56 protein-coding genes, 1 tRNA gene and 1 pseudogene (1 of these 58 running past the window's edge) are annotated in these 57,671 nt (G+C 44.7%); 38 read left to right on the top strand and 20 right to left on the bottom strand.

What is annotated here, in order from left to right; all coding sequences use genetic code 11:
* The 5 genes from ispD to folB all read right to left on the bottom strand — a co-directional run.
* On the bottom strand, positions 1–206 hold the 5' end (the start) of the coding sequence (gene ispD, locus L4C34_RS16985) for a 2-C-methyl-D-erythritol 4-phosphate cytidylyltransferase (RefSeq protein ID WP_428790534.1). It extends 553 nt beyond the left edge of the window; the window shows 206 of its 759 coding nt (coding positions 1–206); its start codon is at positions 204–206; its stop codon lies beyond the left edge, outside the window.
* Positions 196–486, bottom strand: coding sequence for a cell division protein FtsB (ftsB, locus tag L4C34_RS16980; RefSeq protein ID WP_428790533.1), 291 nt, complete (start codon positions 484–486; stop codon positions 196–198). Before ftsB ends, ispD begins: the two co-directional genes overlap by 11 nt.
* Before the next feature lie 98 nt (positions 487–584).
* Positions 585–1,388: an undecaprenyl-diphosphate phosphatase gene (locus L4C34_RS16975; protein ID WP_428790532.1), complete on the bottom strand. Its 804-nt coding sequence runs from the start codon at positions 1,386–1,388 to the stop codon at positions 585–587.
* A gap of 173 nt (positions 1,389–1,561) precedes the next feature.
* On the bottom strand, positions 1,562–2,050 hold the full coding sequence (gene folK, locus L4C34_RS16970) for a 2-amino-4-hydroxy-6-hydroxymethyldihydropteridine diphosphokinase (RefSeq protein ID WP_428790531.1): 489 nt from the start codon (positions 2,048–2,050) through the stop codon (positions 1,562–1,564).
* The gene (folB, locus tag L4C34_RS16965; RefSeq protein ID WP_428790530.1) at positions 2,047–2,400 is read right to left on the bottom strand and encodes a dihydroneopterin aldolase; all 354 of its coding nucleotides are present in this window, start codon (positions 2,398–2,400) and stop codon (positions 2,047–2,049) included. Before folB ends, folK begins: the two co-directional genes overlap by 4 nt.
* 123 nt (positions 2,401–2,523) lie before the next feature.
* On the opposite strand from folB, the gene plsY reads away from it, so the two are divergent.
* The gene (gene plsY / locus L4C34_RS16960) at positions 2,524–3,123 is read left to right on the top strand and encodes a glycerol-3-phosphate 1-O-acyltransferase PlsY (protein ID WP_428790529.1); all 600 of its coding nucleotides are present in this window, start codon (positions 2,524–2,526) and stop codon (positions 3,121–3,123) included.
* A gap of 104 nt (positions 3,124–3,227) precedes the next feature.
* On the opposite strand, the gene tsaD is transcribed toward plsY, so the two are convergent.
* A complete protein-coding gene (tsaD, locus tag L4C34_RS16955) occupies positions 3,228–4,247 on the bottom strand; it encodes a tRNA (adenosine(37)-N6)-threonylcarbamoyltransferase complex transferase subunit TsaD (protein ID WP_428790528.1) in 1,020 nt (339 codons plus the stop codon).
* Between the two features lie 242 nt (positions 4,248–4,489).
* Between tsaD and rpsU the strand changes: the two genes are divergently transcribed.
* From rpsU to L4C34_RS16925, 6 genes are all read left to right on the top strand, one after another.
* Entirely contained in the window at positions 4,490–4,705 is a 216-nt protein-coding gene (gene rpsU, locus L4C34_RS16950; RefSeq protein ID WP_001145625.1) for a 30S ribosomal protein S21, read from the top strand.
* Between the two features lie 28 nt (positions 4,706–4,733).
* Positions 4,734–5,177 carry a GatB/YqeY domain-containing protein gene (locus L4C34_RS16945; protein WP_428790527.1) on the top strand — a complete coding sequence of 148 codons (444 nt, stop codon included), beginning with the start codon at positions 4,734–4,736 and terminating at the stop codon, positions 5,175–5,177.
* A gap of 107 nt (positions 5,178–5,284) precedes the next feature.
* Entirely contained in the window at positions 5,285–7,045 is a 1,761-nt protein-coding gene (gene dnaG, locus L4C34_RS16940; RefSeq protein ID WP_428790526.1) for a DNA primase, read from the top strand.
* 98 nt (positions 7,046–7,143) lie between these two features.
* Positions 7,144–8,994: an RNA polymerase sigma factor RpoD gene (rpoD, locus tag L4C34_RS16935; RefSeq protein WP_428790525.1), complete on the top strand. Its 1,851-nt coding sequence runs from the start codon at positions 7,144–7,146 to the stop codon at positions 8,992–8,994.
* A gap of 206 nt (positions 8,995–9,200) precedes the next feature.
* A tRNA-Ile gene (locus tag L4C34_RS16930) sits at positions 9,201–9,277 on the top strand.
* Positions 9,278–9,734: 457 nt separating this feature from the next.
* Positions 9,735–11,702: an SEL1-like repeat protein gene (locus L4C34_RS16925; RefSeq protein ID WP_428790524.1), complete on the top strand. Its 1,968-nt coding sequence runs from the start codon at positions 9,735–9,737 to the stop codon at positions 11,700–11,702.
* Positions 11,703–11,821: 119 nt separating this feature from the next.
* Here L4C34_RS16925 and L4C34_RS16920 read toward each other — a convergent pair whose 3' ends face one another.
* Positions 11,822–12,076 carry a hypothetical protein gene (locus tag L4C34_RS16920; RefSeq protein ID WP_428790523.1) on the bottom strand — a complete coding sequence of 85 codons (255 nt, stop codon included), beginning with the start codon at positions 12,074–12,076 and terminating at the stop codon, positions 11,822–11,824.
* A 344-nt stretch (positions 12,077–12,420) separates the two neighbouring features.
* Here L4C34_RS16920 and artP point away from each other — a divergent pair, with 344 nt between their 5' ends.
* The 4 genes from artP to artM are packed head-to-tail and all read left to right on the top strand — an operon-like array spanning position 12,421 to position 15,277.
* Positions 12,421–13,149 (top strand): arginine ABC transporter ATP-binding protein ArtP, encoded by a 729-nt coding sequence (artP, locus tag L4C34_RS16915; protein WP_428790522.1) that lies wholly within the window; start codon positions 12,421–12,423, stop codon positions 13,147–13,149.
* Positions 13,150–13,187: 38 nt separating this feature from the next.
* Positions 13,188–13,916 carry a transporter substrate-binding domain-containing protein gene (locus L4C34_RS16910; RefSeq protein WP_428790521.1) on the top strand — a complete coding sequence of 243 codons (729 nt, stop codon included), beginning with the start codon at positions 13,188–13,190 and terminating at the stop codon, positions 13,914–13,916.
* Between the two features lie 3 nt (positions 13,917–13,919).
* A complete protein-coding gene (locus tag L4C34_RS16905) occupies positions 13,920–14,600 on the top strand; it encodes an ABC transporter permease subunit (RefSeq protein WP_428790520.1) in 681 nt (226 codons plus the stop codon).
* On the top strand, positions 14,597–15,277 hold the full coding sequence (artM, locus tag L4C34_RS16900; RefSeq protein WP_428790519.1) for an arginine ABC transporter permease ArtM: 681 nt from the start codon (positions 14,597–14,599) through the stop codon (positions 15,275–15,277). The genes L4C34_RS16905 and artM overlap by 4 nt, the downstream gene beginning before the upstream one ends.
* Before the next feature lie 77 nt (positions 15,278–15,354).
* Here artM and yegD read toward each other — a convergent pair whose 3' ends face one another.
* Positions 15,355–16,710, bottom strand: coding sequence for a molecular chaperone (gene yegD / locus L4C34_RS16895; protein ID WP_428790518.1), 1,356 nt, complete (start codon positions 16,708–16,710; stop codon positions 15,355–15,357).
* A 261-nt stretch (positions 16,711–16,971) separates the two neighbouring features.
* On the opposite strand from yegD, the gene L4C34_RS16890 reads away from it, so the two are divergent.
* The 3 genes from L4C34_RS16890 (at position 16,972) to L4C34_RS16880 (ending at position 21,774) form a co-directional block, all read left to right on the top strand.
* Positions 16,972–17,865, top strand: coding sequence for a LysR family transcriptional regulator (locus L4C34_RS16890; protein WP_428790517.1), 894 nt, complete (start codon positions 16,972–16,974; stop codon positions 17,863–17,865).
* 132 nt (positions 17,866–17,997) lie between these two features.
* Positions 17,998–19,767: a bifunctional lysophospholipid acyltransferase family protein/GNAT family N-acetyltransferase gene (locus L4C34_RS16885; RefSeq protein WP_428790516.1), complete on the top strand. Its 1,770-nt coding sequence runs from the start codon at positions 17,998–18,000 to the stop codon at positions 19,765–19,767.
* Between the two features lie 306 nt (positions 19,768–20,073).
* A complete protein-coding gene (locus L4C34_RS16880; protein ID WP_428790515.1) occupies positions 20,074–21,774 on the top strand; it encodes a sensor histidine kinase in 1,701 nt (566 codons plus the stop codon).
* Between the two features lie 22 nt (positions 21,775–21,796).
* On the opposite strand, the gene L4C34_RS16875 is transcribed toward L4C34_RS16880, so the two are convergent.
* Positions 21,797–22,609, bottom strand: coding sequence for a ParA family protein (locus L4C34_RS16875; protein ID WP_428790514.1), 813 nt, complete (start codon positions 22,607–22,609; stop codon positions 21,797–21,799).
* A gap of 139 nt (positions 22,610–22,748) precedes the next feature.
* A complete protein-coding gene (locus L4C34_RS16870; RefSeq protein WP_428790513.1) occupies positions 22,749–23,675 on the bottom strand; it encodes an acyl-CoA desaturase in 927 nt (308 codons plus the stop codon).
* A gap of 572 nt (positions 23,676–24,247) precedes the next feature.
* Here L4C34_RS16870 and L4C34_RS16865 point away from each other — a divergent pair.
* The 14 genes from L4C34_RS16865 (at position 24,248) to L4C34_RS16800 (ending at position 38,785) form a co-directional block, all read left to right on the top strand.
* A complete protein-coding gene (locus L4C34_RS16865) occupies positions 24,248–25,588 on the top strand; it encodes an extracellular solute-binding protein (protein WP_428790512.1) in 1,341 nt (446 codons plus the stop codon).
* Positions 25,589–25,600: 12 nt separating this feature from the next.
* The gene (locus L4C34_RS16860) at positions 25,601–26,500 is read left to right on the top strand and encodes a carbohydrate ABC transporter permease (protein WP_428790511.1); all 900 of its coding nucleotides are present in this window, start codon (positions 25,601–25,603) and stop codon (positions 26,498–26,500) included.
* A 2-nt stretch (positions 26,501–26,502) separates the two neighbouring features.
* Positions 26,503–27,339, top strand: a complete 837-nt coding sequence (locus L4C34_RS16855; protein ID WP_428790510.1) for an ABC transporter permease subunit — start codon at positions 26,503–26,505, stop codon at positions 27,337–27,339.
* Between the two features lie 12 nt (positions 27,340–27,351).
* The gene (locus L4C34_RS16850) at positions 27,352–28,428 is read left to right on the top strand and encodes an ABC transporter ATP-binding protein (RefSeq protein ID WP_428790509.1); all 1,077 of its coding nucleotides are present in this window, start codon (positions 27,352–27,354) and stop codon (positions 28,426–28,428) included.
* A gap of 164 nt (positions 28,429–28,592) precedes the next feature.
* The gene (locus tag L4C34_RS16845; protein WP_428790508.1) at positions 28,593–29,585 is read left to right on the top strand and encodes an ABC transporter substrate-binding protein; all 993 of its coding nucleotides are present in this window, start codon (positions 28,593–28,595) and stop codon (positions 29,583–29,585) included.
* A 17-nt stretch (positions 29,586–29,602) separates the two neighbouring features.
* Complete coding sequence (locus tag L4C34_RS16840) at positions 29,603–31,231, top strand: sensor histidine kinase (protein WP_428790507.1); 1,629 nt, start codon at positions 29,603–29,605, stop codon at positions 31,229–31,231.
* On the top strand, positions 31,200–31,673 hold the full coding sequence (locus L4C34_RS16835) for a response regulator (protein WP_428790506.1): 474 nt from the start codon (positions 31,200–31,202) through the stop codon (positions 31,671–31,673). The genes L4C34_RS16840 and L4C34_RS16835 overlap by 32 nt, the downstream gene beginning before the upstream one ends.
* Positions 31,663–33,390 carry a two-component system response regulator gene (locus L4C34_RS16830; RefSeq protein ID WP_428790505.1) on the top strand — a complete coding sequence of 576 codons (1,728 nt, stop codon included), beginning with the start codon at positions 31,663–31,665 and terminating at the stop codon, positions 33,388–33,390. The genes L4C34_RS16835 and L4C34_RS16830 overlap by 11 nt, the downstream gene beginning before the upstream one ends.
* A 532-nt stretch (positions 33,391–33,922) precedes the next feature.
* On the top strand, positions 33,923–34,492 hold the full coding sequence (locus L4C34_RS16825) for a TerD family protein (RefSeq protein ID WP_428790504.1): 570 nt from the start codon (positions 33,923–33,925) through the stop codon (positions 34,490–34,492).
* A 10-nt stretch (positions 34,493–34,502) separates the two neighbouring features.
* Positions 34,503–35,117, top strand: coding sequence for a TerD family protein (locus L4C34_RS16820; protein WP_428790503.1), 615 nt, complete (start codon positions 34,503–34,505; stop codon positions 35,115–35,117).
* Between the two features lie 219 nt (positions 35,118–35,336).
* Positions 35,337–36,395 carry a hypothetical protein gene (locus tag L4C34_RS16815; RefSeq protein WP_428790502.1) on the top strand — a complete coding sequence of 353 codons (1,059 nt, stop codon included), beginning with the start codon at positions 35,337–35,339 and terminating at the stop codon, positions 36,393–36,395.
* The gene (locus L4C34_RS16810) at positions 36,395–37,597 is read left to right on the top strand and encodes a toxic anion resistance protein (RefSeq protein WP_428790501.1); all 1,203 of its coding nucleotides are present in this window, start codon (positions 36,395–36,397) and stop codon (positions 37,595–37,597) included. Before L4C34_RS16815 ends, L4C34_RS16810 begins: the two co-directional genes overlap by 1 nt.
* A 30-nt stretch (positions 37,598–37,627) precedes the next feature.
* Positions 37,628–38,197 (top strand): TerD family protein, encoded by a 570-nt coding sequence (locus L4C34_RS16805; protein WP_428790500.1) that lies wholly within the window; start codon positions 37,628–37,630, stop codon positions 38,195–38,197.
* Between the two features lie 12 nt (positions 38,198–38,209).
* Positions 38,210–38,785, top strand: a complete 576-nt coding sequence (locus tag L4C34_RS16800; protein ID WP_428790499.1) for a TerD family protein — start codon at positions 38,210–38,212, stop codon at positions 38,783–38,785.
* A 121-nt stretch (positions 38,786–38,906) separates the two neighbouring features.
* Here L4C34_RS16800 and arsC read toward each other — a convergent pair whose 3' ends face one another.
* The 4 genes from arsC to L4C34_RS16780 form a co-directional block, all read right to left on the bottom strand.
* Positions 38,907–39,326, bottom strand: coding sequence for an arsenate reductase (glutaredoxin) (gene arsC, locus L4C34_RS16795; RefSeq protein ID WP_428790498.1), 420 nt, complete (start codon positions 39,324–39,326; stop codon positions 38,907–38,909).
* Positions 39,327–39,359: 33 nt separating this feature from the next.
* A complete protein-coding gene (gene arsH / locus L4C34_RS16790) occupies positions 39,360–40,079 on the bottom strand; it encodes an arsenical resistance protein ArsH (protein ID WP_428790497.1) in 720 nt (239 codons plus the stop codon).
* A 126-nt stretch (positions 40,080–40,205) separates the two neighbouring features.
* Positions 40,206–40,523 carry a metalloregulator ArsR/SmtB family transcription factor gene (locus L4C34_RS16785; protein WP_428790496.1) on the bottom strand — a complete coding sequence of 106 codons (318 nt, stop codon included), beginning with the start codon at positions 40,521–40,523 and terminating at the stop codon, positions 40,206–40,208.
* A gap of 214 nt (positions 40,524–40,737) precedes the next feature.
* On the bottom strand, positions 40,738–43,329 hold the full coding sequence (locus L4C34_RS16780; RefSeq protein ID WP_428790495.1) for a hypothetical protein: 2,592 nt from the start codon (positions 43,327–43,329) through the stop codon (positions 40,738–40,740).
* Between the two features lie 413 nt (positions 43,330–43,742).
* Here L4C34_RS16780 and L4C34_RS16775 point away from each other — a divergent pair, with 413 nt between their 5' ends.
* On the top strand, positions 43,743–44,216 hold the full coding sequence (locus tag L4C34_RS16775) for a hypothetical protein (RefSeq protein WP_428790494.1): 474 nt from the start codon (positions 43,743–43,745) through the stop codon (positions 44,214–44,216).
* Positions 44,217–44,234: 18 nt separating this feature from the next.
* On the opposite strand, the gene L4C34_RS16770 is transcribed toward L4C34_RS16775, so the two are convergent.
* Positions 44,235–45,275, bottom strand: coding sequence for an oxidoreductase (locus tag L4C34_RS16770; RefSeq protein WP_428790493.1), 1,041 nt, complete (start codon positions 45,273–45,275; stop codon positions 44,235–44,237).
* Between the two features lie 16 nt (positions 45,276–45,291).
* Positions 45,292–46,089, bottom strand: a complete 798-nt coding sequence (locus L4C34_RS16765; protein WP_428790492.1) for a DeoR/GlpR family DNA-binding transcription regulator — start codon at positions 46,087–46,089, stop codon at positions 45,292–45,294.
* A gap of 177 nt (positions 46,090–46,266) precedes the next feature.
* Between L4C34_RS16765 and L4C34_RS16760 the strand changes: the two genes are divergently transcribed.
* On the top strand, positions 46,267–46,638 hold the full coding sequence (locus L4C34_RS16760; RefSeq protein ID WP_428790491.1) for a DUF805 domain-containing protein: 372 nt from the start codon (positions 46,267–46,269) through the stop codon (positions 46,636–46,638).
* A 40-nt stretch (positions 46,639–46,678) separates the two neighbouring features.
* Here the strand turns inward: L4C34_RS16760 and L4C34_RS16755 are convergent, their stop codons facing one another.
* Complete coding sequence (locus tag L4C34_RS16755; protein ID WP_428790490.1) at positions 46,679–47,647, bottom strand: nucleoside hydrolase; 969 nt, start codon at positions 47,645–47,647, stop codon at positions 46,679–46,681.
* A 215-nt stretch (positions 47,648–47,862) separates the two neighbouring features.
* On the opposite strand from L4C34_RS16755, the gene L4C34_RS16750 reads away from it, so the two are divergent.
* Positions 47,863–48,264 (top strand): hypothetical protein, encoded by a 402-nt coding sequence (locus L4C34_RS16750; protein ID WP_428790489.1) that lies wholly within the window; start codon positions 47,863–47,865, stop codon positions 48,262–48,264.
* A gap of 17 nt (positions 48,265–48,281) precedes the next feature.
* Here L4C34_RS16750 and L4C34_RS16745 read toward each other — a convergent pair whose 3' ends face one another.
* Positions 48,282–48,755, bottom strand: a complete 474-nt coding sequence (locus tag L4C34_RS16745) for a GNAT family N-acetyltransferase (RefSeq protein ID WP_428790488.1) — start codon at positions 48,753–48,755, stop codon at positions 48,282–48,284.
* Positions 48,756–48,981: 226 nt separating this feature from the next.
* On the opposite strand from L4C34_RS16745, the gene L4C34_RS16740 reads away from it, so the two are divergent.
* The 4 genes from L4C34_RS16740 (at position 48,982) to L4C34_RS16725 (ending at position 52,868) form a co-directional block, all read left to right on the top strand.
* On the top strand, positions 48,982–50,181 hold the full coding sequence (locus tag L4C34_RS16740) for an MFS transporter (protein ID WP_428790487.1): 1,200 nt from the start codon (positions 48,982–48,984) through the stop codon (positions 50,179–50,181).
* A gap of 162 nt (positions 50,182–50,343) precedes the next feature.
* Positions 50,344–51,363: a methyl-accepting chemotaxis protein gene (locus L4C34_RS16735; RefSeq protein WP_428790486.1), complete on the top strand. Its 1,020-nt coding sequence runs from the start codon at positions 50,344–50,346 to the stop codon at positions 51,361–51,363.
* A 194-nt stretch (positions 51,364–51,557) separates the two neighbouring features.
* Positions 51,558–51,731 carry a hypothetical protein gene (locus tag L4C34_RS16730; RefSeq protein WP_428790485.1) on the top strand — a complete coding sequence of 58 codons (174 nt, stop codon included), beginning with the start codon at positions 51,558–51,560 and terminating at the stop codon, positions 51,729–51,731.
* A 519-nt stretch (positions 51,732–52,250) separates the two neighbouring features.
* Positions 52,251–52,868, top strand: a complete 618-nt coding sequence (locus L4C34_RS16725; RefSeq protein ID WP_428790484.1) for an outer membrane protein — start codon at positions 52,251–52,253, stop codon at positions 52,866–52,868.
* Positions 52,869–52,983: 115 nt separating this feature from the next.
* On the opposite strand, the gene L4C34_RS16720 is transcribed toward L4C34_RS16725, so the two are convergent.
* Positions 52,984–53,442, bottom strand: coding sequence for a nitrogen fixation protein NifQ (locus L4C34_RS16720; protein WP_428790483.1), 459 nt, complete (start codon positions 53,440–53,442; stop codon positions 52,984–52,986).
* A gap of 903 nt (positions 53,443–54,345) precedes the next feature.
* Between L4C34_RS16720 and zigA the strand changes: the two genes are divergently transcribed.
* The 3 genes and pseudogenes from zigA to L4C34_RS16705 all read left to right on the top strand — a co-directional run bounded on the left by zigA (position 54,346) and on the right by L4C34_RS16705 (position 57,380).
* Positions 54,346–55,554 carry a zinc metallochaperone GTPase ZigA gene (zigA, locus tag L4C34_RS16715; protein ID WP_428790482.1) on the top strand — a complete coding sequence of 403 codons (1,209 nt, stop codon included), beginning with the start codon at positions 54,346–54,348 and terminating at the stop codon, positions 55,552–55,554.
* Positions 55,551–56,234: a DUF1826 domain-containing protein gene (locus L4C34_RS16710; protein WP_428790481.1), complete on the top strand. Its 684-nt coding sequence runs from the start codon at positions 55,551–55,553 to the stop codon at positions 56,232–56,234. The genes zigA and L4C34_RS16710 overlap by 4 nt, the downstream gene beginning before the upstream one ends.
* A 190-nt stretch (positions 56,235–56,424) precedes the next feature.
* A pseudogene (locus L4C34_RS16705) lies at positions 56,425–57,380 on the top strand (IS481 family transposase).
* Positions 57,381–57,429: 49 nt separating this feature from the next.
* On the opposite strand, the gene L4C34_RS16700 reads toward L4C34_RS16705, so the two are convergent.
* The coding region (locus L4C34_RS16700) for an integrase core domain-containing protein (RefSeq protein WP_428788126.1) at positions 57,430–57,671 on the bottom strand (242 nt) is incomplete at its 5' end.

The raw sequence follows: 57,671 nt of genomic DNA, 5'->3' as shown, positions 1-57,671 counted from the left end.
AAAGGTAGATTGTCGTAATATGGGTCATCCTCAGAAATGGCGACAACGACACGCTTGATGGCTGGATGAGATAAAAGTTTCGCGATGGTATGTTCGAGAACCGTGCTACCTGCAATGGATAAGTACTGTTTCGGCCGATCCGCTTGCATCCGACTTCCGACTCCTGCTGCTGGAACAATCGCCACTATCGATGGCTCAGTTATCATAAGATTTGGCTCCATCTTTAAGTCTATAAAATGTTTCCCCTTCCTTGATCATGCCGAGCTCATGACGAGCTCTTTCTTCTATCGCATCCAAGCCTTGGCGCAGGTCATTTATTTCAGCAAACATTTCTTCGTTACGAGTACGCAACGTCAGATTAACCTTCTGCTGGGCAGTTATCTCACTGCTCACCAGCCGATATTCAGAAATTCCATTCTTCCCCCACCACAAGGTGTATTGCAGCCAACCAAGCAGCAAAACTAAGGTTAAGGTAAAAATTCGCATCGCACTGTGTCTACTCTGGGAAATTGGGCAACATATATATCATAATCGCATAAATCTCGCGATATCGGATATCTTCCTGTCAGTAAAGCGTGAAATAGCTAGCGGAGCGTCAAGTAGGCGAGCAAGCCAAAACCCAACAACAAACGATAAATGACAAACGGCGTCATACCAGTACGCTGAATCAACTTTAGAAAAGCATGAATACACAAGTAAGCGCTCACAAAAGACGTCGCGATTCCAATGAGTAGAAAGCCAACATGTACAGGTTCACCACTGGTTACTAGTTTAAGACCTAGATACCCACCCGCTAACAAGATGATAGGGATCGACATTAAAAACGAGAATCGCGCCGCGGCCTCTCTCGTGAATCCAAGATGCAACGCTGCCGTCATTGTTATCCCTGAGCGAGATGTCCCTGGAATCATCGCAATCGCTTGAGCCACACCGATAAACAGTGATTTTCTCCAATCTGCTTGATATTCATCATCCTCAAGCGATGAGTGCTTGTCCACGTACCATAGTAACAAGCCAAACACTATGGTCGTAACGGCAATGACCCACACACTGCGCAAATAGAGTTCAACTATGTCCTTCGCGAAATAGCCAAACAAACAAGCAGGTATAGTCGCGAGAATAATCATGGTTGCCAGCTTAGCTTCCTTGGTCCTTTCCCCGCCCGCAAGCGCTTTAAAGAACGCCACAAGAAGTGAGAGCACCTCTTGCCGAAAATAGAGGACCACCGCTACCAATGTACCAACATGAACGGCGACATCAAACGCTAGACCTTGATCTTGCCAGCCCAGAATGGCCGACGGTAAGATCAAATGAGCGGAGCTTGAAATAGGCAAAAATTCGGTAAGACCTTGGATCAAAGCTAGGTAAAATGCTTCCATATAGCCCATGTTATCCCTCTTTATTTTCTGCGGCAGTGGTTATTTTCGTAACTATTTCTGCCTCACAATGTCTACATAGCCACTTTCAGCGTAGCTATCACTCAGCAGCGCTACCTAGATAGCTTTCGGTACCTAGATGACTTTCTGTACCTCGGGGCTCTCTGCCGATATCGCTCTGGTCCTTATAATTCAAACCATGTTTCGATGGGCTTCAATACACTCAAATTATTCGCTTGCTGCCAAATCTGGCGAATGTTGCGGCCATCGGCTGGAATAACTCGCTCAGGACACAGCTCATACAAAGGCTGAATCACAAAAGGATATTTATAAATATCGTCTCGGGGAAGTTGTGGGCTGTGTTGTGAAACTTGTTCGCCAAATAAAATCAAATCGAGATCCAGCGTTCTATCTTGAAACTTAGCGCTGTTCTGGGGCCTTCCCCAATCACATTCGATGTGCTTTAACTGCTCGGCAAATGTCTGTAAGGGTAAGTCTGTCTGTATTTCCACGACAAAGTTGTAAAACGAGTCACCGAAAAATCCTATCGGATCGGATTCATAAATGGTAGACGCTCGTACGTTTGAGCCAAGTTTTGATAACTCTTTGACTGCTACTTCAGAATGCTTACAACGATCAATGTTCGATCCCACTCCAATATAGGCTGTGATCATAAGTGGCCTCGTTCAATGACGACACCCACTCCTTTCGCCTGTGCAACGGCTCTCGGCTTAGTTAATCGAATACGCACCCAAGGCACTGAGAATTGAGTCATGATTTGCTGAGCAACTTCTTCTGCCACGCGTTCTACCAACTCAAAACGACCAGTTTCAATATGAGAAAGCACCATTTGGCTCACTTTTGAATAATCAAGCGCATCAGCTACGTCATCGCTACTCCCTGCAGCGCGATTGTCATGCGCCATTTCGATATCTAAGACAAGCTTTTGCTTAATTTGTTTTTCCCAATCGTAAACGCCGATGGTAGTGAAGACTTCCAGTTGTTCGATAAATACTTTGTCCATTGCCAATACTACTCTTATAAAAGGTGACACTTAGGGTGAGAAAAAATTCGTACTAATGGTACTAATCGCGATATCATACCATTAGATGACCCTAGAGCATTAACTTCAATCGGTACGAACTCCATGACTTCCTTAACACTTGTGATGATCATTTTTGCCTACCTACTAGGCTCAATCTCGAGTGCGGTATTGGTTTGCCGATTAATGTCGTTGCCAGACCCTCGTCAGACGGGCTCACATAATCCAGGCGCGACCAATGTACTTCGAATTGGCGGTAAAAAAGCGGCCACATACGTGCTGCTCTTTGACATGCTCAAAGGAACGATTCCGGTCTGGGGCAGTTATTATCTTGGCATTGACTCGATTATGCTCGGTGTCGTCTCCATCGCCGCCTGCTTAGGGCATATGTACCCAATATTTTTCCACTTTAAAGGCGGAAAAGGCGTCGCGACTGCGCTTGGCTCTGTTGCGCCAATTGGTTTGGGCTTAACGAGCCTCATCGTGGCCACATGGGTGGCGATCGTAGTGATTTTCCGTTATTCCTCTTTAGCGGCCATTGTGACGGTACTACTCACTCCTTTATATACTTGGATGATAAAGCCACATTACACGTTACCCGTCGCTATGTTGTGCTGCCTAATAGTGTTAAGACACCACCAAAACATTCGCCGCTTACTACAAGGCACAGAGCCTAAAATTGGCGAAAAAACCCCAGACCAATAACCAATTAGCAATTAGCAATTAGCAATTAGCAATAGCGTAAACAAATAGAGTTCAAAACAAAAAACGGTCGCATAAGCGACCGTTTTAGCATTTAACATTAACGACTACTTCGCAATCGGTGGAAGCTCATCAATCGGCCAACGCGGGCGAACGTGAATGGCTAAATCAGCCGTTTCACCGCCTTTCAAACGCTGCATACCCGCATAAGCAATCATAGCGCCGTTATCAGTACAAAATTCAGTGCGCGGGTAATAGATTTCCCCTCCAACACTGTTGGCTAACTTTTCCAAGGATTGTCTTAGCTGTTTATTAGCACTAACGCCGCCAGCAATAACAATGCGCTTCATCCCCGTTTGTTGCAGGGCTCGTTTACACTTGATAACCAAGGTATCGCACACGGCTTCTTGAAACGCATAAGCAATATCAGCGCGCGTTTGCTCATCGTCGTCTTGTGCTGCAATGGTGTTGGCAGTAAAAGTCTTGAGTCCTGAAAAGCTCATATCAAGGCCTGGGCGATCTGTCATTGGTCTCGGGAATTTGAAACGGCCCGGAGTCCCCTTCTCTGCGAGTCGAGACAAAATAGGGCCGCCTGGATAATCCAAGCCCATCAATTTGGCTGTTTTATCGAAGGCTTCCCCTGCTGCATCATCAATCGATTCACCCAGAATGGCGTATTCACCAATCCCTTTGACTTCAACTAACATGGTATGCCCACCCGATACCAAAAGAGCAACAAATGGGAACGGTGGAGGGTTGTCTTCCAGCATAGGGGCGAGCAAATGCCCTTCCATATGATGGACTGGGATCGCAGGTACACCCCAAGCGTAAGCAATACTGCGGCCAATCGATGCGCCAACCATCAGTGCACCAACTAATCCCGGTCCTGCAGTATAGGCAATACCATCAATGTCTTTTGAGGTTAAGTTCGCCTCAGCAAGCGCCGCTTTGATCAGCGGAATGGTTTTCTTTACATGATCACGAGAGGCTAGCTCTGGCACCACACCACCATAATCAGCGTGCAATTTGATCTGGCTATATAGTTGATGAGAAAGAAGTCCTTGCTCATCATCATAAATTGCAATGCCTGTCTCATCGCAAGAGGTTTCAATGCCAATAATGCGCATATATTTCCTAGTCGGCTGTGCCTAATATTTGAAATTGCCGCAATCTTACCTCGCATCGTTCCAGCAAACAAATTTTGTACAGACTATAATCGACAAAGTGCTTTACAAAGTAACTAGGATCGGATTAAAATTCCGCACCATTTTTGATCTAGCTGGTGAGCGACCAATCAAAGCACACTATGGTGTTTGATTTTAGTCCACAGATGCCAGCATTAACGAATAACCCCTGAGGTGAAAGGCATATGCCAGTAGTTAAAGTACGTGAAAACGAACCGTTCGACGTTGCTCTACGTCGTTTTAAGCGCTCTTGCGAAAAAGCAGGTATTCTTTCTGAAGTGCGTCGTCGTGAGCACTATGAAAAACCAACTACAGTTCGCAAACGCGCTAAAGCAGCAGCTCAAAAGCGTCACGCTAAGAAGCTTGCTCGCGAAAACGCTCGTCGCGTTCGCCTGTACTAATAACTAGGTTTCTATAAGGATACCAGTTATGGCTCTAATTGAAAAAATCAAAGAAGAGCAAAAACTAGCGATGAAAGCCAAGGACAAATTGCGCCTTGGCACTATTCGTTTAGCCTTATCAGCCATTAAACAGCGTGAAGTCGACGAACGTATCACCCTTGGTGACGACGACATCATTGCCGTGCTGACTAAAATGGTTAAACAACGTCGCGACTCTGTCGCTCAATTTGAATCAGCAGGTCGTCAAGATCTTGCCGATGTCGAGCAGGCCGAAATCGCTGTCCTTGGGGATTTTATGCCTCAACCCCTAACTGACGAAGAAGTGTCTGCCTTGATTAGCAATGCAATCGCTTCATCTAATGCTGCGGGCATGCAAGACATGGGTAAAGTGATGGGCGTGCTTAAGCCTCAGATTCAAGGGCGCGCAGATATGGGTAAAGTAAGTGGATTAGTTCGCGCTAAACTCGCTTAATCTCCCATAAAATTGCAACAAACCGTGCTACCCTCTGGGACGCGCGGTTTGTTTGTATTTAACGTACACACATTTATCTCTCCTCGTTTTCTTATTTGTTAGGTTTTATGGCTGGACATATCCCACGACATTTCATTGATGACCTTCTTGCTCGCTTAGACATCATTGATGTGATTGACGCCCGAGTGAAACTTAAGAAACAAGGGAAAAACTACGGTGCGTGCTGCCCGTTCCACAACGAGAAAACCCCCTCTTTTAGCGTTAGCCAAGAAAAGCAGTTTTACCATTGCTTTGGTTGCGGCGTGCACGGCAACGCCATCGACTTCTTGATGGAGTACGATCGCTTAGAGTTTGTAGAAGCGATTGAGGAACTCGCAGGCCAGCTTGGCCTTGATGTACCTAGAGAGCAACGTAACCCTAACCAGCCGTCGACACAATCTCAGCCTCGAGCTAACAGCGAACAGAAAAGAAACTTATACGATCTAATGAATGGCATCAGCCAATTTTATCGTAAGCAACTCAAATTATCTGGCAACCGCCCCGCGATTGATTACCTAAAAGGTCGTGGCCTCTCTGGTGAGATCGTACAAAAGTTTGGCATTGGCTATGTGGCCGATGAATGGGACCTAGTTCGTAAAAACTTTGGACAAGCGCAAGATACCCAAGATATGTTGATGTCGGGCGGTATGCTGATCGAAAATGATAAAGGACACCGCTACGATCGTTTTCGCGGCCGAATCATGTTTCCGATCCGCGATAGACGAGGTCGAGTGATCGGATTCGGGGGGCGCACTCTTGGCGATGGCACCCCCAAATACCTCAACTCACCCGAAACACCGGTTTTCCATAAAGGCAAAGAGCTATATGGCCTTTATGAGGTGCTACAAGCCTATCGTGAACCGAAACAAATTCTCGTGGTTGAAGGCTATATGGATGTGGTCGCACTCGCACAGTACGATGTAGATTATTCGGTTGCTTCACTGGGCACTTCGACCACAGGTGATCACTTACAGTTACTGTTTCGGCAAACACCCACCGTCGTTTGCTGTTACGATGGTGACCGAGCCGGTAAAGAAGCCGCATGGCGAGCGCTAGAAAATGCACTCAGCTACTTAAAAAGTGGCAATACACTCAAGTTTCTGTTTTTACCAGACGGTGAAGACCCTGACAGTTACATTCGCCAGAATGGCCGCGAAGCCTTTGAGCTACAAATTAAGAACGCTATCCCGTTGTCGAGCTACTTATTCGATAACCTGATCGAGTTGCATCAGATAAACTTGGGCAGTCAGGAAGGTAAATCCGCACTGAGAGCGCAAGCGAGCCAACTGATCAATAAAATCCCTGATCCGTATTTTCAAGAGATGCTTGAAAAACTACTGGATGAACGTACCGGATTCGATAATCAGTTCAGACGTAAGCGAAAATCAAGCAGCGCCTCAATGAACAGCAATCAAAAGCCGCTTAAACGTACCCCGATGAGGGCGGTTATTGCTTTGCTAATTCAAAATCCGAGCTATGCTGAAATGGTGCCAGATCTCTCTAGCGTGAAAGAATTAGCACTGCCTGGGCTGAGTTTGTTGATTGAGGTGCTTGATTATTGCCATACTCACCCCCATATAAAAACTGGTCAGCTGCTAGAGCGCTGGCGCAGCACTGAAAATGAGACTCTTCTGTCTCGTCTTGCAAGTTGGGACATCCCACTCAATGAAGACAATCAAGAAGATATATTTTTAGACTCACTGGACAATATACTGGCCCAGTGCGTTGAGAAACAAATTGAGAACCTGCAGGCCAAAGCAAGAAGTATCGGTTTATCAACCGAGGAAAAAAGGGAGCTGCAAGCTTTAATGCTTGATTTAAAAGCGTAACCCTGTTTGATTAGTCAGCAATGAAAAAATTTGTTAGTATTCGTGGTTTGCATTTCGCATACTAATTCCTTCACCAGATACGAAGTTGGATACCGTCTATGGATCAAAATCCGCAGTCACAGCTCAAACTACTTGTTATTAAAGGCAAGGAACAGGGCTATCTGACCTACGCCGAAGTTAACGACCACCTACCTGCAGAGATCGTAGATTCTGAACAGGTAGAAGACATTATTCAGATGATCAATGATATGGGCATTAAAGTCGTGGAAACGGCTCCTGATGCTGATGATCTTGCACTGAATGATGACAACGCAATTACTGATGAAGACGCTGCTGAAGCCGCTGCTGCTGCACTATCAAGTGTAGAAAGCGAAATCGGCCGCACTACTGATCCCGTTCGCATGTACATGCGTGAAATGGGCACGGTAGAGCTGCTAACTCGTGAAGGCGAAATCGACATTGCTAAACGCATTGAAGATGGCATCAACCAAGTACAAAGCTCCGTTGCTGAATACCCAGGTACTATTCCTTATATTCTAGAGCAGTTTGACAAAGTTCAAGCTGAAGAGCTTCGTCTGACCGACATCATTTCTGGTTTTGTTGATCCAAACCAAGACGAAACCGCGGCTCCAACAGCGACACACATTGGTTCAGAGCTTGCTGAAAGCGATCTGGAAGATGAAGATAAAACCAATGATGATAGCAGCGACGATGACGATGACGAGGAAGAAGACACCGGTATAGATCCGGAGTTAGCGCTAGAGAAATTCACTGCGCTTCGCGACACGTTCCAAAACTACCAGCTGGTAGAGAAAGAACATGGCCGTGATAGCAAAGTCGCTTCTCAAGCTCAAGTACTCGTTCAAGAAGTGTTCCGCGAATTCCGCCTAACACCGAAAAAGTTCGATCACTTAGTCAATGAATTGCGTACTTCTATGGATCGTGTTCGTACTCAAGAGCGCCTTATCATGCGCCAAACCGTTGAGTACGGAAAGATGCCGAAGAAGTCATTCATTGCCCTATTTACAGGCAATGAATCGAACGAAGCGTGGCTCGACGAAGTATTGGCTTCAGATAAACCATACGCAACGAAGATCAAATCGTTCGAAGAAGATATTCGCCGCTCGATTCTTAAGCTTAAGATTATCGAAGGTGAGACGTCTCTTACTGTACAAAGCATTAAAGACATCAGCCGTCGTATGTCGATTGGTGAAGCAAAAGCTCGCCGCGCGAAGAAAGAGATGGTTGAAGCGAACTTACGTCTGGTTATTTCTATCGCGAAGAAATACACCAACCGTGGTCTGCAATTCTTGGATCTAATCCAAGAAGGTAACATCGGTCTGATGAAAGCCGTTGATAAGTTTGAATACCGCCGTGGTTATAAGTTCTCTACTTATGCTACATGGTGGATCCGTCAGGCTATCACTCGTTCTATCGCCGACCAAGCACGTACCATTCGTATCCCGGTTCACATGATCGAAACGATCAACAAACTGAACCGTATCTCTCGCCAAATGCTGCAAGAGATGGGGCGCGAGCCGTTACCGGAAGAATTGGCTGAACGCATGCAAATGCCAGAAGACAAAATCCGTAAAGTGCTAAAAATTGCTAAAGAGCCGATTTCGATGGAGACACCAATTGGTGACGACGAAGATTCGCATCTAGGTGATTTCATCGAAGATACTACGCTTGAGCTTCCACTAGACTCAGCTACGTCAGGAAGCCTTAAAGTGGCGACTAAAGATGTATTGGCTGGTCTAACGCCACGTGAAGCGAAAGTATTGCGTATGCGTTTTGGTATCGATATGAATACCGACCACACTCTAGAAGAAGTGGGCAAGCAATTCGATGTAACACGTGAGCGTATTCGTCAGATCGAAGCAAAAGCTCTTAGAAAACTTCGCCACCCAAGTCGCTCTGAAACTCTACGTAGTTTCCTAGATGAGTAACTGAACTGGATAAGTTTTAGTCATATTTAGAAAAGCGAGCTGATGCTCGCTTTTTTTTTGACCACTTAAACCAAGTTATTAGAAAACAAGTGAATATCCACCAGCTCACGTCTAGACACTACCGCACGCTTCCCCTATAATCATCCACCTACCAAGCGCTCCGCTAAGTTAACCCTTAACACAAGCGAAGTCGCTAAAGTAAAAATGGGCCTTTAGCTCAGTTGGTTAGAGCACCCGACTCATAATCGGTAGGTCCCCAGTTCAAGTCTGGGAAGGCCCACCATTTTTACTTACTCCCCGCGGTTATTACCACTGCCCTATTTAAGCTATCTAATTGTTGCTAAACAAGCGGCTTATTCGCTCACATCAAAACAAGCTCAAAAAACCTACCTTTTTAAGAAATATTTAAACCAATCCTCTGACACCCAAACACATCGCACTGGTTGATAATTACCTAGGTCAAAGTCCTCTTGGCTATTTCCCCATCTAAATACTAGAACTTGTATTTATTATCTACAGCACTGAAACTTCATTTAAATTTAGCTATATGCACACTCCTCCTATGACCGCTTACATTTTCTTACATCTTGTAGTGATATATAATCCGTAAGCATTATTTTTCCGTCTGCCAACCGCAGGGTTACATTCACTGTGCGACCTGATAATTCGCAATCAAACCATCAAGTCCGCTCAGTGCCCCAGAAAGATTAATATCCTCATATCTAATAATAAGGTTCAAGATGAATCCCAAAACCAAAGTCACAGTCGCGGCATTATCCCTACTAGCATTAGGAGCATGCTCAACGATCTCTGCTCCTTCTCCCAAAACATTAAGCCTCATCGCTAAAGCAAAATCTGGCGACGCGATAAGCCAAGAAAAACTAGGGGAGATGTACTACAAAGGCATCGATGTTCAGAAAGACAGTCTTGAAGCTAAAATATGGTACGAGAAATCAGCACAACAAGGAAACTCGAAGGCTGAAAGTGGCTTAGGTGATATGTATTACTACGGTGACGGCGTTAAACAAGATTATAAGATCGCCGCCAAGTGGTATAAGGAAGCAGTAAAGAAGGGCAACGCCACTGCGCAAAATGGGTTAGGTAACCTTTACTATTTTGGTCGTGGTATGGACATCGACAACCAAAAAGCAACGGCTTGGTATCTAAAGTCGGCCCAGCAAGGCAATAAATACGGCGAATACAACATAGGGTATGCCTATGAACAGGGCTATGCTGTATCAATAGATTACAAAGCCGCTGCTGTATGGTATCAAAAATCAGCCAGTCAAGGCTATTCAGCAGCGCAAGAAGCATTAGGTCATTTATATCAAAATGGACAAGGCGTATCTAAAAACTACAAACAAGCTAAATCGCTGTATCGTGAATCAGCGGAGCAAGGGTACGCGGAAGCCCAAGTATCTCTGGGGTACCTTTATGATTACGGTTTAGGCGTTCAAAAAAATAAAAAAACCGCCTTTGACTGGTACCAAAAAGCAGCGAAGCAAGGGAACGTCGATGCTGAATATAACCTAGGTAATATGTATCGGTCTGGTACAGGTATAGACAAAAACTATCACCTCGCTATTCAATGGTACTCTAAAGCAATGTTAAACCACGATGCTGATGCTGCGCTGGAGTTAGGTTACATGGCTGAGTTCGGTCACGGCACCTCTAAAAACCTTAAAAATGCGTTTGGTGAATACGAAATAGCCTCATTTTATGGCAGTGCCCAAGCTGAATATGAATTGGGCCGATTCTTTGAAGATGGGAAACTATTTAGAAAACAAAAAAAGTGGGCTTACACTTGGTACAAGTTGGCGGCGCTAAATGGCAATGCCGATGCTCAAAATAGCCTAGGTAGATTCTATCAATATGGCATCACAGTTCCTCATGACTACAATAAAGCACGCTATTGGTATAACAAAGCCATTGCGAATGGTAGCAAATCGGCAACAGATAACATTGCAACCATGTACTTATATGGACACGGTTATAAGAAAGACTACCAAAAAGCATTGACCATGTTTACAGCAGCGGCAAAAGGTGACGATAGCTACGCGCAAGATATGATTGGTTGGATGTATGAGAAAGGGTTTGGAGTCAAAAAAAATTATAAAACGGCGGCAGCTTGGTACCTCAAATCCGCAAGCTTAGGCGACGAACATGGTCAGAACGATCTCGGTCGACTCTACCAAAATGGCTGGGGAGTCCAACAGAATAACAAAGTGGCGATCACTTGGTTTAAAAAGTCAGCATCGCAAGGCAATACCAACGCCCAGTTCAATCTAGCTTACTTGTATGATGGCGGAAAAGGGGTAACAGATTACTCGAAGGCTAAAAAGCTTTACGAAAAAACATTTATGGATGATACCTATGCTATCAACAATCTTGGCGTTATGTTCGATTATGGCCACGGAGTGAAAAAAAGTCATCAAGGTGCCGGGGCTTTATATAAACTCGCCGCAATTGAAGGCAACACAACCGCTCAAGAAAACCTTTCTAGCTTGTATGAAAATGGAAGCGGCGTCGACCAAGATTACGTCAAAGCTTATGCTTGGCTAAAATTGGCAAAAAGTGGAGGCAGTAAAGATGCTTTAAGTGAAGAGCAAAGAATGAAACCCATCCTTTCTGGCACTCAGTTAAAGCAAGCCGAAATATATGCTAAGTCACTTGAAAAAGTGATCAATGGGTCAAACAACGCTTTGTAGTCTGTCAACCCTGAAAGCAGCGGCTGTATAGCCGCTGCTTTCCAAATAACTGGGAGAAACACATCCAAGAGACTAGGCTAATACAAATAGTCATAGCGAACAGTCACCGAAATAAATACTCACTCTTTCGGCGATAAATACTTGTACACGTTGCTGATAACCCCTTCCAATTGATGCCAATCTTTTGTCAGTAAATGAGATTGAGCCTTTAAGTAATCAACCACCTCATACTTTCTCGCGGCTTGGAACGCAATCATCATTGCACGCAACGCACCAATAGTGGACATTGTATCTTCTTGATTAAATTCAGCCCTTAATAAAATCTCCTGCTGCGTACTCATGAAATAATCTCGGTAAGCTATTTCTAGGCTCATTTCCCTTCCTTACAACACAAATTGGTATGCTGACACTCACTGGTATTTGGTCGCCTTAATCTTGTAATTGTAGCTCTCTCACCGGTAGCCTAGGAATCTTTGTCACGCAAGCTTTGCCGATAGTGACGCACCTCTAAACTACATACCTTCGTTGCACCAAACTAGTTACACCGCCCTAAAAAGTCGCAACGAAATGAATAACAAGTCACGAAAATAAGTTAACAAGGCACGACAAATCTAACTAAAAGTGTGCGATAAGTACAATAAATGCCATTAACAGTTATTTACAAAAAGAAAAATCGACGATAGGATGAATCAACGTTGATTGTGATGGATGTCACCAAATGAGTATTTATGCAAACAAGGTAAACAAGTTCTATGGCGACTTTAAGGTATTAAGCGACGTTAGCTTTAAATGTGAAACGGGAGAAATCCTTGTCATTTTAGGCCCTAGTGGCGCAGGGAAAAGCTCATTATTGAGAATGCTAAACTTACTTGAGCTTGGCCAATCAGGGCAGATATCAGTTTCCAACCAAGAATTTGACTTCGCAAACATCATCACAGAAAAAAAAGGGCTCGAGTTACGCCGTAAAGTCGGCATGGTGTTCCAGCAATATCACTTGTGGCCACATATGACGGTCATGGAAAACCTACTTGAAGCGCCAAAACGTGTCAGTAAAGAGACTAAAAAACAGGCATACCCTCGAGCCATCCAGCTACTCGAAAAGCTCAAACTTGCCGACAAATCCGATAGTTGGCCGCTGGCTTTATCAGGCGGACAACAGCAGCGGGTCGCCATAGCTAGAGCTTTAATGATGCAACCTGATGTACTGCTCTTTGACGAACCAACAGCGGCCCTCGACCCAACCGTAACTCATGAAGTTGCAAAGCTGATCCTCGATTTTGCTCAATCCGGTATTACACAAGTGATCGTGACTCACGACGTCGACTTTGCGAAGAAAGTCGCCACCCACGTACTGTATATGGAGCAAGGCCAAGTCGTCGAACATGGATGCTATAGGGCATTTGATAACCCCCAAACGCCAGAATTTGAACACTATCTATCTCATTAGTCGGCGATCCTGCTGATTTCTATTTCTTAGGAGTAAACATGAACAAAGTTGTTTTAGGGTGCTTGGCACTAACGGTTTCGGTCCCAACTTTTGCAAAAACCGTTTTAAACTTCGAAACTGATGCCACCTACCCCCCATTTGAATCACTCAACTCTCAAGGCGAGTTCACGGGTTTCGATATTGATATTACCAACGCTCTCTGCAAAGAAATGAATGCAGAATGCCATTTTCATAACGTCCCTTTCAACAGCATTATTCCTTCTTTAAAATATGGTAAATACGATGCTGCAGCGTCTGCAATGAACATTACCGCAGCGCGTAGTCAGCAAGTTGATTTCACTCAGCCCTACCTTCCTGATGAAGTCGGTTTCGTGAGCAAAGATCCTGGATTAACCAAAGTAGCGTCACTGAAAGGTATCCGTGTCGGCGTGCAAAATGGCACAACTCAGCAGCAATACCTACAAACCGAAATGCCTCAGATAAACACCGTGGCTTATCCAAATGCCCAAAATGCCATGAACGATTTAAAAGTTGGTCGTGTACAAGCCATCTTCGCCGACATGGCGGTGGTATCCACTTGGATGAAACAAAACAAAGATCTCCACCTAGTGGGAACACCACTTACCAATGAAAAGTTCTTTGGTAAAGGCTTTGGCATCGCGGTGAATAAAGGTAAGCCTGAGTTAGTCAAGGAACTCAATCAAGCGCTTCAAGCCATTAAAGCCAACGGCAGCTACGATAAAATTTACCAACACTACTTTGGATAAATAATGATGCTATCCGCTTACACCTCAAAGTTGCTGATCGCAGCGGTCATCACTATGAAAATCGCGGCGCTGAGTCTAGTGATGGGCATGGTGATGGCGGTACTGCTCTCGGCGATGGAAATGTCTCCGTTCGCACCTATGCGTTGGTTTGTCGCGGGCTTTACGTCGATATTTAGAGGGTTACCAGAAATGCTGGTGATCTTCTTTATCTATTTTGGCTCTACGCCCGCGTTATTTGCCCTCACAGGTCACTATGTTCAGCTCAGTCCGTTCTGGCTTGGTTCTGTTGCTCTGGCGCTGATCTTCGCCTCCTACGCCACGCAAACACTACGCGGAGCATTCAAAGCTGTGCCTTTAGGGCAATTCCACGCAGCGCGAGCGATGGGCTTATCTAAGTTCACGACCCTCACACGCATTGTGTTTCCACAAATGGTCATGCATGCAATTCCAGGATTATCCAACCAGTGGCTGGTACTCCTCAAAGACACGGCACTGGTATCCTTGATTGGTGCCTCGGAGCTGATGCGTCAGGCGTATGTCACCGCGACAGGCACCAGTGATTACTTCAACTGGTATCTAAGTGCTGGCGCTATTTACCTTGCCATTACTCTGTTGAGTAAACGCGGAATAACAATGATTGAGCGGAAATTCCATATTCATGGTCACTCTGGGGCGGCAGGATGAACGAAACCTATTTTTATCAAATGTTACATGGGCTACTCACCAGCCTAGAATTGACCGCCACTTCCGTGGTGGTGGGCATTGTTCTCGCGTTAATGATGACGATTACCCTTGTTCTGCGTATCCCTGTCTTACTGCATGTCAGTAAAGCTATCGTTGTCGTCATCACTGGCACGCCACTCTTGGTACAAATCTATTTGGTCTACTATGGGCCGGGCCAATTTACGTGGATTCGTCACTCGCCAATGTGGGGCTTATTGCAGCAACCATGGTTTTGTGCCATCGCCGCCTTTTCGCTCAATACAGCGGCATACACCACCCAGCTATTTAAAGGGGCCTATGATGTAATTCCCAAAGAAATGCACCAAGTTTGCCGAGCTTTGGGATTACCCACGCTATACCGGCTAAAAATCTTGCTGTCGTACGCCTTGCGCCGAGCGCTTCCTGCTTATTCCAACGAAGTAATTCTGGTTTTTAAGGGAACATCACTGGCCAGCACTATCACTATTATGGACCTAATGGGGTATGCCGAACGCATCAACACAATGACTTACGATACTCTAGTGGTCTTTAGCATTGCAGGCGGATTGTATTTTGCTATCAACAGCGTGCTAACGCTCGCGTTTCGAATGATGGAAAAGAGCGCCTTGCGGTTCGAGCCTTCTCTGACTCCTCAATAACGAGGCGAAAGGAAAAAGTACCAAGAGAAGCGATCCGCTCTCTTGGTACTTACGGCATTACCTTCTGCTTAACAGAGTTACGAGAAACACACGTCAGCCCAACGAGCTAACCCCGCGGTCACTGAGCCAAAATAGTTACCGCTGACAATTGGAATCGATGGCAACTGGGATTCCACCGCTTGGCGTAAAATAGGAGAACGTGCTGAGCCGCCCGTCATAAAAATCCTATCTGGCGTACGCCCGCCTTGCCGGACAGCCTCATCCACTAATTCCACGATTTTAGCCCGCGGTGACTCAATGGCATCGACCATTTGATCGCGTGTCACGCCTAGTAATACATCATTCTCAGACAGTATCTTTAATGCCACCTCGCAGCTGGAATGCTCAGACAAAGCGATTTTGGCTTCTTCCGCTTTACGAACCAAGTTATAACCCAGCGTCTCGCTATACACTTTCATTAGGCGAGCTAATTTCTCTGGCTGTTGCGCTTCTTTTAATAACTGCTTTAATACTGGCAGGTTGGCTCGACCATAGAAATCGTTCTGCGCGACCACGTTATTAATGGCGATTGGATTCCAAAATTGGGTTCTTGGGATATCTATTCCAGATAACGTTTTGCTACCACGACCTAACTCATGCATAAATTGGTTAAACGCTAGATGGATATCTAAATCGTTACCGCCGATGCGCTGGCCACTATGTGCCAGCAAGTTTTGCGTGCGATCATGTTTACCGTGCCAACTTGGCCCCATTTCAATCAATGAGCAATCGGTCGTACCCCCACCAATATCGACCACCAATACCAACTGATCTTGTTCCAAAGTAGCTTCAAACTCCAGCCCCGCCGCAACAGGCTCGAATTGGAATTCAATATGACGAAAGCCCGCTCGGCTAGCGGCTCTTCTTAGAATAGACTCAGCTTGCGCGTTCGCTCTTTCGCCACCTATGCCGTGGAAATTGACAGGCCGACCGATCACAGCATCAACTATGGACTGCTGGGTATAAGATTCAGCATTGTGTTTGATGTTGGACATCATGGCACACACCAAATCTTCAAAGAAACTGATCTGAACGTCATGTAAGCCAGAAGCTCCCAGAAATGACTTGGGGGATTTTACGTAGTAGAGCTCACTGGGATCCTCTAGGTAGCGATCGAGCGCCGTTTGACCAAAAGCAATGTCTTCTGGATATATAGAGAGATCCTCTTCACGATTGAGGTTAATTGCTCGGCGCAGCACTTGCTCACCAACCTTGTCGCTTGGCTTAATACCATGATGCTTAAACAAATGCTCAGAGACTGACTCGCGTGTAGGAGCCGATAAAGCTGAAAGCATGTAGTGGCTATCACCATCAATTGGCAAAAGCTCAGGGTTGCCATCAATCATTCTTGCAACCGAGCAATTCGCCGTCCCATAATCAAAGCCAATAAACATCCTTCACCTCTCTATCACTACTCGAAAAAGGGCCGAGATCCTACCTGAAGCAACGACCAAATACTAGACACGATCGATGAGATTTCGGACCAGTTAACGATATGTTCATCCGATTGAACAACAAGATCATCATCGGTAGAAAATCTTATATTTCTAAAGAGGGTCAATCATTCCATCTTGCCACCAACCCTCCGGATAGGACCGATCTGTTATGATTAAAAACCATAGTAATAATATTTTATTATCAGATAAGGAATGAGCATGCTGAACCCTATTTGGCTAAATACCTTTAAAACCTTGGTAAAGATCGGGCACTTTACGCAAACTGCGGAACGACTGCATATGACCCAACCGGGAGTCAGCCAACACCTAAAAAAACTGGAGCAAGCGTGCGGACATACTCTGGTGCAACGGGATAAAAAGACTGTCGAGCTAACGGAACAGGGACGGCTGATGTATCACTTCGCCTTGCAACGTAGCCAAGAAGAAGCACGCCTAATGGAAAGGCTCAACTTCGATTCCCCTTATTCAGGTGAGTGCCGACTCGCGTGCTCGGGCTCCCTCGCCATGCGCTTATACCCCAAACTGTTACCGCTACAACAACAGCATTCAGAGTTACGCATTCACCTAGAAGTAGCCCCCAACCAGACCATACTCAATGCAGTGCAAGCTGAGCAAATAGACCTTGGTATTGTGACGCATATTTCTAGTCTAGGTTTATACCGAGGACGAGAGCTCGGCCAAGAGCCGCTGCGTTTAGTGTTACCAAAATACTTGCAACACCAAACCGTCACTCCAGAATTGCTCGAACAGTGCGGCCTAATTGATCACCCCGACGCACAACATTATTTCTCGCTTTATCTCGATTTATGTGGCGACGCGAAACTTGCTCAGCTTCGCTTTGAGCAACTTCCTCGCACCGGATATATCAATCAGCTGAGTCAAATACTGCTGCCAGTCGCACAGGGGCTGGGCTTTACGGTGTTACCAGAAAGCGCGATACAAAACTTTGCGTTGCGGAGCAAACTCCACGTGGTTGAAGAGCATCAAGCGGTCATGGAAACGCTTTTTTTGATTCACAAGCGTGGCCGAGAATTACCCGCGCGCTACGCCACTCTCACCGAACAATTACTCTCCTCTTTTCCGACTTCATAACAAGAAGGCGCCTGTAATCTGAGCGTCATCAAGTCGTCATGGTTCTATCACTCCAGTGAATTCCTGCTGTCACATCGATTTCCTACGATGTAATCCGACAACAGAATAAGCAGAGACAGTTTGGAGGTTTGTATGGACATGGTTAGCCCGTTTCGTTTACCTAGAAAAACGCCGTTTGGCATCGGCGAAAAATTTGCAGAGCGCGCCACTGGCCTACATCAATTGAGCAAGTTCTATGCGCAGCGTCCCGTCGGTTGCGATACGGCCGCTTTTTTACGTTATACCCTGCAAGTGTTGGGCATTGATTACCAAATCACTAGCGGAGAGCTCAAGCAGGTACCGACCCATGGCGCCACCATTATTGTGGCCAATCACCCGTTGGGGTGTGTCGAAGGGGTCATCTTGGCTGAGCTGCTGTTAATGATTCGTCCTGACGTAAAAGTCCTAGCAAACCACCATCTAAAATCTGTGCCTGAATTAAATGAACTGTTCATTGGCGTCGATGTATTTCAAGGGCAGCAAGCTCACCACGCTAACATTAAAGCTTTTCGCGCGGCTTACCAGCACTTGCACCAGCAAGGTTTGTTGCTGATGTTTCCGGCTGGAGAAGTGTCCGATTTGGTCGATATAAAATCTCGACGAGTAGAAGATAAGCCTTGGAGCCGTTCATTGAGCGCCCTAATCAAAAAAAGCAAAGCGACAGTGCTGCCGATGTACATTGAAGGCAGTAACTCCAACCGTTTTTACATGGCTGGCAAAATTCATCCTATGCTACGCACGCTAATGTTAGGGCGAGAGCTACTCAACAAACAAAATTGCTCAATCAATATCGCCATCGGTGACAGCATTCGATATAAAGAAATTCACAACTTAACGGATGATGACATGGTCAGCTATCTACGACTCAACACCTATTTGCTGCATTCGTCTGTCGATACCACAACTCGTTACCCAGCTCTACTTTCGAACTCTAGCCAAACCATCGCGGCACCTCTACCTCAGCAAGCGCTCCTCAAAGATATTGAACATATCCCTGAAGACGACCACCTACTGAGCTCTAATGGCTTCGAAGTATACTGCACCAGCGCCCAACGTATCCCTGCGCTTATTCAAGAGATTGGCCGGCAAAGGGAAATCAATTTTCGAGCCGTCGGTGAAGGAACAGGCCGCGCAATTGACCTCGACCAATTCGATGCATACTATCAGCACTTATTTGTCTGGGACAGCAACAACCAGTGCTTAGTCGGGGCGTATCGTCTGGGGCTAGTCGATCAAATAGTGCAACGTGAAGGCCTTGTCGGGTTATATTCCAATACGCTATTTAACTACAATGAGCAATTTATCAGCAAAATGGGGAAATCCATCGAACTAGGCCGTTCAGTGATCTCTGGCGCATATCAAAAGAGCCTCAACGCCCTGTTACTACTATGGAAAGGCATTGCAACCTTCGTCAGCCGCCACCCAGACTACACGCATTTATTTGGCCCTGTGAGCATTAGCAACGAATACAGCTCACAAGCGCGCCAACTGCTCACCGATGCAATGACTTTGCATCACTACGATCACGATCGAGCGCGCTACGTCAGTGCCTCCCACCCTTTACCAGAACGTCCGCAGCGCTGGGATAACCAACAGCTCAGTGCCTTAGGGGATTTACAGCTTTTGTCACGGGTTATCGCACGAATTGATCACGGTAAACACGTGCCCGTTTTACTGCGTCAGTATTTAGCTTTAAAAGGAAAGTTGGTCTGCTTCAATGTTGACCCGAATTTTAATAACGCGTTAGATGGGTTGATCGTCGTTGATCTTAATGCGGTGCCGTCACGCACACTGGAGCGCTATATGGGATCAGAGAAAGCTGAGAATTATCGCCGTTACCATAGTCTATCAATGGCTTGCTAATCTCATGGTATTCAAACGCCAACCACAAAGAATATAAGGCGTTTGAATAGCTGAATCTTCCTTCCTTCCCTTGCCTTTCACACAATCCGTCTATAATTACCAAAACGGGTTCGAACCAAACAGCGCAAGGAAGGTGTAATGGGAGAAAATACAGAAGCACAGCAACAGGATTGCTCAATACCATGGCAAGTATGCTATTGATAGCCAACCTTCAACGACGCGCCTAACTTTTCCTTGGTAAACGACAAGGACGACTCACCCGTGGCATCAGAAAGGAGAAGGAAATCAAAATCTGAAATAGGGTCCATGTCTATTCGCGGCCGATTTTTACTCGCCCCTATTCTCGGTATTATGCTGACCATTATTTATTACATTGCCACCAGCAATGTGATTTACCAGCACTCCGAAATTTTTTCCAAGCTAGAAAAAAAACAGATCCCAGAAATCGTCAATTTCTCTGAAATGGTGATGACCCTCACCCAAGTGCACAATGATTTATCGTCATTATTACGCGCGCAACTTGAAGCGCAAGATCAAGAAACAGTTCATGTTTTAGGCAGAGAGATTGTCCAGAGTATTTTGGCCACTGAAATCAAAATCAATCGCTTTCTCACCGAGAATAAACACGAATTAGCCGACAATAAAATTATCTACAAAACCATTAATGACAACTTCATCAACTATAAAATAGCGGCGCTTGCCGCATTAGAACTGACAGGTACCAACCCACAACTGGCCAAACAGGAATTGTTGAACGCCGATATCGCAATGCACAATATTATTGCCGCATCTCAAGCATTAATGCGGCACAGCTGGCACGAGTTGATGGATCAATATCAAACAATTACTGACTCCAGGGGTGATCATAACCTGATCTCTATCATCGCCATCTTTTTCATCGCCCTTATGATTATTTCAGCGCTCTATTTTTCCAAGCGAATGACCCAAGACATCGTCAAAATCAACAGCGCACTCGTCAAACTGTCTCATGGACACGAAGATGTAACCGTGCCAGCACTACATGACCCATACCTCAATGAACTCTCAGAAGCGGTGAAAAAGTTCCAACAAACGCTTATCGAACAGCACTCTCAAGAAGCTCAGCTCACCAAAATCAACGGTGAGCTCATTGAACATAAAGCTAACTTAGAGCAAATAATTCAGCAGCGTACAGAAGAAGTAAAACGCTCTTACGAGAAAATTAAAGAGGCCGAAAGCAATCTTGTCGAAACACAAAAACTGGCTTCCCTTGGCGCGCTTGTCTCGGGTATCTCCCACGAAATCAATACGCCTATCGGAATATCGATGACAGCAGCTTCGCATCTTATAGAACAAACAGAGCGGATTATTGAACAGAGTAATTCTGAGCAGCTCAGTGCTAAAGAATTTACCTACTACACCGAAGACGCCTTAGAGGTTTCACAAATCATTGTTTCCAATATTAAGCGGGCGGCGGAGCTGATTCAAAGCTTTAAAGGGGTGGCGGTCGATCAGACCAGTGAGAAACAACGGGAATTTGAGCTAAGGCGATATGTGGGAGACATCTTGACCAGCCTAGGTCCGCAAACCAAAAAAACCAAACACAAGATCAACCTGCACTGTCCGAAGGAAATACTCGTCAATACCATCCCAGGTGCGTTATCACAGATTTTAACCAACCTCATCATAAATTCGTTTGTACATGGTTTTGAAGAATTGGACCAAGGTACGATTGATATTGTTATCAATCAATCGGATGACAATATCGAATTGGTTTATCGAGACAACGGCTGTGGGGTGTCGGAAGACAATCGTTCGAATATCTTCGAACGTTTCTTCACGACCAAACTAGATCGTGGCGGTAGTGGGCTTGGCACACATATTATCTATACTCTAGCGACCAAAACGCTCAAAGGCAGTATTACCTGTTCTAGTACGTTAGGGGAAGGAATTGAATTCAAATTAATCTTCCCCAGCCAGTTAGAAGTAGAGTCCGAAAATAAAAATGTTGAACATAGCGCAAGCTAAGCTAGCCTCATGAATGACTCGCCTAATCGAGGCTATCACTACTCTCTTCAATTTTTTCCACTTTCTTTGACACCCCTAGCGTATCAAACAACTCTGAAAAACGCTGAGTCAATTTGTGCTTAGGGTGGCTAAAGATCATCGGTTTTTGCTCAAAGTGAGACTCTTTCATTTTCACAGATTGCGGTAAATATGGCTCGAGCACAGGTAGGCCCAAACTTTTAACCGACTCGATGATCTGTTGCGGAAAGCGGGCCTGAGCATTAAACATATTCACCACCACACCTTGTAATTCTAAATCACGGTTATGATCGTCGCGCAATTCCGCTAAGTTATCTAATAAGGTCATCAGAGCCTGTTGGGAGAAGCTATCACAGTCAAAAGGAATCAACAGCTTCTGAGCGGCAATTAGCCCTGCTTTACTGTAGAAATTAAGGTTTGGCGGAGAATCGATGAAGATACAATCATAATTTGGTTGCAGCTCATTCAGAGCATCTCTGAGTTTATAGATTTTATAGCGACGCTCTAAATCATTTTCCATCGTCGCCAGACGGGGGCTTGAAGGAATCAGGTCTAAGTTATCGTGAGCGGTTTTGTGCGGAAAATCTTTGATAGGCGTAGAGAAAGAGAACCAAGAAGCAGTTTGATCAAAGAGATCGGCAATGGTCTTATCGCTTTTTTGCTGGATGTCATAGCCCAAGTAGTGGCTGCTATTGCCTTGTACATCTAAGTCAATCACCAACGTTTTGAGCCCTAATTGAGCGCTAACCGCCGCGAGATTTACTGTAATACTGGATTTGCCAACCCCGCCTTTTTGGTTAAATACGATTGTTCGCATGTATATCTGCCTCCATATAGATCAAATAGATACCTTCGCCATGCCTAGCGCCAATCAATACTAGCGCACAAAGTGCGATAGAGCGTAAGTTTCCACTGAAACTGGGCGCTAGGTGTCTGTTGAATTTCAGCAAATACGATTAAGGGGTAAAGCTTTTATATCGTGCTTCCCTCAGCCCATTCTGGCGCGTGGTGGATTGATAAATCAGATCCTCGCGCACCGTATCAAGATTTGGCCGATTGAGATGAGTCACTAACCCTAGTTTTTCTAACGTTAGTAACACCCACCAACCGGGATCATGTTCACCTGGCAGCAAGCCAAGCAAAGCGGAATTTGGGTAAGCATGATGGTTGTTGTGCCATGACTCCCCCATCGACAGTAACGCTGCAATACGTAGGTTATAGCCTTGTGCCGCCGCGCCTTTTATCTGCCAATGACTTTCACCGCAAGTATGAGCAAAATAGCTAATCAGCCAATGTCCACCGACGGACAATGTCACCCGAACTGAAACGCCCCACACTGCCCACTCCAACCCGCCAATAGCAAACAAGATGGCGGCAAGCATGAGTTGATGCCATATCCATGTCTTTTCGAGCCAAGTATAAAAACCGTCTTTGCCCACTCTTCCTTCCAGAACCACGCGCGGGGCATGGGCCAGACGAAAATCGCAATTGAGCTGCCACCACGCATCTTTAATTAGATCAGCGCCGTGCATAAAGTAGTCATGACAACGTGGTTGTCTCTGCGCCCAATCTCTTACATCGTGCTGCACCAACATACCAATTGGACCTGCCATACCCACCCAAGTGCCAATATACACTAAAGTGTATTCCAACCACTTCGGGCAACAGAAAGAACGATGGATAAGCAAACGATGGATACCCAGCGAGTGTCCCAAACAGATAGTCACAACAAACAGCAGGATAAATATTCCAACTGATGACCAAGAGAAGAAGAACGGTGCTAGTGTCAAAGAGATAATAAGGTGGAAGTTAAACCATAAAGATTTAGCCGGCTGCCAACGAACATTGCCCTCATAGGCGTTCGACGTGTATTGAGAGTGCACTCTATTTATTTTAGTTATATTGTCTGCAATCATCCTGATCTATCGACCTAACCCATACCTCAACGGTCTTAAGGTGCCTGAGTATATGATCGGTTAAGCCCAACACTCCTCATCGATATTTAACGTCAATCCATTTATAGAAAATATGTATTACATCCTGTGATTATAAAACACTGGAATGCATATCACATTTTCCCGTCCGGGGATTTATATCACTATCAATCAAAAAAAGTAAGACAAGGATATAGAATTTGTGCGGTTAATTATATTTAGAACGTGGCATTCCCTCTCAGATGCTAATCACGTGTATATATGGCAACCACAACGAGGTTATTAGCTGAATTTATATATCCATCCAAATAAACCCACTAGTGACTTAATAATCAATAATGGCAGCCAAAAAATGAACATTGCCACTCGCACGTTCGTAAAAACATAATTACATCTGAATGACGAATGAGATTAGATAATTTTGACGAATCTGTAAGTGGCATATTTATATCAGTCAAATATTTGTCATATTTGACTGATAGGCTGACGCGATATTACATTCATCATAGAGATATAAGCACATGAGAAAGTTTCGCCTGACGAAAGCAATGGTCATTGTCGCCACTTTACTATCGACCAATGCAATGGCACAAGACAAGGTACAAATCCCATTTTGGAATTCGATGACTGGCCCCCTGCAAACGTCCCTACAAGACATTGTCAAAGAATTCAACCAATCACAAGACAAATACCAAGTCACATCCGTGCCCAAAGGCAGCTACTCTGACACGTTAACGGCAACTATCGCCTCAGTACGTAGCCACACTTCGCCAGTTCTTGCGCAAGTATACGATGCTGGAACTGTCACTATGATGATCGCAGGAAAAAATGTTGTCTACCCTGTCAACGAGCTATTTAAAAACGCAGGCCAACAGTTAGATAAAAAAGATTTCATTCCTGCAACACTGTCTTATTACAGCAATGGTGAAGGGCAACTCATGTCGATGCCATTTAACTCCTCCACCCCCGTTTTATATTACAATAAAGACTGGTTTAAAAAAGCTGGGATTAAACACGCACCAAGCACGTGGCAAGAATACCAACAAGATGCAGAAAAACTGGTCAAAGTGCCTAACGCACCACAATGTGGCGCAACATCATCTTGGTTTATGTGGACCATGTTTGAAAGCTTTTCTGCGATTCAAAATATCCCATACGGTAACCATGAAAATGGTTTCTCTGGTCTAAGTACTCAGCTACTGCCAAAACCAAATTACTTCATTAAACAGATCACCATGCTGAATAATATGAGTAAGAGTCACGCCTTCCAATATAAAGGCCGAGACGAGGCACCCACTCGTTATTTCCAAAATGGTAAGTGCGGCATGTTAATGACGTCTTCAGGCTCTTATACCGACATTAAAGACACCAGCAAATTCAATCTTGGCGTCACTACACTCCCATACTGGCCATCAGCGGTAGGCAATAAACCTTACCGCAGCATTATCGGTGGCGCATCCATCTGGGCTCTAAAAGGTCACTCTCAAGCGCAATATAAAGGCGCTGCGGCATTCTTGAAGTTCCTTGTTTCCGACAAGATTCAAGCCCAGTGGGCCAAAGAAACTGGCTATATCACTGTTACTAAATCCGCTGAGCAGTACTTAGAGAAAACCGGTTACTTCAAAACGCACCCAGGTGCCAAAGTAGCGTATAAGCAGCTGTCCGATGATAGAGCAAGCGCGCCAGCCGACAACAACAATACTCGCGGCATGCACCTAGGGTTTAACCCAGAGATCCGTGCAACTGGCTACAACGCCATTGAGAGTATGTTCCAAGGCAACTTAACTCCAAAACAAGCCGTTGAAAAACTGCAAAGTAAAGGCACCGCCATCTTGCAGCAATTCAAATCGATCAATAGTTAATCAGGAGTTAGGGTGAATCACCAACAAACTATTGAGCAAGTAGGATACAAGCGACCTTGGGTCGCGGGTATCCTTTTGCTTCCCCAGCTGGCCATATCATTCGCTTTCTTCTATTTACCCATGGCAAGCGAGTTTCGCCAATCTCTATATCAAAGTGACCCATTTGGTTTTTCAGAGCGTTTTGTCGGCCTGAAGAACTTTGAACAATTGATGGGCAACGTGGAATTTTGGCACAACCTATGGACAAGTATTCTAATGGCGGCCTTGATCACCATTGGAGTTATGGCACTTACTTTAGTGCTATCAACCTTGGTCAACTCTGTCCAATCCAAACCCGTGTCTCTGTTGTATCGCACTTTCTTCATGTTGCCCTACGCCATCGCCCCGCCTGTAACGGGCATGATTTGGCTATTTGTGCTATCGCCGTCCGTCGGTGTCATACCACATATTCTGGCAACACTTGGGATTAATTGGGATCCCGTTCTCAACGGTACCGACGCCTTTATTCTGGTGACGATTGCCGCGATATGGAACCAAATTGGCTATAACTTCCTGTTCTATCTCGCGGCACTAAAAGGCATTCCAGGGACTTTGTATGAGGCGGCCACGTTAGATAATGCAAGCCCAGTGCGCAAATTCACCAGCATCACGATTCCAATGTTGCACCCGATGTCACTGTATCTGATCATTGTCAATTTCATCTACAGCTTCTGCTATATCGTAGGGCTCGTCGATGTGACGACAAAAGGTGGCCCCAACAACTCGACCAATATTTTAGTGTATGAGACTTATCAAAAAGGCTTTATCAACAACAATATGGGTATGGGGGCGGTGCTATCCGTACTATTACTCTTCATCGTTGCCGGACTTATTTTCATCCAATTTAAATTTATAAACCGTAAGGCCGCATAAGCATGAAAACCCTGAGTCATTGTTTCAAACACCTTTTTCTCATTTTAGCGGCCGGACTTATTTTGTTGCCCTTCTGGATGGTAATTTCGGTTGCTGGCAGCCACAATAGCGACATCATGGGCTCAACGGCGCCGCTTTGGCCTAATATACCCTTGCTGTTTCATCACATGTACCAAGTCTTATTTGTTGGGGTTTCGGGCTTACCACCCTACGTGGGATTGCTATGGCGCAGCTTTTTGATGGCGAGCGGGATTGCGATAGGAAAAATCGTTTTGTCTATCTGCTCTGCCTACGCGATTGTGTATTTCAGGCTCCCATTTAAACGCGTGTTCTTTGTTGTGATCTTCTTAACGCTAATGTTGCCTATCGAAGTACGTATGCTGCCGAGTTATCAGATCATCGTAAACCTACACCTACTCAACAGCTACACCGGATTGATCTTGCCAGTAATCGCCTCTGCGACTGCCACCTTATTTTTTAAGCAATTTTTCGAAACGATCCCGGTTGAACTGTTAGAGGCAGCTCGCCTAGATAATGCAGGCTACTTACGATTTTTATTCAAAATCGTGCTGCCCTTATCGAAAACCAATATCGCAGCAATATTTTTGATCATGTTCGTCTATGGCTGGAACCAATATTTATGGCCACTGATGATCACTTCAAAGCCCGATTTTTACACCATAATTATGAGCTTGAGTCAGTTAAGTGCCTCGGTCAATAGCCAACCGGAATGGTGGCAAGCGATGGCTGGAACACTCGTGTCCACCATTCCAGTTATCACCTTGATGATTGTGATGCAAAAGTTCTTTGTCAAAGGCCTGATTCAAACAGAAAAATAAGACGATTTCCCCATGCTAAATATTAAAAATTTAACCAAGTGTTACCCTAACGGCTATGAGGCAATTAAAGCGCCCGGCCTTAGCTTTTCCATCCAGCCCAACGAGTTCGTGGTTCTCGTTGGCCCTAGCGGCTGCGGTAAATCCACCTTACTGAGAATGATTTCAGGATTGGAAAGTACCAGCGGTGGCACCATTGATTATCAGGGCACACGCATTGATGACAAAGATCCTGCTCAACGTAAAATCGCGATGGTCTTTCAAAACTACGCCCTATATCCGCACATGAGCGCGTATAACAACATGATGTTTGGTCTGAAAAACCTCAAAGTGCCGAAAGAGGAAGCACACGAAAGAATCACACAAACCGCTCAGATGCTTGATATCGCACATTTGCTGGAAAGAAAACCCGCTATGCTTTCCGGCGGCCAACGCCAACGCATCGCGATTGGACGAGCGATTGTGAAAAAACCGAATATCTTCTTATTCGATGAGCCGTTATCCAATTTAGACGCTCAGCTGCGTAACCACATGCGAATGGAAATTCGTAAGCTGCACAAGCGTCTAAATGCGATTTCGATTTACGTGACCCACGATCAAACCGAAGCCATGACATTAGCGGACAAGCTGGTCGTCCTAAATCAAGGATCGATTGAACAAATCGGCAGCCCTCAAGAGATCTTTGAAAACCCGAACTCTTTGTTTGTCGCTAAATTTATTGGCACATCGCCATTGAATCTGTTGACTAGCGACAATCCGATTCTTCAGCCATGTTCGTTGAGCTCCGACGTGCAAACCCTCACCATTCGTTCAGAAGACGTCATGTATTCCAAACCATGTAAATCTGATTTCATCCAACTTAATCATGGCGAACTAGAGGAACAAGAAATCTTAGGAACAGACTCCTTGTATCACTATGATTTCTCAGGTTTGAGTATCACGATTAAAGCGCCAACCCAGTTGGCCTTAAGTTCGGAGCAAACGCTGTATTTACCTTGGAATAAAATCATGCTGTTTAATAAAGATGGCCAGCGTTCAGCGGAACAACACTCTACACTTCAGCAAAAGCCGGACTCGGTGAGCGCAGCTTAATCTATGACTACTGATGCCTCACACCCGTTGAGGCATCACTTCGTCCTTCCTCGCACATCGCCCCCCTTTCCTAGCATCACTTGAATTCCTATCGTTTTGTACAATACTTCACCAGTATGCACTAGGTGGAATAATGGTGCGCAGAAATTATAAATGGTGACAAGATGTCGGTAGGTAAATGGTTAGGGCTTGCTGCGCTCTTAAGCGTGTTAGTGGTCGGTTATAACGTAATTAGAACCAAAGCGCCCACTCCAATAGGAAACATTGTTATCGCTGAAGCTTCTCAGCCGGTATTCTCTCTGCTCTATATCGCGAAAGAAAAAGGCTTTTTTAAGCAGCAAGGCCTCAATGTGACGTTTCGTTCATTCACTTCCGGACGAGATGCCCTGCAAGACACCGTTGACGGAAACTCTGATTTAGCGACCTCATATGAAACCCCAGTTGTTCTGCAAACTTTGGCTGGCGCGGATCTAAAAGTAATTTCTTCATTGCACTTTTCTAATAAGAACACCGCAATGCTGGCATTAAAGTCAGCGGGAATTCTAAACCCACAAGATTTAATCGGTAAAACCGTCGCCGTCCCGAAAAATACCAATGCGGATTTTTTCCTCAACATGTATTTAGCGAGCGAAGGCATTCCCTTCGACGCGGTAAATACATTAGATGTTAAACCAGAGCATATGCTGAGTGTTTTAGAGCAGAAAAAAGCAGATGCGGTAGCCATTTGGAATCCACACTTATACATTCTAAATCAAACACTAGGAGCAGAAAGCACCAGTTACTTTTACTCGAATGCGTATACGGAGTTTTCTGTATTAGTCGGACAAAGCAAAGTCATCGAAGAAAAGTCCGTGCAAATGGCCGCGATTGCCAAAGCGCTCATCAAGGCTGAGCACTACTTGGGTTCATCTCCACAACAAGCAAAAGAATTAGTGGTGAACTATTTAGGTGACCACTCGCGCTCAAGTGTTGAAGGCACATGGGAAGATTACCAAAAGACCATCAAGTTAAATAATGTGCTCGTGACTATCCTAGAACAAGAAGCGGAATGGATAATAAAACAAAGGAAACTAACACAAGAACAACCTGATTTCCGATCAGTAATTGAGCCTCGCTTTATCAAATCAACGTCCCCTAACGCCGTCACCCTTCTATAAGTTGAGGAATCCTAAAAATGAACAAGATGAGACCTTACAGCATCAACTTAAAGCTTACTATTCCACTTCTTATCATGGGCTTAGTATCGGCATTACAATTTTCTTATTTGCTTAATGAGCTGTCTAATGTTCAACAAAACATTGAAAGAAAAGCAGACGCAATCAGTGAATTAGAGTTACTCACCTTCAGCCTGAATCAGAAAGAAAATAATCTAAGAACCCTATTATTTGATTTCTATGTTTCAAAAAAACCAGAGTTCCTCCACGCGATAGAGAAAGAAAGACTTGGTATTATCAAAGTGTTGGCTGAACTAACAACACTCGATGAATTCAATCTCATCGCCCATGATGCTAACCAATATTTAACCCACCGTGCCAATCTCACCTCCTTAGCTGATCGCTTTATTCAAAATGTGGCCAATGGAAATATCGCAGCAACAAGTAACACTTTCCAGCAATGGAAAATCAAAGAAGAGCAAATGTCGGCATTACACATGGATTTCATGGGAAGCATTTACAACTTAAATCATGCCTCCCTTCGTGATCTGAAATCGTATTTAGACAATCAAACCACACTTTTTTTTGTGTTTATTTTGATTAATATCATTTTGATTATCTCCACGTTCTTTATTACACGGAAGATCATTGTCAGACCACTACACAAGCTAAAGCATGCGGCTAGAAGCGTCGCTAAAGGTAACTACGATATTGATGTTGATCATAAAGCTAATGACGAGCTTAGTTCTTTATCAAAGTCTTTTGCCTCGATGTCTAAAAATGTGAAAAAGTTTAATGTTGAGCTCGAATGTATAGTCGAGAAAAGGACCGAAGAGCTCAACTTGGAGATATCGCAGCGTAAAAATGCAGAAGCCGAGCTAAGAAATAAAATGATCGAGCTAGAACGAAGCAATCAAGATCTTGCTCAATTCGCTTACGTCGCGTCACACGATCTGCAAGAGCCATTAAGAATGGTGGCCAGTTACACTCAATTAATTGAACAAAGATATAGCGATAAGCTAGACCAAGATGGCAAAGAATTTGTCGGCTTTGCAGTCGAAGGCGCGGTGAGAATGCAAAAACTCATTAAAGACTTACTTGAGTATTCAAGAATCAACCGAAAAGAACTGAACCTAGGTATTGTTAACCTAGCTCAGACTCTTTCCGAGATAGAACGAAACCTTAGCTATTTGCTCAAAAGTTCAGAAGGTAAAATAGAATATTCTGAACATTTAACCGATATCGATATCGTCACCGATGAGTCTTTATTACTGCTTCTTCTACAAAACTTGATCACCAACGGCATTAAGTTTCAAAAAGATAGCAGCCCAATCATCCGTATAGAAATCGACTCCGACAAAACTCATTGGCATATTTCCGTCAGTGACAATGGCATAGGCATAAAAGAAGAGTTCCAGCCTCGAATATTCAAAGTATTTCAACGCTTACATAGCCGAAGTGATTACGAAGGTAATGGTATGGGCTTGTCGATATGTAACAACATTGCCGAGAAATTTGGTGGACGAATTTGGGTGGAGTCTTGTTATGGAGAAGGCAGTACCTTCCACTTCACGATAGAGAAAAAACAATGGCTAGGGGATGAACGGGAAAATGCAAATGTGCAGATATATCAAGATATTGCTGGTTGAAGATAATCCTGGTGACGCTCGCTTAACCTTAGAAGCGATGAACAACCATAAAACGCTTCATAACCTTGAAGTGATCCACCTAGAAGATGGTGAAACCGCACTACATTACCTAACTCACACCAATGAATACGGACAGTTTGATGATGGCACGTACCCTGACTTTGTCTTACTCGATTTAAACCTTCCCAAAATCAGTGGCTGGCAATTACTGGACTTTATAAAAGCCAACGACAGATTAAAAAACATCCCTGTCGCGATTCTGTCCTCATCCGATAGACCGCAAGACATCAACAAAGCTTACAGTCATTACGCCAATTGTTATATCACCAAACCTGTTGATTATTCTAAATTCGCTGAGTTCGTACAAGCCATCGACGGATTTTGGTTTTCGGCTGCCCAATTACCCATTTACTCCGATATTGGAGAGCAACATGGCTATTGAACAACATCGAATCAGAACACTGCAAGTAGAGGACAACCCGGGTGATTGTCGTCTTTTATCCGAGTATCTGCATCAGGAACAGGCCACCGACGTCGATCTTTTTCAAGTCTCGACATTATCGGAAGCATGCCAAATCATCAATAAGCACAGTTTTGATGTTGCCTTACTTGATTTATCTCTACCCGACGCCTGTGAGCTTGAAGCTGTGCATGCAATTCTAAAATGCGCTCCACAGATCGCCATCGTGGTCGTCAGTTCATTAGATGATGAAGTCACGGCATTAAAAGCCCTCAAAAGTGGCGCTCAAGACTATATCGTCAAAGGTCGCTTTGATAGTTACGTGCTGCACAAGAGCATCCGCTACGCGTTAGAGCGGAAGATCATTAAAGATCGCCTTAGCTACCTAGCTCAATACGACTCCCTTACTGGGTTACTGAATCGGGGTTCATTTCTATCCAGAGTCAGTGAAGCTTTAGAACGCAGCAAACGAAATAACAGTAATATCGCGGTGTTCTTTATCGACATGGATAAGTTTAAACAAATCAATGACACCTTAGGCCATGCTGCGGGAGATGAGCTTTTACAACAAGTAACCAAACGCTTCCAGAGAAGTGTTCGTAAAGAAGATTACGTAGCTCGACTGGCAGGCGATGAATTTGCCATGCTATTGGAATCAATGAACTCCCTTGAAAGTACTGAAGTGGTCACGAATAAATTATTTGCTTTGATGCAAAAGCCCTTCCTACTTAATGGCAAGAATGTTGAAGTATCCATCAGTGTCGGGATTACGGTTGTCTCTGGAGGCGAAACGTCCACGGAAGAATCTATCAATCAAGCAGATACCGCCATGTACAAAGCAAAAAAACGTCAATGGAACAGCGTCCACTATTACGACAATGAGTTGGAGCAAACCTTAGAAGTTAAAAATATTTTCCAAAACAAACTCAACACAAACCTAAACAGCAAGATGCTGATAGAATTCCAACCCATCGTCAATACAGCCGAAAAAATACTTGGGGTGGAAGCCCTTTTACGTTGGGATATCCCCTCGCAAGGCATCATCTATCCAGAGATGTTTTTGCCTTTCTTAGAAGACTCAGGCCGAATAGTTCAATGTGGAAACTGGGTATTATTCGAGTCATGTCGAACAATAAAAAACTGGTACGATCAACATGTAGTTGATACGGATTTTTACCTATGTGTGAACATTTCGATCAAACAACTGTTAGATGCAGACTTTATATCAACAGTCGAGTACACGCTAGAGCACACACAGTTCCCAGTAGATCGACTCATGTTTGACGTTTCCGAATCAACATTATTTGAATCAAATGAGCGCTGCAAAATAACACTAGAGCAACTGAAGCAATTGAACATTTCCATCACTATCGATCACTTCGGCACCAGTTATTCTTCGCTACAATATATTTCTCAACCGCCCATTGAACAAATAAAAATAGACCGAACGTTTGTGCAAGGGCTACCAGCCGATGCGCAATGCCGCCGAATGGTTAACTCCATCATCGCGTTGGCAAATAGCATGGGAAAATCGGTAATCGCAGAAGGCGTCGAGACCGAGCAACAACAAGAATATTTGACCCACTCTGGCTGCAACACCTTCCAAGGGTATCTCTTCTCAAGACCCGTCTCTGAAAGCACCTTTCTCAGCCTCTATAACAGGAAGTCGAAATTAGAGAGTCAGAAATTGGGGGGATAAGTTATCTGTTCTATGGCAACATCAGATGCCCCTCAATTCTATAACCGCTTGTCATTTTAAACAGGCATATTCGCTAACGTTGACAACGAACCCGCCTTCTAAGTGGGGCTGCTTCATCAAGGCTTCCATGCACTAATCGTTGCGCATTTATCCCCCCCAACGACGCAACCTAGATCTAAGCAATGCATCCCATTCTCAAACAAACAGACTTACCATAGTAAAATAGTCATTTTGCCTAGTATTACCGTCATCTTACCTATTGATTTTAATAGTCTGTTTATAAGATCATTGACGAATCTATTCGGACTAAAAACGCATCATAAAAGAGAATGGACGCAACAAAAATCAATCATTATGTGAATGAATTTTCATGTTATCAGTAGCGTCAATTTCGACTTGCCAATCTAGTTCATTCTATACGAATTCATTAGCCTCACACGCTACCGCGTACAGTTACGTGTGAAAAATAGGGTAAAGATATCTGGAAGTAAATCTTCCCGTGTTCGACATCTAATCAAACGGAGAAAATCTCATGGCCATCAATTTGGACAAAGGTTCATCGATCAATCTCAATAAAAGCGCACCTAGCCTTAAAAAGCTGCGTCTTGGCTTAGGTTGGGATCTTCTTACGAATGGGGCGCCACTCGATCTCGATGCCAGCGTTTTTATTTGTAAATACGACAACAAACAGCAACCAAAATTGATCTCTGACGAACACTTTGTGTTCTACAACAACCTTCAATGCCCATACAATGCTGTCATCCACGATGGCGACAATCGTACTGGCGATGGTGACGGAGACGACGAAGTCATTCATATCAACTTGGCTGACATCAACCCTGCGGCTCAAGAGCTGTCAGTTTTTGTCACTATCCACAACGCGAATGGCCGCACCTTCTCGTCGGTTTCAAATAGCTATATCAATCTTTACAACGAACAGACTGGCGATCTCATCGCCGAGTACAACTTAGGCCAATCATTTAGCGATGAAACCTCTGTTCAAGTCGGTTCATTGGTGAAAGATAATGGCGAATGGATTTTCCACGCAGTCGGTGCTGGATACCAACTCGGTTTAGGCGACATCGTCGCTGGCTATCAGTAAGGTAATATCTGTGGCGATTAATCTAAAAAAGAACTCCACCATATCCCTAGAAAAAGCCGCCCCTCAGCTCTCGAGTATTACTATCGGTCTAGGCTGGGATGTTGCTCAAGCCGACGCTCCCAAAGGTTTTTGGGCATCGTTATTTGGCGCTGGAAAGGAAGATATCGATCTTGATGCTTCATGCGTCTTGCTAGACGAACGAGCCAACGTGATCGACATCGCTTGGTTTCATCAGTTGCGATCACAATGTGGCGCGGTGAAACATCATGGTGACAACCTCACTGGGGCAGGTGAAGGCGATGATGAGCAAATCACCATCGCACTGAAAAAGTTGCCAAAATCAGTGAAACACCTTGCCATCACTGTCAATAGTTATAGCGGGCAATCGTTCAATGAAATTGAAAATGCTTTTTGTCGCGTGATGGATCAAACTGACAATGAAATCTGTCGCTATACCTTAACCGAACAAGGGACACACACTGGCGTTTTGATTGGCCTCCTCAGTAAAGAAAACAACGAGTGGTCGTTTACTTCGAAAGGCGTGCCAATGAGCGGAGTGACCGTCAAAAATATCACCAGCCAACTGTCTGCACACATTCTGGTTCATGACACGGTCAGCGCTTAATCAACTAGGTGAAACCTAAAATCTGATTAGCCGATTTAGATTAACAGCCTGAAGATGCATCATTCAGGCTGTTTTATACACCACGTGGGTAAATAAGATTCACAGATAATGCAGTTTAGGCAAAATGCCTACCAATACCGTCAGTATGACCATTGCTTTTTATCCCCATATCATACGATCATTTTGCCCTTGATCGGACCGAGTGATTAAAATTCAAATATGATTAAAACTTTCCATTCGAAACCACCTTCTAAGACTAGCGACACGAGCGAAAAGCACATAAAACAATTTGAGCATATCGCTCAAAAACAACCAGCGCCACAGCAGAAAAAGACGAGCTCAACCCTTGCATCTAAGCCACGCCAGCCTTCAGTATTATTCAAAAATAGAGTTCATGCGATCAAAAGCGATATCGTGGTCATGAGCCCCGAATGGCGAGAAAAAATTCAGAATATTGTCGCCAACGAGTTTGAAAACCTCGCTGTCAGCAAGTCAGAAAGGCTCTTTATCAAGAATAAATACCTAGACATTAAACTTGAAGACAGCATCCAACAAATCGAGCTGGGTAATGAACTCTCAAAACGTTTTCAACGGGTACAGGCTGATCTGTCTGACTATGCAAAAATTGGAAAAGTCGATCACATTTTAGATCTTGGCCAAGTGATCATTCAGATCGCACAAGGTATAGACATTGATATTTTTAATCCGAATAAGATCTCGACTAAGCTTTCGCGCTTTTTAGGCACCAAGCAACAAAAAGCACAGCGGATAAAATATGAGTTCGATTATGCGAGTGATCAAGTCGATCTAAAGATCAATAAAGTTTATGACAACATCAGTACCATTAAAACGTTTCTGACAGAATTTGATTGCTGGCACAAAGAATTAGTTGGCCTACAGAAAGACACGCTACTGACTATCATTGCTTTAAAATTGAAAATCGCCGATCAAGAACATCATCAAAGTGAGGAACAAGGTTCCATTTTCGAGCGCAACGGCAACTGGCAATATGTTATCGAACGCTGGAAAAAGAAAGTACATACGCTGAACTCACTCAACCAGTCAATCTTATTGACGTTTCCTCAAATTGATTTATACCGCACCAATCTAACCACAAGTTTTGAGCGATTGGAAACGATCAAAATCAATATTATCCAAGTATGGAAACAGCAATTTCTCACTGTTATTGCCATCGACGAATCCAATAGTACTTCTCTGTATTACGACTTGAAAGAAGTTCAAGACACACTCATCACCAACATCAAGGAACTCCAGTAATGGCCTTCAAACCTGTTCGATTCAATTCTCAGCCGGAAAATGTAGTGGCGGAGCCATTAAGCCCAAGTACAGTCACTATAGACCAACATACGCCAGAGAGTTCAATCGTTGCAATCAATGGTAATTCGCTACAGAACACGGTTGTCACCGTAGTCGAAACCCATAAAAAAGAGCTCATTGAGTGCGGACTTTCTCCTGAAAACGCAATAAGCCAAACCGTTAGCCAGCTGTCATCTGTTGACGTGTACTCGCCTCACGGCATCGAAACCTTAGGGAAAAATGCGTCGCAAAAAATTAGCAGCTATTCAGACGAAATGCTCAAGCACGTTCGATGTAAAGATCTTGAAGAAATGGGCAGCAGCCTGACGGAAGTCGTGGGACTTGCTAAAGGGGTCGATATTCAAGGCTTGATCGGAGAAGGCGGCATGTTTTCTCGTGTGGTGGCCAAGTTTAGACACACCAAAGAAAAGATCCTTGCCCACTTCAACACCGTCAGCAAGCAATTAGACCGACTCGTCAAAGAAGTCGATAAACAGCAGAGCACCTTACGTAACCGCTCTACTCAGCTAGACTCCGTATTTGAATATAATATCAACGAATACAAAGAACTATCACTAACCATCATCTACGGGGAATCGAAAAAGCAGCTGATTCAAGAAAGAATCAATGAATTGAGCCAAACCGATGAAGAGCCACTATCGCCGTTTCGCGTTCAAGAAATTAACGACTTACAAGATACCTTCAATCGCGTCGAAAAACGTGTTCACGATTTGAAATCGTTACAAATTCTTGCGCTACAAACCGCGCCAATGATCCGTATGGTGCAATCGAACAACATCTCCCTTATCGAGAAGTTCGATAACATCAAGATGCTAACGATCCCGTCTTGGAAAAAACAGTTCACACTCGCGATTTCCATGTTGGAACAGAAGAAATCAATCGCTCTTGCCAACAAAATTGACGATACCACTAACGACTTGATTCGAAAAAATGCCGATATGCTAAGACAAAATACCATTCAAGCGGCGCGAGCGAGTCAACGTAGCATTGTCGACATTGAAACCCTAGAGCATGTCCAATCCACCCTGATTTCCACCCTTCAAGATGTGGTTGCGATTGAACAAGAAGGTGCAAGAAACCGACAAGCCGCTGATCAAAAAATGGTTTCAATGAGAACCGAATTATCCAACATCATTCACTAACCTCATCCACAGATAGAAAGAGAACAACGCATGGCGATTAATTTAGAAAAAGGCTCCTCAATTAACCTCAATAAAAGCGAACCAAGCTTGAGCAAGCTACGACTTGGCTTAGGCTGGGATCTCATCAACAATGAGCCACCATTAGACATCGATTGTTGCGCATTCATCTGTAAATATGATTCGCAAAACCAACCAAAGCTATTATCAGACCAACATTTCATCTTCTACAACAACTTACGTTGCCCACAACAAGCAGTCATACATGAAGGTGACAATCGCACGGGTGCGGGTGACGGCGACGATGAAACGATTCTAATCGAATTACAAAAATTAGATCCAAGCGCACAAGAGATATCCATCTTTGTGACGATCCATAACGCCAACGGCCGCGCGTTTTCACACGTGAACAATAGCTACATCAAGCTATATAACGAACTCACTGGCGCGGTTATTGCGGAATACAACTTAGGCCAAGAGTTTAGCTCGGAGACCGCTGTACAAGTTGGTTCACTCGTCAAAGACAACAATGAGTGGATTTTCCATGCAGTTGGCGCAGGCTACCAACTTGGCCTAGGCGATATCGTTGCTGGCTACCAATAAGGACAAGGATCAATGTCGATCAATTTAGAGAAAAACTCTACGATTTGCTTAACCAAGAAAGCGCCAGCATTATCCAATATTACGGTCGGGCTTGGCTGGGATGTTGCCAAAAGCAAAGGTCTATTTGGCGCTCTTTTAGGAGCTAAATCCATCGATCTTGACGCGTCATGCGTATTGATTGATGAATCAAAGCAAATTGTTGATACCGTTTGGTTCCAAAAGCTACGTTCGATGTTTGATGCGGTCGTACACCAAGGAGACAACTTAACTGGCGCTGGCGATGGTGACGACGAGCAAATCAAAATAGCCCTAAATAAAATACCGCAAGCAGTTAAGTACCTCGCGATTACCGTCAATAGCTTTAGCGGCCAGTCTTTCAAATCGGTTGCAAACGCCTACTGCCGCGTAATCGATGAAAACACGGGGGAAATGTGCCGCTTCACGCTCACAGAGCAAGGCGATCACACGGGTTTATTTATCGGCTTATTCACCCGCGAAGGGAGCGAGTGGATGTTTACCTCTAAAGGCGTCCCCCTCAGTGGTCGCACGGTGAAAAGCATGAGCGATACCTTAGTTCAATACCTCTAGAGAACTAAAACAATCTAGGTAGTGAGCAAAGCATTACAGCTAACGAACACTGGCTGTATTCGTATCTCGAACAAAGAAAAAACCCGTTCATCATTGATGAGCGGGCTTTTAGTACCAACAGTTACAATACCCGCTGGCCCATTGCATCAATGATCATTTCGCCATCTTCTTTGTGATACGGTCCTTGTGGCCAGACTCCTAACAAATCTAATATCGCGTCACTTGGCCGGCACAACTTAACCCCTTTTTCACTACATACGATTGGGCGATTGACTAACACTGGATGCTGCAACATGGCTGCTAGAATTTGCTCGTCAGATACAGATTCATCCAATAAACCGAGTTCTTTCGCGGGAGATTTCGTCGTTCTCAGTGCAGTGCGCGGCGTTAATCCAGCGGCAGCAAACAGCGCCAATAGTTGAGATTGCGTCCAACCTTCGTTTAGGTAGTCAATGACCTTTGGCGAGTAGCCCGCATCTTGAATCATTTTAAGCACATTTCTAGAAGTGCCGCAGTCTGGGTTGTGATGAATCACTATCATTTTTCTATCCTAATACTTGGGGAAATATCGTCATTAAATGCTGCGCTGATTCACTCGCTGACTGAGCTGCTCGGCGCTTTCTAGCCGCTCTGAGTAACGATCAACTAAATAGTCACTATTGTCCCGTGTTAGCAAAGTAAACTTAACTAATTCTTCCATCACATCAACGATACGCTGGTAGTAAGAAGAAGGCTTCATGCGATCATTTTCGTCAAATTCAAGAAATGCCTTAGCCACAGAAGACTGATTTGGAATGGTGATCATTCGCATCCAACGACCAAGCACACGTAGTTGGTTAACCACATTAAATGATTGGCCGCCACCCGACACTTGCATCACCGCTAACGTTTTTCCTTGAGTCGGACGAACTGCGCCTAGCGATAAAGGTATCCAATCAATCTGCGTTTTCATGATGCCAGTCATCGCACCGTGTCGTTCCGGTGAACACCACACCTGCCCTTCCGACCACATCACCATCTCTCGCAGTTCCACCACTTTCGGATGGCTGCCGTCTTCACTATCAGGCTGCGGTAAATCTTCAGGATCAAAGATCTTCACCTCTGCGCCCATTCGCACCAACAAACGCGCCGATTCTTCAATCACTAAGCGGCTAAAGGAGCGCTTACGGAGCGATCCGTATAACAATAAAATTCGCGGTTTGTGTGTCGAAACAGGCGCAACCAACTGCTCATTCTGTGGCTCGTTCAGTTGGCTTTCGTTTAAATTTGGTGTCGAAAAATCGGTAATCTTCATCTTTTGACCCTATCTATATCGGTTGTCATTGAGCTGGCTTGATGGTGGTGAGCATCACCTAACACGCGCATTGATCTAACACGAGCATTGTTCTAACACGCACACTGCTCTAACACATGCACTGTTCTAACACGCGCACTGCTCTAATCGAGCCACGCACTCATCGAGGTAGTTAGCGCTGTTTTCGCTGGCGTCTTGTAATGTGTTGCTCATCCATTCTGGTAATTGAGGGCTCAATCGGTAATACACCCACTTCCCTCTCCGCTCATCTTCTAAAAGCTCGCAGCGACGCAATTCTGCTAGGTGCCGAGAAACCTTTGGCTGACTCACTTGCAGCGCAGCTTGCAGATCGCACACGCACAACTCCCCATTTTTGGAAAGCAGCAACAGCATCTTCAAACGCGTGTCATCAGATAAACATTTAAAAAAGATTAAAGGCTGCATAGCCCCTCACTAACAAATACGGAAAAACATATATATGATAATTCATATATATCGAAAGTAAAGAGTAAAAGTAAAGAGTCATAGAATACGATAGATGGGAAAAACCTCATTAAGCATCCATATCGTTCTCTTGATCTAATCACGATCAATGTTGGACATAAAAAAAAACCGCTACCTAAAAGGCAGCGGTTTCAATGGGATCATCGTAGGACATTTACTGTGTTTTAGACTCTCCAGCCAGTCTATCCAAGTAACCACCATCATCATTTTGACCAGGGCCTGCCATGCTCAACGTACTACCGCCACCCCAAAGGATAGAGAATACATTCGCACGACGTAGATCATTCATGTGATTGTGTCCCCAGTCATAGTAACCATCTTTAGTCGCTTGATAGTTATCAGAGGTGATCACTTTCGGTATAGCACCAAGGTAATCAAGATAGTTGGCATTTGCCTCTGGGAAATGGTAATCGTTCGATACTGTCGCCGTCAGCCCTGTCTGGTATGGTGCGGCAATATCAAGACTATCTTTAGCCGATTGCCCTGCCATCGCTGTATTACCGAACACGTAGTCTACTGCTGTCGCTCCATCAAGTGGCACCTTGTCTTGGTTCTTCTTGCCAATCATATGACCGCCAGGGATCTGGAACATCATTACAGGCACATCTTTAAGTTCATGACTAACGTCGCCCACATACTGAACGTACACGCTCCAATCGTTAGCGTTGTATAAGTAAGGTGCATACACCTGACCATTAGTCAGCAGCGTATCACGCTCATACTTATCAAAGGCTACAAACGTTGGGTTAAATTGCTCATTGGCGTTACCGTAAGCACCCACCGAACGTAGGAATGGTACTTCACCACAATCGTAGTTAACCCCAGTTTGTTTCATATCACATTGACCATTCTGAGAATCATCAACATGGCGCATCACTGAAGACGGATCATTGTAGGCATTATGCACCCAGTTGTGACCTGATGAATCGCCCGCCCAGATATTTAAGCTCCAGCCAAATGGTACTTTCGGTGCTACGGCCTTCACCAACCAGTTTGTCGATTGCACAAAACCAGTTAGCGTGTTGGCTTCAGACTGAGTTAAGCTCTGTGGGATCTGGCTGTATTGTGCATATTCAGCATCGGTGATCATTTTTGATTTATGCAGATCGTCAATCGCCGCTTTTAGCTGAGAAACCACGTGTGGCTGAATGCCAACATAGCCTTTATCTTTAAACACTTCCCCTAAGAAATCTGGGTTCAGAACTAACGTTCCGTAAGTTTGCTTAAAACTTGGATCTGGGTGATTCTCTAAGTAACGAGCCATCAATAATAAGTTCTCATAGTGAAACTTAAGATCTTGGTCATTGAGCAAATCAGCGGTACCTGTGTCCGAACCACCTGAAGACTGCGCCGTATACTCAACGAGTACTGGGACGACTGGATGGTCATAGGTCGCAGATAAGCGCTGAGCCAAGTCGACCGTTCTCGCCGTAGCAGTCTGGCCTTCGCCTTCTGGCGTCCAGATTGTTTTCGGATCAACGCCGCGATCACCCGCGCCGTCGTTGTCTGCATATTTAAATACAGAATCGACGTTATGACGCTGATCTAGCAATGCTTCATTGGTAAAGTCTGTTACTGACCCCATCGCAATACGATTCTCTGGCCAACCATGCTTGATATTAACTTGCTCAGGCACCTCGTGATCTTTAAAAATGATCGTACGCGATTCAGTATGTTCAGCATCGATCACAGGATCGTTAATCGAGGCATCTTTAAAGCCTGTTACTGACACACCCTCTGTCAGCTTATAACCTCCAGCGGAAGTGGCTGGCACCGCAATGTTTAACATATGCTGAGGCGCAAGCGTAAAGCTTAATGGGAAATCCAGCGCAACATTCGTCGACTTGTCGGTGTATTGAAGGTCGTAAAAAGCGATGTTGCTATCAGAAGGAGTAGAAGACTCATCATCCGCAGTCAAGTTCACGCTAGTTGGATTGCCTTGTGGCTGCAGCTCAAAGCTTGTATTTAACGCACCTTTGCTCTGGCTATAAAGAGATATCGTGCTTTGATCTTGCTCAGATTTCACATCCATCAAGCTCACGCTCACCGATGCGGGCTGAGCACTGATGCCATCCAGCCATTGTACCTGTGAACAACCTTTCAATGACGATTGCATGGTGATGGTGTGGTTCGTCTCATCGTTCCAATTGGCACACAAAAAGGTTTTTCCTGAAATATGATCGGCCGTGGTATTAAAGATGATTGGATTACCTGCTTGATCTTTCACTGGCGCGCCAGTGCTGTCTTTCGGGACAACAATTACTTTTGCATTACCTAAGTTATCGCCTAGGTCTAGATTTGAAAGATCAACGGTAAAATACATGTCTCCCGAAGAAGGGGTTGGATCAGGTGTTGGGCCTGGATCGGGAGGCGTTGCGCCCGAGAAATTAACTTTCATCGTCAGCTGTTCTGGCCAACTACTCACAGCACCTGATGTGGGCTCGGCACCCACCACGACCATATCGCCCGAAGACCACATATTCACGCCGGTAGAAGCAATGCTTTCTTTTAGCCCTGCGTCCGCTAACACTTTCTGTGCGGAATCATCCAACTCTTCACTGTAGTTCCATAGTTGAGTCAGATCCGACACTTTGGCTTGGTAGGTACAGTAGTACTGTGAAGAGTCACAACCTGCCTGCTTGGTAAATTGGAGTACCTCACTGGTACCACTTGTATCTGCATACGCAGCGGAAGAAGCCGCAACGCATCCAGCCGCCACCATGGCCGAATAGATTAACGAACGCATAGAATTTTTCCTTATGACATTTTTTGTATCGAAAAATATGTTGTTTTGCAGGCGACGACTATAAGGAAGATTTATAAAAATTCGACCATGAAAATGAAATGACTATGTCAAATATCAATAGAATTGTAAGGAAATGTGCATCTATGTCAGAGAACAGAAAATAACCACATGTGCGAGTGAACTTATCTGTTTTGGCGATAATCTCGCCGACATTTAAATCGCGTAATGAATTGCATATCAAGCGATAAGCATCGCCTCGTCGTGCGTGGACACTGTGGGGCTGTAAACGTGTGTCGCTTCTTACTGAGATCTAGGTCTTTAGAACAATTCAGCGCTATATCGGCAGTTTCGGCGTGATATGGGCTAAAATCACAACAGAGTAAATTAACGAAACGACAAGCAAGTGAGATAACGTGGATAAGCCAGCGAAAAGCTCAAACGGTCCTACAGATGTAAACGTCAGTGATGACAAGTTGATGCACGGCCGCTACGTGCTTGAGTTCCCTAGCGACTTCCCCAACATCATGATCCTTCGTTTTTACGACGAGTGGAATACTCAGACTGCCGTCTCTTGTATTGAGGAATGTCACCGGAGAGCACTGGAGCATTTCAAGGGGCGCTCTTGGGGCGTCATGGCTGATTTACAGCAATGGGGATTATGCACACCAGAAACCATTAATTACATGCGCACTCACATGTTTAACTTCATTACGATTGGGCTAAAAATGCAAGCGGTCTTACCAAGTGGGATACTGAATAAAATGGTGGCTGAAACCATGCATAACGAGGTTCAGCCATCCAATTTCATTAGTGAGTACTTTTCCAATCAAGAAGAAGCATTGGCATGGTTAGATAAAGAGCTACAACGCTACGAAGGCTCCAATTAGCATTCACTATTTATTTAGCTATTTGGCTATTTGTAAAGTTTGTCCTAACCGGCTACTTTCTAGCGCCAGTTCAATCAACTTAATATTCCATAAAGCTTGCTCAGCGCTCACGGGTGGTAAACTCGTGCCCCGAACCGACTCAGCCAGTGAAACAAAGTAGTGCTGGTAACCACCCAATTCCGTTGTCACCACCTCGACACTATCGGCGCTATAAAAGCTACCGTATTGATCTTTCTTTTCTGCCGCCCAGTGAGCTTCACTCGGCATCACCCCAGCAATCAAGCGCTCTTCTTGAGGATCTAAGCCATATTTTTCATAACTGCCAAGATCCCCTTTCACATGAAAGCGTCGGTTAGGGCCTGCACTAAATAAGTCGCTGTGTATGGTCACCACGGCATCGGGATACTGCATCACCACATTGAAGTAATCGACATTGGTCGAGCCTTCACGCATCACTAAGCATTGCGCTGTGATGGCATCCGGCAGCCCAAAAAGATCCAACGCTTGATCCATCAGATGCGGCCCTAAATCAAATAACAGGCCGCCACCATCTTGGGACATTTCGCGCCAGCGCTGACGAACCTCAGGTCGGAATCGATCAAAGTGAGATTCAAAACACTTCACGTTCCCCAAGCGCTTATCAGCGATCATCTTTTTGACCGTCAAGAAATCACCGTCCCAACGGCGGTTGTGGTACACGCTCAGCACCAGTCCTTTTCGTTCAGCCAGCTCAATCAAGGCTTCCCCATCCGAGACTTTAGTCACAAATGGCTTTTCAATAACCACATGCTTATTGTTCTCTAGAGCGCGTTTAGCCAATTCAAAATGCGTGTCATTCGGAGAGGTAATGATCACCAGCTCAGCGTCTGAGTCTTCAAGCAGTTGTTCCGCGGTAAGGTAGTGCACAGCACTTGGCCAATCCGCTTTCACCGTATCCACTTGGCGGCTACTTATCGCAGTGAGCTCGTATTCTGGCAAACTATCCACAAAGGGAAGATGAAATGTTTTCGCTGAAAAGCCATAACCTATGATGGCGGTTTTGATGGGAGATACACTCATAGTCAAAAAGCCTTATTTAAGAAGATGTAATAATTAATTGGACGTTGTGAGCATCGAGAGCTTGCTGCATCGCTTCACTGGGCATGCGATCTGTGATAATCACATCAACAGACTCTAATCCAGCGACGTGAAACACATGCTGCAAGCCAAATTTGCTTGCTTGGCAGACTAAGATCACGCGCTCGGCTTGCTCAATCATGCTTCGTTTGGTCGCCGCTTCTGCTTCACTGCTGGTTGATAACCCTCGTGTAGACAATGCACACACACCAATAAAGGCTTTATTTGTGCGATAGCGAGCCAGCTGTTGAACCGCAGAGTCTCCCCAAATAGCACGGTGCAAAGTATTAAACTGCCCGCCTAAGCAATGCACCACGATATCGCTAGCTGCCGATAACACAACGAGGCTGTCGAGAGAGTTAGTAATGACAGTCACTGGCACATTAAGGTAACCCGCCATCACCGATAAAGTACTTCCGGCATCTAATATGATGGAATCATTTTCTTCCACCAAGCTGGCCGCCTTTTTCGCAATCTCTCGTTTTTCATCGCTAACCGCTCGACTCACCACCGGTTGCACATCAGGCGTAACAGGCAGATACATGGCTCCACCGCGAATGCGCTGCACACCAGAAAACTGTGTCAATTTCACTAAGTCACGTCGTGCTGAATCTCGTGAAATCGAGAATAGACTGCAAATCTCGCCCAAAGTGATCCTCCTTTGATCCTTTAGCCAAGCCTGCATTTTAATAATTCGTTCTTCTTGCGTCATATCAAAATTAAACCACTTAAAATCACGTAAGCGAATATAAGTCATTCATTCTAGCTTTGCACGAACAAACTGATCCTAAATGGAAAATTAAGGATCTTAGGATCAAAGTTACATACGGAGCTGCATAGCTAAGGTCATGCTTTTCTAGTAAAATCGCTTATGACTTTCATATAGAAAGCATTCAAATAATAAATAAGTACAACGTCGTTGAGAGGAAATGTTATGAAGTGGCTTTTCGCAGCACTAAAAAATTACGCCGACTTTAATGGTCGAGCACGAAGAAAAGAGTATTGGATGTTCGTGTTATTCACAGTGTTGGCCTGCATGGTCACTGTATTTTTGGATACCGTAACCCGCCTACCGATCTTTTCCGCACTCGTGATGCTCGCATTGGTGATCCCATCATTTGCCGTCACGGTGCGTAGACTGCATGATACGAACCGCTCGGGTTGGTATTTTTTACTTAGCTTTATACCTATCGCAGGTCCTATCGTGCTATTCGTGTTTAATGTTTCGGACAGCCACCCCGGAACAAACGCCTATGGCCCGAACCCGAAAGGCATCGAAAATAAAGAAGCAGAAATAGTTTCATAATAAAAAGGCGGCCAGTTGGCCGCCTTTTTATTCAATCGGATCAACTCCGAGCGTAATTCACTATACTATCGCGATATAGCGTCAACAGTGTTTCGTCATCGACCTCGACACCTATCCGCTGCCTAGGCATCTCTGCCCATTCATCCGTCATGTATTTTCCATCATCAAACTTTTGCAGCGTCATACCTTGTGCTGGACCTTCGCATACAACGCGGATCGCTCCTGTGCGCAAAGTAAATAACTCTGGGTTTATGACATAAGCAATCGCTGAAGGATCGTGCACATGACAGCCTTCCATCCCTACTTTCTCGGAATAAAATCGTAAATAGAAGCGACTGACATCCCAAATGAACTGCCCTACTTCACCAGCATCATCACGTAACTTATCCAGAAAATCTGCAGTAAAAAAGCTTTCCTCTGTCACATCTAAGCCAACCACGACTACTGGCCACGGAGCGCAAAAAACACAGTCTGCAGCTTCTGGATCGTCATAGATATTGGCTTCGGCGTAAGGGGTGACATTGCCGCGATGCTCATTCACGCCAAAAGCGCCGCCCATCACAACCACCTCTTTCACTAAACCAGCGATTTCCGGTGCCGCTTGTATCGCTAACGCAATATTGGTCAAGGGTCCGACAGTCACCAGAGTGATCTCTCCCGGATTGGCTTTGACCGTATCAATAATATATTGATACGCAGGACGCGGGTCCGGTGTCGAGCAAAGCTGCTCTGGGGCATTCACATCACCAAAGCCTGATTCACCATGCACCACCACCGTTGGGCCAACAGGCACACGGCGTAAAGGCTGACCAGCCCCTTGGGTGACATCGGCCTGCAAGTTGAATTTATCTTTTAGATATAACGCATTGCGAGTGGTGTTCTCGATCGTTGCATTGCCATAGACCGTACTGATCGCCAGCAAGTCTATCTCAGGGTGAGACTCGGCAAATAAAATCGCCATCGCATCATCGATGCCCGGATCAGTATCTAGAATTATTTTTTTTGTCATTATTTTGGTCTCACTGGAATATCGATATGCAGCAAGGTGACACCACTACATAATATTGAGCGAGTATAGTAATGATCCAAAAGGATCTTCCCGTGATGGGTCTCACAATCTCAAGGACAATGCGTATTTTTACTGACACAATATCAAATAAGGCAAAAAGGAAAACTAGGCTAAAATTAATTCAATGAGTGGCATTAATCATCAGGCAATGAGATATGGAATTTAGTGTTCACGGCGAATTTACTTTTCTGTTTGTTGAAGAGATATTGGTTGTGAAGGTCGTGGGTAGCTGGAACCGCGAGTGTGCGATCCGTTTTGATCGCACCTTTCGCGCGGTCGCCAGTGATTTGGATTCCCAGCCGTGGGGCAATGTTCTCGACATGTCCCAATGGAAACTTGCCACACCAGATATTTGGATCGAGATCAAAGAAACAGCACTCTGGCTCGCCGAGCATAACCACCGCTTTGAAGCCGTCGTTATCAATAACATGTTAGAACAACATTTGATGGTCGAGCGTTTTAAGCTCACTCCCAAGCTGCGCACCGCTTTTTTTGATAATGAAACGCAGGCAATTGATTGGTGCAAAGAGCAAGATCAGCAACGACATTCTGCCTAGAGAATTGAAGGTATGCTCTAATGCTCAATCTCAGCATACATTATATATTGAGGCCCTGCACTGCCTCCTAAATACAACTCCGTCGATTCACTAAAGCCAGCCTTTTTGTAACACCGTTGCGCATTTGGATTTTTACAATTTACCGTCAAGTAAACCGTTTGATAACTCGAATAATATTGCTGTAAATATGGAAATAACGCTTTAACCGCTGCGCTGCCGACACCTTTACCCTGCCAATTTAAGCCAATCACAAATGCTCTGAGTCCCACCGCTGTCGGCGGACAAAACGCATAGCTTTGAGAGTAACCCACATCGATTTTAAAAAAGCCCACCACTTGATGGTCAAATTTAATCACATGCAGATGGACTGTCTCACTTGCCTCAGCTAAAAACTCCTCCGCGGTTCCTGCATACTTTATCTGCTCTTGAGCGAGCACGACATTTTTAACCGCCGGCTGATTTGCGCTTGTCAGTTTTTCTAATGTAATCATTACAATACTTATTCCTGTTCTGGGCACTTTTTGTCATTATCATCATGACTATAATAGGTTTTGTATTATTGAACATGTGCGAGTTCAGTGTCTCTACGCACCATCTCACATTTCACATCTCACATTTCACACCACCGATACCCATATCATCCCCTAAAACACTTTACCTCAAGTAATGTTGAAGTTTTATGCTGTTCTGGCATTCATCAATTTGGAACAACATTCGATGAGAAACAGAACTCTACCTTACCTAACCGCACGCTTTTTTGATGGCATCTCGTCTGGGTTATTTATGATGGCGTTACCTTGGATCATGCTTGATGGTGGCAGCAACGGCTATTTTGTCGCTTTCACCGCATTAACGAGCACATCCCTGTCGTTTTTCGCCACGCCATTTTTTGCCACTTTGATTGATAGACATTCCAGAAAATCTCTTATTGTTCTAAACCAAATCCTTCAAACTATGGTCGCTGGCGTCACCGCTGGGCTGTATGCCGCTGGCTTTGGCTCAATTTGGCTGCTAGCGGCGACACAAGTGATTTTTTGGTTATCGGCTAACTTTGCATGGGCGACCGATACCGCCTTTACTCAAGAAAATTACCATGTGCATGAATACGCCAAGCTCTCCAGCTACCAAGAAATCATCATGCAAGGCACCACACTGGGAGCAGGTGCTTTGGGGGTCGTTTTACTGCAACTGTGGGGCATTTTCGAGTTTGCCTTATTCGCAGCCATCGCCTCGGCCATTGCCAGCAGCTGCTATATCGCAACGCCCTATCGCCGCAAAATGAGAACACCCTCTCACACAAGATTCCTCACTGAATTGAAACAAAGCAAACAGATCTTAGCAAAACAACCGCGCTTCTTTGCCTATTTAGCGCTTTCCTGTCTGTCGTATCCCGTTTTGTCTTACCTGAGCAAACTCGTGCCTATTTGGTTTTCAGAGCAGAACATAACGGGCAGTTGGTTCGCCGGCTACAATATCTGCTTTGGAGTAGGATCGTTAGTGACGGGGCTATTGATCACCAAGATACTCGCCAAACTGCCCTTTTCACTCATCATCCAGAATTCCATATTGGCGCTGGCGATTGCCCTTTTAGGCATGAGCCTGTTTCCTTTCCCTGCCGCCATTCTTGGCTTTAGTGCAGTATTCGGCTTATTCAATGCGCTCAATCGCATTACACGAATCAACTGGATGCACCACCGCATTGAAATAACGCAACGTGGCAGAGTGGATGGAGGGCTAGCTATGTTTTCTACCATGATTCAATCCATTGGCTATACGATCATCGCCCTACTCAGCCATTACGATCTAGTGAAGTATGGATTTCTCGTCGCCGCTGTCACGATGGGGCTCGCCTACCTGATGATGCGTACGCTGACCCAGCAGACAGATTTTCCAGCTCAAATCCTCACTGATTGTTAGGGCATAAATAACAAGATTGCGCGTCAAACTCCCGTATAAACAGCCACAATGCCGTAGAAAAGCGCCGATAACAGCTGGTGAAAAAAAACGTGTCCCTATAAGCAATCTATCTCTTCTAAGCTAGGCTTTTAACTAGGATTCCATTACTGGTGAGACATGGGCATGAAAATATCAGACTTAACGATTCGCAGCCGACTCTTTGCAGGCAATATCATCACCGCCGTCATTCTTATCACCCTGTGCGCGATCGCTTGGTTTTCAATTCAAACTTTAGCCCAAACCGAACGCATGGTTGAACACACCCATAAGGTCATCAAAGAATCGAACGGACTGGTCAACGCTATGGTCGACCAAGAAACTGGTCTAAGAGGATTCGCCATTGGAGGACAAGAAGAATACCTAGAACCTTATATCTCCGGAAAAGAAAATTTTAATGATTATTTATCAACAGTTAAGCAACTAACCAGTGATAATCCAGCCCAGCAAAAACGATTTGATGATATAGAAAAAGAAGCTCGCGGCTGGCAAGCCTATGCGGAGGTGGGCCTCGATGTTGTTCAACAAACAATAAATAATATCAGCACGTTAGAGAGTGAAACCGATGCCACCATGCCTCACCTCACCGATCTTTCGCAAGAGGCGACCAATATCGGCGGCATACTCGATGTGATACTTGGCATAGCAGATCAAACCAACCTACTCGCACTTAACGCAGCGATAGAAGCTGCTCGTGCAGGTGAACAAGGGCGTGGATTCGCAGTCGTTGCCGACGAAGTGCGTGAGCTCGCTAAACGAACTCAAAATTCAACCACAGAAATCCAAACCTTAATCGAACGTTTGCAAAAAGGCACACAAGGTGTCGTAGAGAACATCGAAAAAAGCAGCAATATTGTCAAAGCAACCGTGGAAAAAGCCCAACAATCTGGCGGATCATTCAACACCATTTCAGACTCAATAAAACAGATACACTCGATGAGTACACAAATAGCAGAAGCTTCCGCTGAACAAAAAACAACGGCTGAACAAATCAACCAAAGCGTCATTGAAGTCAGTCAAATTTCTCGCTCCAGTGTGAGTAACGCGGAGAAAACTGTCGAATCCGGCCAAGAGCTCGTCGGTCTATCAAGCCAATTTCATGACATTGTAGGAGAATTTAGTATCGAAAATCCCGACATTTGGTAAACAAACCCGCAACGAAAATAAAAATTTTTCAATCAATTACCCAAAAAGTTTGATGAAGACAACGCTGTTTAGGTGCTTGTGCCTGCATAAACCGTACCTGCGTTACGTAAAATTAACATTCCATATTTATCTCTGTCACGATCGGAGCGACAGGCCTATGATGAATTTGTACACACCAATAGAGAGATATGATTATGAAAGTTGTTGTAGAGTTTTTAGAGTCAGGTCGTTTTAGAGACAATTTCTGGAATGGCGATTTCTTCGTAAACCGTGGTGAGCGCCGCGCTGTCACTCCTTCTTTTGCAGCTCAGTTGATTACCAATAGAATCGCAAGCCTGCATGAAATTGAAGACAATAAAGAAAAGTAAGACAGAAATCTAAACTGGGAGCCTTTCACTACTGACTTCCACAGATTTCCTGCCATATTCGTCCCCTTATTCTTTTTAAGATAAGGGGAGGCTCTCCCCCCAAATAACCAAGTCTCACTCGCTTCTAGATTCGTTTAATCAATCACTCCGCAATGCGGCATCCTGTTTTCACACTCATCGCTCAACCACTTTGATTGGTCTACGTAGCGTTCTAACTGCGCGTCCTTTTTGCAAATTCGACGCTCGAATCGTCACCAGAGAGCCGCACTATTCGTCGCCGTTACCATCGACTATCAAGCTCCCGAAAGATTCATTTTGACTATCCACAAAATAAAACCTTCCCCTTTACATCTTAAATTAAAGTAAATACACTAGCGCCAAATTCAAGCAAAGCCTTTTTTTTACACATCAATCGAACGGTGTTTTATTTGTTAACCATGCATGAATATTGTAAGTGAGTATTTTTCGACTCTCAATCGAACAGTGTCCAATTCCGAATATCAACATAATGAGAAAAACATGAAAAAATTAGCCATCGCCACAATCGTATTTTCCGCATTCACAGCCAGCCATGCGTTTGCAGAAACGATGACTGACAATTCATTGTCCGACTATGGCTATATTCGCGGCGCGTTAGGTGGGTCTCAAAATGGTTTCTCGAAAAGCCTAGATCCATCAAATCCCACTAGCGTAAAAGAGACAGATCATACCGCAGTCAATATTTCCACGGGTTACGTGCACCAACTCAAGGATCCAAGATTCGCCGTCGGCGGAGAGTTTGCTTACAATTATTTCAGCAATGACAAAGTGAACATTGGTACAAATACATGGACGATTGAAAATAGTTCACTCGATTTTGCAGGGCTAGGCATCTGGCATATGAGCGAAAAATTTGATGCGATTGGTAAAGCGGGTCTATCTTATCAGGTAGCAGACGCTTCTAGTTCTCTCTCTGGGATTGGTGGTATAGATGGTGAGAATACCGATTGGGTGCCAATGTTAGGCACTGGAATCGCGTATAACTTTGAAGAAAACTGGACGGCCGACGTCACCGTGACCCACTACTTTGGCAAAAATAACATCAACTCGACTGGCAAGATCACCAGCTATATGGCAGGTATCAGCTACAAGTTTTAATTTTAATCTGACTCTCCCTTCTCGCTTTCATTAAGCAGAGAAGGGAGACAATGGTCAGGCAAAAAAGTCACCTATTTTCACCGTGCTTAGCGGGCAACCTAGATCTCAGCAAGACTCAACTCGCATAGCATTCAGTGCGGCTCGGACACTCGCTGCAGGAAGCAGATGGACAAATCGGCAAGCCCGACGTGAGACAAAATTGGCGATAGATAAATTTCTTCCAGCGCATCGCATTACCTACGTTCTTTTGCGCCAATGTTGGAAAGTGAGTATGAAAAATATCCGACACAGAAAGTCGACTTTGGAAACCCATGTCTTGGTAGAGGTGGGTCTTGCCACAGCAGGCCACGGCCACTCGGTGCGCCCAAGCTCTTGCTTGGCTACCATTGTCGGAATGAGCCAGCATTAATTCCACTAAGTCGTCATAAAACTCCAGCGGTAGTGGGTTCGCTGTGATCAGTTGGCTATATCGTTCCAACTCATCGGCGTATTCCGTATCCTCTACGACCTGGGCCTCTCCCAATGCACTCTTCAGTCCATCCACATAAAATTTCTTTGATTCAACGAGATCCATATAATATCCGTTAGCTCTTCATTGGCGATAAGTCTGTGGGGTTACGCTAACTCCCACAAAAGCAACTAGGAAACGGATAATAAAGATCGCCGCGTGATTTAGCAAAGCACTCGCGCTTACGCAGCGTTAAATCTACAGTGGTTTAGTCTGAAGGCAGGTAAATTGCCGAGGGAGGATCTCTGCCTTAATCAACGGACCTTTTATACGAGGTAATAGTACAAAAGCCCTTATTTACTTTAAATACGCTGAATGGCTGCCAGTTTATCTAAGCAGGTTTGATGAGCTTCATCATAGTCAAAAAAGTACTGCACAATACTTTACTCATTCTGAACTTAGAGATCTATTCTCAAACTCATGGTCCAAAGCCCATGAATGTTTCGTCCGGCCACCATGTTGCCTCTCTAAATAACAATACCTCAATGGATCAGTATAGCTAATACTCAAACAGGCCCGCATTGACAGGTACAGGAAGTGGATTGACAGCAAGGACATCGCTTGTCGCACTGGTAACAAGGCCGAAGATCTTTATGATCAGGTTGCTTTAAAATGCGCTCAAACTCTTGACGGTGAGTATAAAAATGGATGCCAGATCTTAATTTCACTCGATCACCTTATTTTCAACAGGATCATAAATCTAACCATAGTACAAAGCCATACCGTTTATATGGTCAACTTCGTTAATTTAATGTATTCATCTAGTCTGGATCGAGTAATCAAACGCAGCAACACGGCAAAGGGATTCACCTTACCCTAAGCTCTTGAAAATAAAGTCACTACTTCCTTTATCATTGAACTCAACGTCATCATTACTTTCGGCCTACCCAGATTTCTGTTATTTTTTGCGCTATAAATTGTTATGTTATAACATATCAATTTATAGCGCACCGTCTATCAGAGTTCATCATGCTGCAGAAAAAAAAGTTACCTGTTACTGTGCTTTCAGGTTTTCTTGGTGCGGGGAAAACGACCGTCCTAAGCCACATCCTTAATCATCGCCGAGATTTAAAAGTCGCGGTTATTGTCAATGACATGAGTGAAATCAATATTGATTCCACCAAAGTTCGTAATGAAATCACGCTCAATCACAGCCAAGAAAAACTCGTTGAAATGAGTAATGGCTGTATCTGCTGCACGTTAAGAGAAGATTTATTGGAAGAAGTGAGCAAGTTAGCCGAGCAAAATCGCTTCGACTACTTAATCATAGAGTCCACTGGAATTTCCGAACCCCTTCCCGTTGCAGAAACCTTTACTTTCACCGATGAGAATGAGGTGTCGTTGTCCGATATTGCAACACTCGATACGATGGTCACTGTGGTGGATGCCGTTAATTTCTTAAATGATTACCAACTCGCCCTAGATCTGAAAGAAAAAGGAGAGTCTTTAGGAAAAGAAGATGACCGAAGTGTCACGGATTTACTGGTCGATCAGGTGGAGTTTGCCGATGTCATTCTTGTTAGCAAAACGGACCTCGTGGAACACGATGATCTCTCCCGCTTAACCGCGATCTTAACAACGCTTAATACTCATGCTCGAATTATTCCGATTGTCCAAGGTAAGGTGGATATTGACGCCATCATCAACACGGGCAGCTTCGATTTTGAACTAGCAGAGCAATCGCCCGGTTGGCTTCAAGAAATGCGCGGCCAACACATTCCAGAAACACAGGAATACGGAATCAGCAGTTTTAGTTACCTAGCCCACCTCCCTTTCCATCCAGAAAAATTTTATCAACTACTCCATAACGCTGAAGACTACGGCAAACTCATTCGTTCAAAAGGGTATTTTTGGCTAGCGACTCGCCCTGAGATTGCCGGTCAATGGAATCAAGCAGGAGGAATCGCCCGACATGGTTCTGCGGGGTTATTTTGGCACGCCGTCGCTAGAGAAGAATGGCCTAGTGACAAAGAAAGTCTGGAAGCGATTCAAAATCAATGGATTGAGCCCTTTGGCGATAGACGCCAAGAGCTTGTCTTTATTGGCCAATCATTGGACAAAAAACGTTTTATTGAAGCCTTAGATAACTGCTTGCTAAGCAAAGAAGAAGTATCACAAGGGGAAGCACTGTGGAAGACATTTCCCGACCCGTTTCCTGAGTGGGAGCACATCGTATGATCATCACCAACAGAGAAGAATACCTCGATAACACCTCTGCTAGAGCACAGGAAAAACATCGGTACTCAACACGAGATCAAAGGCCAACCGCGTTAGCCAATATTTACAAACCTGAAGTTAACCTGACTATTTGGCAACGCACCTTACCAACGACTCTCATTGACTCAGTGAAGCATCTACTTCAATCAAAACCAGACTTGCGAAAAGTGACTACGGTGACGCCTGCTGATGCCTTGCCCTACCTGACTAACACTGTCGGCACCGAGCATAGCGAGTTGGTTGAGAATATCGCAGAGCTTGTTGATATGTTTTGCTGTTTATTCGATCTCAAACACGCGGGCTTGCGACTGACTGGGCTCAACACAGCGATGTGCCCAAGGTTTCATGTCGATAGAGTCCCTTGTCGCCTCGTGACCACTTATCATGGATCGGCAACAGAATGGCTACCTCATCACCGAGTAAATCGAGAAAAATTAGGCGCTCGAAGTAATGGGCTTCCAGATAGTGAATCTGGCGTATTTGCTAACCAGAGTCATATTCAGCAACTGAGTTGTGGAGATGTAGCCTTATTAAAGGGAGAACTTTGGCAAGATAATGCAGAGGCGGGATTAGTGCATCGCTCGCCAGCACTGGCGCACAATGAAAGCCGCTTACTATTAACATTGGATTTAGTCGATTAATTTGAACAATCGAATCTATCCGCTGCAACTTCAATGTGCTTGGGAATCAGCCGATGCAGACAGTAGGCATCAAGACAATTAACCTACTTGTTCGATCAACTTAGGAAGGTAGATGTGTGAGTAACTAGCTTAAGAGTTTAGTGTTTAGTTGTGTGATTCATAGACATCCTTTCAACTATAATGGGTGTCTATGGACAGAGAAATCCAACAAAGACTACAGTGGGTAAAAATGTATGAGGAATGTGGTGATGCAGGCCTCGTATGCCGACGCTGTGGTATTTCCAGGCCAACATTGCGTAAGTGGGCGAAACGATATAAGCAGCGGGGAATCGCTGGTCTGGAGAGCCAGAGCAAACGTCCCCATTCTTCCCCAGACGCTAAGCTCACTGATGAGATAAGAGCATTGATCCTACGATGCGGGAGAAGCGCAATATAGGGGCGCGGCGTTTGCAAACAGAATTAATCCGACTTCACCAAGTGCACCTAAGCACTGCAACACTCCATAAAGTTTTATCCGGAACATCAGTCAAACCCATCGTAACTTACCGACGCAAAAAAGATTTCCAAAGGTATGAGCGCCCAATCCCCGGCGATAGAGTCCAGATGGACACCTGTAAAATAGCACCTAGAATTTATCAGTATACACCTATCGATGACTGCTCCCGCTATCGGGTTCTGAGGTGCTACTCTCGGCGCACAGCAGCAAATACCGTCGACTTTATTGAATGCGTAGTGGAAGAGATGCCATTCCCTATCCAGCGTATTCAGACGGACAGAGGGCGCGAATTTTTTGCTGAGAAAGTCCAGAAACAACTTATGACTTATGGAATCAAGTTTCGCCCAAACAAGCCTGGCTCACCTCACTTGAATGGCAAAGTTGAACGCTCACAGAAAACAGATAAAAGTGAGTTCTATCCAACCATAGATGTATCGGTGGGCCTGGAAGAACTGGATTTGTTGCTAGCTGAGTGGCAACACTCCTACAACTGGGAACGACCTCACAGCTCGCTAAAAGGGCTAACACCAATAGACAGGGTTACTGAGCTATCTGATCAAACTCCTCTGTCTGAAGAGGTATCTAAGAACTACCAGATCAGGAAAGAGAGGTTTCAAGAGCAGAATTACAATTTAAATTACATGTACTAACTCAGACTTGATCTGACAGTTACCCACTTTTGACTTGGTGCCTGTCAGGTTATATCTGGTCTAGATTTTTTTCAGCCCAGATTGATTTCCCATCTTCTAAGGTTGCAGCTGGCGTTCTGCCACAGCACATTTTCCCTTGATGGGTACGATGATTGTTGTAGTAGTCCATCCATTCGTCCAGATCTTTCTGTAACTCTTCCATCGAACCGTACAGCTTCTTTCTGAACGTCACTTGGTAGAACTCATTCAATATGGTCTTGTGGAAGCGTTCACAGATACCGTTTGTTTGTG

The organism is Vibrio profundum (assembly GCF_050337555.1).
Classification (GTDB): domain Bacteria; phylum Pseudomonadota; class Gammaproteobacteria; order Enterobacterales; family Vibrionaceae; genus Vibrio; species Vibrio profundum.
The sequence above is the reverse complement of the archived record's forward strand: the minus strand, read 5'-3'. Positions and strand labels throughout refer to the sequence as shown.

Coding starts and splice junctions, on each gene's coding strand:
- L4C34_RS16830 (WP_428790505.1), top strand. CDS start 31,663: ATGGCTATTGAACAACATCGAATCAGAACACTGCAAGTAGAGGACAAC.
- L4C34_RS16805 (WP_428790500.1), top strand. CDS start 37,628: ATGGCGATTAATTTAGAAAAAGGCTCCTCAATTAACCTCAATAAAAGC.
- artM (WP_428790519.1), top strand. CDS start 14,597: ATGAACGAAACCTATTTTTATCAAATGTTACATGGGCTACTCACCAGC.
- L4C34_RS16785 (WP_428790496.1), bottom strand. CDS start 40,523: ATGCAGCCTTTAATCTTTTTTAAATGTTTATCTGATGACACGCGTTTG.
- L4C34_RS16885 (WP_428790516.1), top strand. CDS start 17,998: ATGGACATGGTTAGCCCGTTTCGTTTACCTAGAAAAACGCCGTTTGGC.
- zigA (WP_428790482.1), top strand. CDS start 54,346: ATGCTGCAGAAAAAAAAGTTACCTGTTACTGTGCTTTCAGGTTTTCTT.
- ftsB (WP_428790533.1), bottom strand. CDS start 486: ATGCGAATTTTTACCTTAACCTTAGTTTTGCTGCTTGGTTGGCTGCAA.
- L4C34_RS16720 (WP_428790483.1), bottom strand. CDS start 53,442: ATGGATCTCGTTGAATCAAAGAAATTTTATGTGGATGGACTGAAGAGT.
- L4C34_RS16770 (WP_428790493.1), bottom strand. CDS start 45,275: ATGAGTGTATCTCCCATCAAAACCGCCATCATAGGTTATGGCTTTTCA.
- L4C34_RS16750 (WP_428790489.1), top strand. CDS start 47,863: ATGGAATTTAGTGTTCACGGCGAATTTACTTTTCTGTTTGTTGAAGAG.
- arsH (WP_428790497.1), bottom strand. CDS start 40,079: ATGAAGATTACCGATTTTTCGACACCAAATTTAAACGAAAGCCAACTG.
- L4C34_RS16880 (WP_428790515.1), top strand. CDS start 20,074: ATGTCTATTCGCGGCCGATTTTTACTCGCCCCTATTCTCGGTATTATG.
- rpoD (WP_428790525.1), top strand. CDS start 7,144: ATGGATCAAAATCCGCAGTCACAGCTCAAACTACTTGTTATTAAAGGC.
- tsaD (WP_428790528.1), bottom strand. CDS start 4,247: ATGCGCATTATTGGCATTGAAACCTCTTGCGATGAGACAGGCATTGCA.
- L4C34_RS16855 (WP_428790510.1), top strand. CDS start 26,503: ATGAAAACCCTGAGTCATTGTTTCAAACACCTTTTTCTCATTTTAGCG.
- L4C34_RS16925 (WP_428790524.1), top strand. CDS start 9,735: ATGAATCCCAAAACCAAAGTCACAGTCGCGGCATTATCCCTACTAGCA.
- folK (WP_428790531.1), bottom strand. CDS start 2,050: ATGATCACAGCCTATATTGGAGTGGGATCGAACATTGATCGTTGTAAG.
- L4C34_RS16845 (WP_428790508.1), top strand. CDS start 28,593: ATGTCGGTAGGTAAATGGTTAGGGCTTGCTGCGCTCTTAAGCGTGTTA.
- L4C34_RS16890 (WP_428790517.1), top strand. CDS start 16,972: ATGCTGAACCCTATTTGGCTAAATACCTTTAAAACCTTGGTAAAGATC.
- L4C34_RS16810 (WP_428790501.1), top strand. CDS start 36,395: ATGGCCTTCAAACCTGTTCGATTCAATTCTCAGCCGGAAAATGTAGTG.
- L4C34_RS16865 (WP_428790512.1), top strand. CDS start 24,248: ATGAGAAAGTTTCGCCTGACGAAAGCAATGGTCATTGTCGCCACTTTA.
- L4C34_RS16910 (WP_428790521.1), top strand. CDS start 13,188: ATGAACAAAGTTGTTTTAGGGTGCTTGGCACTAACGGTTTCGGTCCCA.
- L4C34_RS16800 (WP_428790499.1), top strand. CDS start 38,210: ATGTCGATCAATTTAGAGAAAAACTCTACGATTTGCTTAACCAAGAAA.
- L4C34_RS16740 (WP_428790487.1), top strand. CDS start 48,982: ATGAGAAACAGAACTCTACCTTACCTAACCGCACGCTTTTTTGATGGC.
- dnaG (WP_428790526.1), top strand. CDS start 5,285: ATGGCTGGACATATCCCACGACATTTCATTGATGACCTTCTTGCTCGC.
- L4C34_RS16875 (WP_428790514.1), bottom strand. CDS start 22,609: ATGCGAACAATCGTATTTAACCAAAAAGGCGGGGTTGGCAAATCCAGT.
- L4C34_RS16760 (WP_428790491.1), top strand. CDS start 46,267: ATGAAGTGGCTTTTCGCAGCACTAAAAAATTACGCCGACTTTAATGGT.
- L4C34_RS16725 (WP_428790484.1), top strand. CDS start 52,251: ATGAAAAAATTAGCCATCGCCACAATCGTATTTTCCGCATTCACAGCC.
- L4C34_RS16745 (WP_428790488.1), bottom strand. CDS start 48,755: ATGATTACATTAGAAAAACTGACAAGCGCAAATCAGCCGGCGGTTAAA.
- L4C34_RS16840 (WP_428790507.1), top strand. CDS start 29,603: ATGAACAAGATGAGACCTTACAGCATCAACTTAAAGCTTACTATTCCA.
- L4C34_RS16975 (WP_428790532.1), bottom strand. CDS start 1,388: ATGGGCTATATGGAAGCATTTTACCTAGCTTTGATCCAAGGTCTTACC.
- L4C34_RS16815 (WP_428790502.1), top strand. CDS start 35,337: ATGATTAAAACTTTCCATTCGAAACCACCTTCTAAGACTAGCGACACG.
- L4C34_RS16835 (WP_428790506.1), top strand. CDS start 31,200: ATGTGCAGATATATCAAGATATTGCTGGTTGAAGATAATCCTGGTGAC.
- L4C34_RS16945 (WP_428790527.1), top strand. CDS start 4,734: ATGGCTCTAATTGAAAAAATCAAAGAAGAGCAAAAACTAGCGATGAAA.
- L4C34_RS16850 (WP_428790509.1), top strand. CDS start 27,352: ATGCTAAATATTAAAAATTTAACCAAGTGTTACCCTAACGGCTATGAG.
- L4C34_RS16710 (WP_428790481.1), top strand. CDS start 55,551: ATGATCATCACCAACAGAGAAGAATACCTCGATAACACCTCTGCTAGA.
- L4C34_RS16755 (WP_428790490.1), bottom strand. CDS start 47,647: ATGACAAAAAAAATAATTCTAGATACTGATCCGGGCATCGATGATGCG.
- plsY (WP_428790529.1), top strand. CDS start 2,524: ATGACTTCCTTAACACTTGTGATGATCATTTTTGCCTACCTACTAGGC.
- arsC (WP_428790498.1), bottom strand. CDS start 39,326: ATGATAGTGATTCATCACAACCCAGACTGCGGCACTTCTAGAAATGTG.
- L4C34_RS16735 (WP_428790486.1), top strand. CDS start 50,344: ATGAAAATATCAGACTTAACGATTCGCAGCCGACTCTTTGCAGGCAAT.
- L4C34_RS16780 (WP_428790495.1), bottom strand. CDS start 43,329: ATGCGTTCGTTAATCTATTCGGCCATGGTGGCGGCTGGATGCGTTGCG.
- L4C34_RS16920 (WP_428790523.1), bottom strand. CDS start 12,076: ATGAGCCTAGAAATAGCTTACCGAGATTATTTCATGAGTACGCAGCAG.
- folB (WP_428790530.1), bottom strand. CDS start 2,400: ATGGACAAAGTATTTATCGAACAACTGGAAGTCTTCACTACCATCGGC.
- rpsU (WP_001145625.1), top strand. CDS start 4,490: ATGCCAGTAGTTAAAGTACGTGAAAACGAACCGTTCGACGTTGCTCTA.
- L4C34_RS16765 (WP_428790492.1), bottom strand. CDS start 46,089: ATGACTTATATTCGCTTACGTGATTTTAAGTGGTTTAATTTTGATATG.
- L4C34_RS16730 (WP_428790485.1), top strand. CDS start 51,558: ATGAAAGTTGTTGTAGAGTTTTTAGAGTCAGGTCGTTTTAGAGACAAT.
- yegD (WP_428790518.1), bottom strand. CDS start 16,710: ATGTTTATTGGCTTTGATTATGGGACGGCGAATTGCTCGGTTGCAAGA.
- L4C34_RS16825 (WP_428790504.1), top strand. CDS start 33,923: ATGGCCATCAATTTGGACAAAGGTTCATCGATCAATCTCAATAAAAGC.
- L4C34_RS16905 (WP_428790520.1), top strand. CDS start 13,920: ATGATGCTATCCGCTTACACCTCAAAGTTGCTGATCGCAGCGGTCATC.
- artP (WP_428790522.1), top strand. CDS start 12,421: ATGAGTATTTATGCAAACAAGGTAAACAAGTTCTATGGCGACTTTAAG.